This is a genomic window from Neorhizobium sp. PAMB6716, from assembly GCF_058242805.1.
Map to the genome: position 1 here is coordinate 57,672 of NZ_JBZAYW010000003.1, position 42,329 is coordinate 100,000.

General features: G+C 59.1%; 32 protein-coding genes, 3 tRNA genes, 2 rRNA genes and 1 pseudogene (1 of these 38 only partly in view). 14 read left to right on the forward strand and 24 right to left on the reverse strand.

The features are described 5' to 3' along the window. Positions 1 to 1,659, forward strand: partial view of a bifunctional sugar phosphate isomerase/epimerase/4-hydroxyphenylpyruvate dioxygenase family protein gene (locus tag AC4CWH_RS25315; RefSeq protein ID WP_491322483.1) — the 3' portion only. Its footprint begins 237 nt before the window's first position; only the last 1,659 of its 1,896 coding nucleotides appear in the window; its start codon lies off the left edge, out of view; the stop codon is at positions 1,657 to 1,659. Positions 1,660 to 1,712: 53 nt separating this feature from the next. Here AC4CWH_RS25315 and AC4CWH_RS25320 read toward each other — a convergent pair whose 3' ends face one another. After that, the gene (locus tag AC4CWH_RS25320; RefSeq protein WP_491322484.1) at positions 1,713 to 1,859 is read right to left on the reverse strand and encodes a DUF1127 domain-containing protein; all 147 of its coding nucleotides are present in this window, start codon (positions 1,857 to 1,859) and stop codon (positions 1,713 to 1,715) included. 139 nt (positions 1,860 to 1,998) lie between these two features. Further along, positions 1,999 to 2,976 (reverse strand): GlxA family transcriptional regulator, encoded by a 978-nt coding sequence (locus AC4CWH_RS25325; RefSeq protein ID WP_491322485.1) that lies wholly within the window; start codon positions 2,974 to 2,976, stop codon positions 1,999 to 2,001. 90 nt (positions 2,977 to 3,066) lie between these two features. Between AC4CWH_RS25325 and AC4CWH_RS25330 the strand changes: the two genes are divergently transcribed. The 4 genes from AC4CWH_RS25330 to AC4CWH_RS25345 are packed head-to-tail and all read left to right on the forward strand — an operon-like array spanning position 3,067 to position 8,111. Continuing rightward, positions 3,067 to 4,317 carry a sarcosine oxidase subunit beta family protein gene (locus AC4CWH_RS25330; RefSeq protein WP_491322486.1) on the forward strand — a complete coding sequence of 417 codons (1,251 nt, stop codon included), beginning with the start codon at positions 3,067 to 3,069 and terminating at the stop codon, positions 4,315 to 4,317. A 23-nt stretch (positions 4,318 to 4,340) separates the two neighbouring features. Continuing rightward, on the forward strand, positions 4,341 to 4,613 hold the full coding sequence (locus AC4CWH_RS25335) for a sarcosine oxidase subunit delta (protein ID WP_491322487.1): 273 nt from the start codon (positions 4,341 to 4,343) through the stop codon (positions 4,611 to 4,613). Further along, positions 4,610 to 7,576 (forward strand): sarcosine oxidase subunit alpha family protein, encoded by a 2,967-nt coding sequence (locus tag AC4CWH_RS25340; RefSeq protein ID WP_491322488.1) that lies wholly within the window; start codon positions 4,610 to 4,612, stop codon positions 7,574 to 7,576. The genes AC4CWH_RS25335 and AC4CWH_RS25340 overlap by 4 nt, the downstream gene beginning before the upstream one ends. 16 nt (positions 7,577 to 7,592) lie before the next feature. Continuing rightward, complete coding sequence (locus AC4CWH_RS25345) at positions 7,593 to 8,111, forward strand: sarcosine oxidase subunit gamma family protein (protein WP_491322548.1); 519 nt, start codon at positions 7,593 to 7,595, stop codon at positions 8,109 to 8,111. 160 nt (positions 8,112 to 8,271) lie between these two features. Here AC4CWH_RS25345 and AC4CWH_RS25350 read toward each other — a convergent pair whose 3' ends face one another. Further along, a complete protein-coding gene (locus tag AC4CWH_RS25350; protein ID WP_491322489.1) occupies positions 8,272 to 10,059 on the reverse strand; it encodes a trimethylamine N-oxide permease in 1,788 nt (595 codons plus the stop codon). Between the two features lie 331 nt (positions 10,060 to 10,390). Here AC4CWH_RS25350 and AC4CWH_RS25355 point away from each other — a divergent pair, with 331 nt between their 5' ends. Further along, complete coding sequence (locus tag AC4CWH_RS25355) at positions 10,391 to 12,760, forward strand: trimethylamine N-oxide demethylase (protein ID WP_491322490.1); 2,370 nt, start codon at positions 10,391 to 10,393, stop codon at positions 12,758 to 12,760. Between the two features lie 265 nt (positions 12,761 to 13,025). Here AC4CWH_RS25355 and AC4CWH_RS25360 read toward each other — a convergent pair whose 3' ends face one another. The 13 genes from AC4CWH_RS25360 to AC4CWH_RS25420 all read right to left on the reverse strand — a co-directional run bounded on the left by AC4CWH_RS25360 (position 13,026) and on the right by AC4CWH_RS25420 (position 26,854). Further along, positions 13,026 to 14,363: a trimethylamine monooxygenase gene (locus AC4CWH_RS25360; RefSeq protein ID WP_491322491.1), complete on the reverse strand. Its 1,338-nt coding sequence runs from the start codon at positions 14,361 to 14,363 to the stop codon at positions 13,026 to 13,028. Positions 14,364 to 14,502: 139 nt separating this feature from the next. After that, the gene (locus tag AC4CWH_RS25365) at positions 14,503 to 15,543 is read right to left on the reverse strand and encodes a heme-dependent oxidative N-demethylase family protein (protein ID WP_491322492.1); all 1,041 of its coding nucleotides are present in this window, start codon (positions 15,541 to 15,543) and stop codon (positions 14,503 to 14,505) included. An 18-nt stretch (positions 15,544 to 15,561) separates the two neighbouring features. Further along, positions 15,562 to 16,527: a PDR/VanB family oxidoreductase gene (locus tag AC4CWH_RS25370; RefSeq protein WP_491322493.1), complete on the reverse strand. Its 966-nt coding sequence runs from the start codon at positions 16,525 to 16,527 to the stop codon at positions 15,562 to 15,564. After that, positions 16,524 to 17,129, reverse strand: a complete 606-nt coding sequence (locus AC4CWH_RS25375; protein WP_491322494.1) for a dimethylamine monooxygenase subunit DmmA family protein — start codon at positions 17,127 to 17,129, stop codon at positions 16,524 to 16,526. Before AC4CWH_RS25375 ends, AC4CWH_RS25370 begins: the two co-directional genes overlap by 4 nt. Positions 17,130 to 17,133: 4 nt before the next feature. Then, positions 17,134 to 18,267 (reverse strand): aminomethyl transferase family protein, encoded by a 1,134-nt coding sequence (locus AC4CWH_RS25380; protein ID WP_491322495.1) that lies wholly within the window; start codon positions 18,265 to 18,267, stop codon positions 17,134 to 17,136. A gap of 115 nt (positions 18,268 to 18,382) precedes the next feature. Then, a complete protein-coding gene (gene folD / locus AC4CWH_RS25385) occupies positions 18,383 to 19,282 on the reverse strand; it encodes a bifunctional methylenetetrahydrofolate dehydrogenase/methenyltetrahydrofolate cyclohydrolase FolD (RefSeq protein WP_491322496.1) in 900 nt (299 codons plus the stop codon). Between the two features lie 6 nt (positions 19,283 to 19,288). Next, a complete protein-coding gene (gene purU, locus AC4CWH_RS25390; RefSeq protein ID WP_491322497.1) occupies positions 19,289 to 20,173 on the reverse strand; it encodes a formyltetrahydrofolate deformylase in 885 nt (294 codons plus the stop codon). A gap of 105 nt (positions 20,174 to 20,278) precedes the next feature. Continuing rightward, positions 20,279 to 21,586 carry a type III glutamate--ammonia ligase gene (gene glnT, locus AC4CWH_RS25395; RefSeq protein WP_491322498.1) on the reverse strand — a complete coding sequence of 436 codons (1,308 nt, stop codon included), beginning with the start codon at positions 21,584 to 21,586 and terminating at the stop codon, positions 20,279 to 20,281. Positions 21,587 to 21,672: 86 nt separating this feature from the next. Then, entirely contained in the window at positions 21,673 to 23,001 is a 1,329-nt protein-coding gene (locus AC4CWH_RS25400; RefSeq protein ID WP_491322499.1) for an FMN-binding glutamate synthase family protein, read from the reverse strand. 12 nt (positions 23,002 to 23,013) lie between these two features. Next, positions 23,014 to 23,700, reverse strand: coding sequence for a protein GlxC (locus tag AC4CWH_RS25405; protein WP_491288149.1), 687 nt, complete (start codon positions 23,698 to 23,700; stop codon positions 23,014 to 23,016). Between the two features lie 39 nt (positions 23,701 to 23,739). After that, positions 23,740 to 24,645: a class II glutamine amidotransferase gene (locus tag AC4CWH_RS25410; protein ID WP_491288151.1), complete on the reverse strand. Its 906-nt coding sequence runs from the start codon at positions 24,643 to 24,645 to the stop codon at positions 23,740 to 23,742. A gap of 92 nt (positions 24,646 to 24,737) precedes the next feature. Further along, positions 24,738 to 25,400 carry a helix-turn-helix domain-containing protein gene (locus tag AC4CWH_RS25415; protein WP_491322500.1) on the reverse strand — a complete coding sequence of 221 codons (663 nt, stop codon included), beginning with the start codon at positions 25,398 to 25,400 and terminating at the stop codon, positions 24,738 to 24,740. A gap of 393 nt (positions 25,401 to 25,793) precedes the next feature. Then, positions 25,794 to 26,854 (reverse strand): IS630 family transposase gene (locus tag AC4CWH_RS25420; protein WP_491320474.1). Its coding sequence is split into 2 segments (ribosomal slippage): positions 25,794 to 26,362 and positions 26,362 to 26,854, totalling 1,062 coding nucleotides; the frame shifts between segments, so codons are not numbered across the junction. 219 nt (positions 26,855 to 27,073) lie between these two features. Between AC4CWH_RS25420 and AC4CWH_RS25425 the strand changes: the two genes are divergently transcribed. From AC4CWH_RS25425 to AC4CWH_RS25450, 6 genes are all read left to right on the forward strand, one after another. Then, the gene (locus AC4CWH_RS25425) at positions 27,074 to 28,189 is read left to right on the forward strand and encodes an ABC transporter ATP-binding protein (RefSeq protein ID WP_491322501.1); all 1,116 of its coding nucleotides are present in this window, start codon (positions 27,074 to 27,076) and stop codon (positions 28,187 to 28,189) included. Then, on the forward strand, positions 28,186 to 28,836 hold the full coding sequence (locus tag AC4CWH_RS25430) for an ABC transporter permease (protein ID WP_491322502.1): 651 nt from the start codon (positions 28,186 to 28,188) through the stop codon (positions 28,834 to 28,836). The genes AC4CWH_RS25425 and AC4CWH_RS25430 overlap by 4 nt, the downstream gene beginning before the upstream one ends. Then, complete coding sequence (locus AC4CWH_RS25435) at positions 28,833 to 29,504, forward strand: ABC transporter permease (RefSeq protein WP_491322503.1); 672 nt, start codon at positions 28,833 to 28,835, stop codon at positions 29,502 to 29,504. Before AC4CWH_RS25430 ends, AC4CWH_RS25435 begins: the two co-directional genes overlap by 4 nt. A 65-nt stretch (positions 29,505 to 29,569) precedes the next feature. Further along, positions 29,570 to 30,484 (forward strand): ABC transporter substrate-binding protein, encoded by a 915-nt coding sequence (locus tag AC4CWH_RS25440; protein ID WP_491322504.1) that lies wholly within the window; start codon positions 29,570 to 29,572, stop codon positions 30,482 to 30,484. A gap of 92 nt (positions 30,485 to 30,576) precedes the next feature. Continuing rightward, complete coding sequence (gene hutC / locus AC4CWH_RS25445; RefSeq protein ID WP_491322505.1) at positions 30,577 to 31,317, forward strand: histidine utilization transcriptional repressor HutC; 741 nt, start codon at positions 30,577 to 30,579, stop codon at positions 31,315 to 31,317. Positions 31,318 to 31,396: 79 nt separating this feature from the next. Beyond that, positions 31,397 to 32,884 (forward strand): HAL/PAL/TAL family ammonia-lyase, encoded by a 1,488-nt coding sequence (locus AC4CWH_RS25450; protein WP_491322506.1) that lies wholly within the window; start codon positions 31,397 to 31,399, stop codon positions 32,882 to 32,884. 22 nt (positions 32,885 to 32,906) lie between these two features. Here the strand turns inward: AC4CWH_RS25450 and AC4CWH_RS25455 are convergent, their stop codons facing one another. Further along, the gene (locus AC4CWH_RS25455; protein WP_491322507.1) at positions 32,907 to 33,650 is read right to left on the reverse strand and encodes a phosphate/phosphite/phosphonate ABC transporter substrate-binding protein; all 744 of its coding nucleotides are present in this window, start codon (positions 33,648 to 33,650) and stop codon (positions 32,907 to 32,909) included. A gap of 20 nt (positions 33,651 to 33,670) precedes the next feature. Then, positions 33,671 to 34,711 carry a fatty acid desaturase gene (locus tag AC4CWH_RS25460; RefSeq protein WP_491322508.1) on the reverse strand — a complete coding sequence of 347 codons (1,041 nt, stop codon included), beginning with the start codon at positions 34,709 to 34,711 and terminating at the stop codon, positions 33,671 to 33,673. A gap of 133 nt (positions 34,712 to 34,844) precedes the next feature. Here AC4CWH_RS25460 and AC4CWH_RS25465 point away from each other — a divergent pair, with 133 nt between their 5' ends. Next, positions 34,845 to 35,681, forward strand: coding sequence for a helix-turn-helix domain-containing protein (locus tag AC4CWH_RS25465; protein WP_491322509.1), 837 nt, complete (start codon positions 34,845 to 34,847; stop codon positions 35,679 to 35,681). A gap of 102 nt (positions 35,682 to 35,783) precedes the next feature. Continuing rightward, a protein-coding gene (locus AC4CWH_RS25470) for an IS3 family transposase (protein WP_491321446.1) occupies positions 35,784 to 36,871 on the forward strand; the annotation gives its coding sequence in 2 pieces (ribosomal slippage) (positions 35,784 to 36,045 and positions 36,045 to 36,871; 1,089 coding nt in all). 37 nt (positions 36,872 to 36,908) lie between these two features. Here AC4CWH_RS25470 and AC4CWH_RS25475 read toward each other — a convergent pair. From AC4CWH_RS25475 to AC4CWH_RS25500, 6 genes and pseudogenes are all read right to left on the reverse strand, one after another. Beyond that, positions 36,909 to 37,474 (reverse strand): annotated as a pseudogene (locus AC4CWH_RS25475) (IS3 family transposase); the annotation flags it as partial. 253 nt (positions 37,475 to 37,727) lie between these two features. After that, positions 37,728 to 37,804, reverse strand: a tRNA-Met gene (locus tag AC4CWH_RS25480). A 428-nt stretch (positions 37,805 to 38,232) separates the two neighbouring features. Next, positions 38,233 to 38,347 (reverse strand): 5S ribosomal RNA (rrf, locus tag AC4CWH_RS25485). 238 nt (positions 38,348 to 38,585) lie between these two features. Further along, positions 38,586 to 41,468, reverse strand: a 23S ribosomal RNA gene (locus AC4CWH_RS25490). A 555-nt stretch (positions 41,469 to 42,023) separates the two neighbouring features. Then, positions 42,024 to 42,099 (reverse strand) — tRNA-Ala (locus AC4CWH_RS25495). A gap of 88 nt (positions 42,100 to 42,187) precedes the next feature. After that, positions 42,188 to 42,264 (reverse strand) — tRNA-Ile (locus tag AC4CWH_RS25500). Between the last annotated feature and the right edge of the window lie 65 nt (positions 42,265 to 42,329).

The following is a 42,329-nucleotide window of genomic DNA, read 5'->3' on the forward strand; positions in this document are numbered from 1 at the left end:
CGTGCGGAACGCAAGTTCGATGTCATGGCGGAACTGGGCACGGATCTCATGCTGGTCTGCTCGAATGTCTCCACCGTTTCGCTCGGCGGCATCGATCGGGCAGCGGCCGATTTTCATGAACTGGGCGAACGCGCGGCAAAACGCGGGCTTCGCGTTGGCTACGAGGCGCTCGCCTGGGGCCGCCATATCAACGATCACCGCGACGCCTGGGAAATCGTGCGCCGCGCCGACCACACCAATATCGGCCTGATCCTCGACAGTTTTCACACGCTGTCCCGAAAGATCGACGTGCAGTCGATCCGCGCCATCCCCGGCGACAAGATCTTTATCGTGCAACTGGCCGACGCACCGATGATCGAGATGGATCTGCTGTACTGGTCACGGCATTTTCGCAATATGCCCGGCGAAGGCGATCTGGCCGTCACCGATTTCATGCGCGCGGTCGCGGCCACGGGCTATGATGGCTATGTCTCTCTCGAGATCTTCAACGACCAGTTCCGCGGCGGTGCATCCGCTGCCATCTCGGCCGATGGCAAGCGGTCGATCACGCACCTGTTGGATGAGGTCCATCGCCGCGAGCCGGCGGCTCTTCCAGGCCTGCCTGCCATTCCGGCAAAGGCGGATGTGGAGGATGTTGCCTTCATCGAATTTGCCGTTGGTGATAACGAAGGACAGCAGCTGGAGGCGCTTCTGGCAACGCTTGGTTTTCGCCAGGTCGCGCAGCATCGCAGCAAAGCTGTCAGCCTGTTTCGCCAGGGCGGCGTCAATCTGATTCTGAACCGGGAAGAGCGCGGCTTTGCCAGCGCCTCCTATCTGGTGCACGGTGCCAATGCCTATGCGATGGCGCTGATGGTGGATGATGCGAGGCAAGCGCGCGCGCGTGCCATAGCACTGGGTGCAGAACCCTTCGATCAAGCGGTCGAAACGGGCGAAGTAGCAATTCCCGCAATCCGCGGGGTCGGCGGCGGGCTTGTCTATTTCCTCGATCGAAAGACGGATCTTGGCCGTATCTTCGAGATCGATTTCAGTTCCGTCGGCGATTCGACAGCTGGTAATGCCGGCATTGGTCTCACCCGGATCGACCACATCGCCCAGACGGTTCGCTACGATGAAATGCCGACCTGGCTCCTGTTCTACACGTCGCTGCTCAACGTCCACAAGACGCCGATGGTCGACATCGTCGACCCCGCAGGCCTGGTGCGCAGCCAGGTGGTGGAGAATGACACGGGCCACCTTCGCATCACGCTGAACGGGGCGGAAAACCGCAACACCCTCGCCGGCCATTTCCTGTCGGAAAATTTCGGCTCCGGTATCCAGCATCTGGCCTTCGAGACACAGGATATCCTCAAGACCGCACAGATGTTGTCGGAGCGAGGCTTCATTTCCCTGTCCATCTCGCCGAACTATTACGACGATCTGGAAGCGCGTTTCGGGCTCGACCCTGAACTTGTCGACAGACTTCGCGCGTTCAACATTCTCTATGATCGCGACGAAACGGGCGAATATTTCCAGCTCTACAGCCCGACCTATGGCGAAGGCTTTTTCTTCGAGATTGTCGAGCGGCGCGGCTATCGAGGTTATGGCGCGGCCAATGCCATCTTCCGCATTGCAGCCCTTCGCAAGTTCCTGCGCCCGGCAGGCATGCCGACCGGGATCTAGAGCGTTTCCGCGCTTTACTGAATCGGTTTGATTCACAAAATCCGCCCGACGCTCTAACGAGCGACCGACTGGCGCGCAACGCTGTGGATGTCAGCACGATCGATACCCAGGTCCTGCAGTTCGCGCGAACTCATGCGGCCGAGTTCGGTAACGGTCTGACGGTACTTGCGCCGGTTGTTGAAAGAGCGTGCTAGGTTCATGATGATCCCCTTTCGTGAGGTCTTTTGGCGCCAGCAACCTTGCCTTGGTTCCAACGTCGTTTCGATGATTGGAATATAGGCTCTCAGTGGACATCAACACCCGCACCTCTGCCGGTGGTGGCGGTCAATGTCACGGCGCCTAACGGTTGCGCAGGGCCGCGGTACGAAAACCGACGGGGGAGTTGCCCGAAAAAGTCCTGAAGGCGCGTGAAAAGTGGCTGGCGCTGGAAAAGCCGGTGGCGAAGGCGATCTCTGCGATCGACAGAGGACTCTGTTCCAGCAGACGGCGGGCATGGTCGAGGCGGATCTTGCGATAGGTTTCGAGGAAACCCGTGCGGAGATTTTCCGTAAACAGCCGGTCGAGATGGCGGCTGCTGATGCCGGCAAGCTTTGCCATCTCGCCGCGGCCGAGCGGCTGCTCGATGGTCGTCTCCATTTTTTCGAGAACGGTGAGCAGCGCCGGATGGTGGGTGCCGAAGCGTTCGGCCGCAGAACCACGCTGCGGCGCGCCGGGCTCGGCCACCGCCGCATGCAGATACCAGTCACTGACGCGGCGGGCGAAATGCGACCCCATGCGCTCCGATATCATCGCGTGCATCAGGTCGAGGGGAGCGACGCCCCCGGCGCAAGTCACCCGGTCGCCGTCGATCACGTAACGCGCCTGACGCGGCGAAAGATGCGCAAACGCCTCCTGCAGCACCGCCGCATGTTCCCAGTGGATGGTGAAATCCCTGTTGTCGAGCAGGCCGGCAGCCGCAAGAACATAGGCCCCGCTTGATATGCCGCCGATGCGCACGCCCTGGCGCGCAAGCCGTCGCAGCGTGCCATGAACCTCCCCCATCGCCGCCCAATCCTTCGGGCCGCCACCGGCGCAGACGAAGATTGTGTGGCAACCGCCACCCGCCACGGACAGTTCGGCGCAATCGACAGCAACGCCCGACGAACTGCGAACCGCCTCGCCTCGACCGGAGAGCGCGACGATATCGTATAGATCGACGCCGGCAATCAGGTTTGCAGCGCGCAGCGGCTCCACGGCCGAGGCGTAGGACATCAGCGCGAAATTCGGAACCAGCAGAAAACCGATCCTTCGCGTATTTTTCGTATCAAAAGACTTCATGTCTCCTTTCTATCGCAAAAGGTCTTATCTGTGCAATTTTCCGCTTTGCAAACGCGGTAGCATCCGGCCAGATATTTTCGAGGCTTTGCGATGCGCTATTCCGCTCTTTCGATCTTCCTGAAAGGCCTGACGGGCAACAAGAGCTGGGCGCCCGCATGGCGCGATCCGCAGCCGAAGCAGCACTATGACGTGATCATCGTGGGTGGCGGCGGGCATGGGCTGGCGACGGCCTATTATCTTGCCAAGGAATTCGGCATCACCAATGTCGCGGTTCTCGAAAAGACCTATATCGGCTCCGGCAATGTCGGGCGCAACACGACAATCATCCGCTCCAACTATCTGCTGGAAGGCAATAATCCGTTCTACGAGCTTTCGATGAAGCTCTGGGAAGGGCTGGAACAGGACTTCAACTTCAACGCCATGGTTTCCCAGCGTGGCGTGCTCAATCTCTACCACTCCGACGCCCAGCGTGACGCCTACACCCGGCGCGGCAATGCGATGCGGCTGCACGGCGTTGATGCCGAGCTTCTGGATCGCGCGGCGGTGATGGCCAGGCTGCCCTTCCTCGATTACGACAATGCCCGCTTTCCGATCCAGGGCGGGCTTCTCCAGCAGCGCGGCGGCACCGTGCGCCATGACGGCGTAGCCTGGGGCTATGCCCGCGGCGCAGACAGCCGCGGCGTCGATATCATCCAGAATTGCGAAGTCACTGGCATTCGCCGCCAAAACGGCCGCGTGGTCGGGGTGGAGACATCGAGAGGTTTCATCGGCTGCGGCAAGCTCGGCCTTGCAGCCGCGGGCAACTCCTCGCGCGTTGCCGAGATGGCCGGCATGAAGCTGCCGATCGAAAGCCACGTGCTGCAGGCCTTCGTCTCGGAAGGTCTCAAACCCTTTATCGATTGCGTCGTCACCTTTGGCGCCGGGCATTTTTACGTGTCCCAATCCGACAAGGGCGGCCTTGTCTTCGGTGGCGATATCGACGGCTACAATTCCTATGCCCAGCGCGGCAATCTCGCGACCGTCGAGCATGTCGCGGAGGCCGGCAAGGCGATGATCCCGGCGCTGTCGCGCGTGCGCGTGCTGCGCTCATGGGGCGGCATCATGGATATGTCGATGGACGGCTCGCCGATCATCGACAAGACCGCCGTGGAAAACCTCTATCTCAATGCCGGCTGGTGTTACGGCGGCTTCAAGGCGACACCAGCCTCGGGCTTCTGTTTTGCGCACCTGATCGCCAGGGACATGCCGCACGACACGACGCGGCAGATGCGGCTCGATCGCTTCGAGCGCGGTTATCTGCTCGACGAAAAGGGCCAGGGCGCCCAACCCAACCTGCACTGATCCGCCGGACCAAGGAACAAGACATGGCCAGCCTCGTCACCTGCCCGCATTGCGGCGCAAGACCCAAGGAAGAATTCACCGTCAAGGGTGCCGCCCTGCCCCGCCCGGCGCCAGAAGCACTGCAGGCGACATGGTTCGACTACGTCTATCTGCGAGATAACCCGCGCGGCGCGTACCAGGAATACTGGCATCACACCTCCGGCTGCCGGCGTTGGCTGGTTGTGAGCCGCGATACGGCAACACATGAAATTTTCGATAGCAGAGACGCCGCCGACCGGCGCGAGGTAACTGCATGACCCCCTATCGCCTTGCCTCCGGCGGCCTTGTCGATCGCAGCAAGTCCCTCTCCTTCTCCTTCGATGGCAAGGCCATGCAGGGTCTGGAGGGTGACAGCCTTGCCTCCGCGCTTTTGGCCAATGGCCGGCTGCTTGTCGGCCGCAGCTTCAAATACCATCGCCCGCGCGGCGTGCTGACATCCGGCGCTGCCGAGCCCAACGCACTCGTGACCATCGGAGACGGCGGCCGCACCGAGCCGAACACCCGCGCCACCATGCAGGAACTTTATCAGGGTCTGACGGCGACAAGCCAGAACCGCTGGCCGTCGCTCGAACTCGACATCGGCGCGTTGAACAGCCTCCTCTCGCCCTTCCTGGGAGCGGGCTTCTACTACAAGACCTTCATGTGGCCGGCAGCGCTCTGGGAAAAGCTTTACGAACCCTTCATTCGCCGCGCCGCGGGCCTCGGCCGCGCCACCTACGAGACAGATCCGGACACCTACGAAAAGAGCTGGGCGCATTGCGACCTGCTGGTCGTCGGGGCCGGCGCTGCCGGCCTTGCTGCGGCCCTTGCCGCGGCTCGCGCCGGGGCGCGTGTCATTCTGGCCGACGAACAATCCCGGGGCGGCGGCGGTCTCCTGTCCGAGACGGCGACAATCGGCGCAACGGCGGCGCAGGCCTTCGCAGCCGAAACGCTGGCGGAACTGGCCTCCCTGCCGAATGTCACGGTGATGCCGCGCACCACCGTCTTCGGCTGGTATGATGGCAATGTCTTCGGCGCTGTCGAGCGCGTGCAAAAGCACGTCTGCGTGCCGGCGGCCAATCTCCCTGTCGAACGCCTGTGGCGCATCGTCGCCAGGCACGCGCTGCTGGCCACGGGAGCCGAGGAGCGTCCGCTGGTCTTCGGCGGCAACGACATTCCGGGCGTCATGATGGCGGGCGCGATGCGCACCTATCTCAACCGCTACAGCGTGGCGCCCGGCAGGCAGGTGGCGATCTTCACCACAAATGACAGCGGCTATGCGCTGGCCGCCGATCTCGAGGCTGCCGGCATTCCCGCGGCTGTGATCGTCGACAGCCGTCCGGGGTCCGCACCCTCCTCTTACACGGGTAAAACCCGGATCATCTGCGAGGCCGTCGTCAGCGACGCTACCGGCGGCAAGACGCTGTCCGGCATCACCGTGCGCACGCGAAACGGCAGTGAAACGATCATGGTTGACGCGCTTGCCATGTCGGGCGGCTTCAACCCGGTGATCAACCTCGCCTGCCATCGCGGCGGCAGGCCGCAATGGTCGGATGCGAGGGCGACGTTCCTTGCACCCTCGGGCCTGAAGGGATTGTCGTTTGCCGGTGCTGCCGATGCGATAGACGGTCTCGGTGCCTGCCTCGAAGACGGTGCTGCAAAGGGTGCGGCCATTGCCGAAGCCCTCGGTTATGGCAGTTCCAAATCATCTTTCGGCGCAATCGAAGGAGAAATCGTTCCGGTCCCGGCAAAGCCGCTCTGGACCATCAAGGGCGTGCGTGGAAAGGCTTTCGTCGATTACCAGAACGACGTGCATCGCAAGGACCTGGGGCTTGCCGTTCAGGAAGGCTACGGCCATGTGGAGCTTGCAAAGCGCTACACCACCAATGGCATGGCGACCGACCAGGGCAAGCTTTCCAACGTCAACGCCATCGCGTTACTGGCAGAAGCCCGCGGCGTCTCACCGGCCGACGTGGGCACGACGACCTTCCGGCCGTTCTACACGCCCGTTTCGTTCGGCGCGCTGGCAGGCACCTCCCATGGCCACGATTTCCAGCCGGTGCGCAAATCGCCGCTCCATGCCTGGGCCAAGAAGAACGGTGCGGTCTTTGTCGAAACAGGCCTCTGGTACCGCTCGTCATGGTTTCCGCGCACCGGCGAAACCGGCTGGCGCGAGAGCGTCGATCGCGAGGTCTTGAACACCCGCAATAATGCCGGGCTCTGCGATGTCTCCATGCTCGGCAAGATCGAGATCACCGGCGCGGATGCCGCCGAGTTCCTGAACCGAGTCTATTGCAACGCCTTTCTCAAGCTGCCGGTCGGCAAGGCTCGCTACGGCCTGATGCTGCGCGAAGACGGCCATATCTACGACGACGGCACCACCAGCCGCCTTGCCGACGACCGTTATTTCATGACGACGACCACCGCCTATGCCGCGGGCGTCATGAACCATCTGGAATTTTGCTCGCAGGCGCTGTGGCCGGACCTTGATGTCCGCCTGGCATCCGTCACCGACCAATGGGCGCAGATGGCGATCGTCGGCCCGAAATCACGCGCCATCCTCGAACGCATCGGCGATGCCGACCTGTCGAACGAATCTTTCCCATTCCTTGGCGCGGCCGAGGTCTCGCTGTTCGAAGGGGCTGTTCACGGCCGCCTGTTCCGCATCTCGTTTTCAGGCGAACTTGCCTATGAACTGGCGGTACCCGCCGGCTACGGCGAGGCTGTCGCCGATGCGATCATGGAGGCAGGCAAAGAAGACGGCATTCAGCCCTACGGTGTCGAGGCGCTCGCCGTGCTGCGCATCGAAAAGGGCCACGTGACCCACAACGAGATCAACGGAACGGTGGTGCCTGGCGATCTCGGCTTCGGCCGTATGGTTTCCGCCACCAAGCCGGATTTCATCGGCAAGCATATGCTGGCCCGCGAGGGGCTGAACGCGCCAGAGCGGCCGCAGCTGGTCGGCGTCGTACCGCTCGATCCGGCGACGAGCTTCAGTACCGGCGCGCATATCCTCGAAAAGGGCGCGGCGGCTACGTTGGAGAACGATCAGGGCTATGTGTCGTCGAGCTGCTACTCACCGCATATCGGCTCGACCATCGGTCTGGCGCTGGTGCGCCGTGGCTCCAGCCGTCATGGTGAGGAAGTGATGATCTGGAACGGCCTGCGCGGCGAATATACCCCGGGACGGCTTTGCGCGCCCGTCTTCTTCGATCCTGCCAATGAAAAGCTGCATGTCTGATCAGGGGAGATCCATGATGTCGAAATACCGCGTCACCCTTCGCTCCGCGCTTGAGGACAAGCAGCCGGTCCAGCGCAACGGCGTCAGGCTGGAGCCACGCCCGGAAGGCACACTTCTGCATCTGCTCGCCCGCGCATCTGCAAGCGAACTGCCGGGGTTTTCCGGCCACGCCACCGGACTGTCGCTGCGCCCGGTTTCGCCCGGCCAATGGTTTGCCGTGGGCGACACGGCCTTGACCCATGCCAGTCTTCAGGCGCTTGCATCTTTGTTAAAGCCAGAGGTCGATGTCGTCGACCAGAGCCATGGACGCATTCGCATTCTGGTGCTGGGCGCCATGGCGATGCGTGTGCTCGCCAAGGGCACGGCCGTCGATCTGGCAGCCCTTCCCGTCGGCCGGTCAGTGACGACGCTGATCGGGCACATCACGGCCCATGTGACGCGGGTCGATGATGACGCATTCGAACTCATCGTCTTGCGCGGCTTTGCCGAAAGCCTGTGGGACGAACTGGTGCAGATGAGCCTGGAATTCAGTTGAGACTGACCGGGGAGATCCCAATGCCTGCCGCAACTTATCGCCCTCCCGACCGATTTCTCGACTGATCTCATTTCTGGCGCAACCGGGTGCAACCTCTGCACCCCGGGCATACGAAAAAGGCGCGGGCCGAAACCCGCGCCTTTTTCTGTCCGTCAAGCCCTCAAGCAGGGAGCTGGAACACGTAATTGGCAATCAGGACGATGGCCAATCCGACAAGAAGTGCCACATAAGGCAACACGCCAGCCTTCTTCACGCCGAGATCCTGGCCGGTGAGACCAAGATCCTCCATGGCGCCTGCCGGAAACTTGCCGCCGTCACGCACATAATGGCGATAGGCAAAGACGGGCAAGATGAGCGCGGCGAAGATGAAGCCGACCCAGAGTGCGTTGGAAAACCCCCAGACCTTGGCGCCGGCGCCGAGGAACAGGGCATTGACGAAGGCAAGCACGGTGTTGACGCCGATCAGCCAGGTCGGGGCCTTCCAGGGCCGTGGGATGTGGCCGGAATCCATCCGGTGGATCCAGCCGGAGTTGAGGTTCAGGAAGTTGAAGATGATGTAGCCGACGTTGGACACGGCGAGAACGAAGAAGTATCCGCTCGCATCGGAGGCGATCGCCAGAAGGATCAGGTTGAAGGCGAAGTCGGTCCACATGGCGCGGGTCGGTGCGCCGTTCTCGTTGACGTGATCGAGGTACTTCGGCAGCCAACCATCCTTGGAGCCCTGATAGAGCGTGCGGGAAGAGCCGGCCATCGCGGTCATGATCGCCAGCATCAGTGCCAGGATCATCAGGATGACCAGCAGCTGCGTGACAATGCGCCCCGCCCCGATCAGCCCGCCGAGCGCTTCGCCAACGCCGGTGCCATCGACGATGCCCGGTGCCAGCATGCCGGCATGGCCGAGAACGCCCTGGAACGCGAAAGGCACGAGGAAGAAGAACAGGCAGCAGACAAGGCCCGAATAGAAGATTGCCTTGAAGGTGTCCGTTTTTGGGTTCTTCAGTTCGCGGGTGTAGCAGACGGCAGTCTCGAAACCGTAAGTCGACCACGCCGCGATGTAGAGCCCCCCGAGGAAGAGCGTCCATCCGCCGATGCTCCAGGTGCCGTCGACACCGGAATAGGCAGCCGTCGGCGGCACGAGACCGGTGACGTTTGACCAGACGATCTGGCCGCTGAGGATCGGGTAGACACCGATCAGCAACAACGGCACCAGCACGATGATCGCCAGCCACTTCTGGACGCTGGCGGTCTCGGATATGCCGCGATGCTGGATCGAAAAGATGATCAGCATCAGCGCGGCGCCGATGAAGAAGGTCGCGTTGATGTTGGCCGTCGCCAGGAAGGGGATTTTGAAGCTGACAAGCGACCAGCTGCGGATGGCAGGGGTCAGGGCAGCGACACCATCGGAGGTAAGCAGAGCCGTGATGGCATCAGTAGGAGCCGTGCCGGCATGGGCGGCGATGTATTCGGCCACGCGCGGGCTCTCGGCCGTCAGCGATGCGGCGTTGGCGGCGATCCAGTCGAGTACGGGTTGCGCATCGCCCGCGGGTATAGGGAATAAGGCGTTGAGAATGTAACCGGCGGCGATGGCGCAGCCCAGCGACAGAACCGGCGACCATGCGAACCAGTTGCACCACACCGAAAGCGGCGCGATGAATTTTGAATAACGCAGCCACGCTGTCGCGCCGTAGATCGACGCGCCGCCGGATTTGTTGCCGAACATGCCGGCGATCTCGGCATAGGTGAAGGACTGCAGGAAGCCCATCACCATGGAGATGATCCACACCAGGAAGGCCAGCTTGCCGGTCACGCCGGAAATGCCGCCAATCGAGAAAAGAACGAGTGGCGGCACGCCGGCAGCCACCCAGAAAGCGCCCTTCCAGTCGAGCGCGCGTATCAGTTTGCTTTCTACACCGGGCGCTGTCAGCCCGGTCTCCACTGCATCGGTCATGCTGGTTCCCCATTTATTGTGTTCGGATGTGTCTTCCGTCCGATCCAAAGCGCGACGCGATTTTCCCTTTCGCTCCGCCCTTCAGGGCCTTGTTTCCCGGATGCCCTTGCCGCAAAGCTTCTTGAATGCTCTTGCGCGACATGCCGTTTTAAACGCGCCTCCCAATCTGTTCCGCCCGCATTTTTCTATTTTTTACGCGGTTCTCGGAAAGGCAGATTGTTTATGGATAGTGAAGATATTTTCTTTTTAGTCAACGGACCTTTACTTTTTTTTGGTATTTCGTAGGCTGTTCCCGCACGCTGATCGCGTGTCGGCCCTTGCGAGAATTGTGATGCACGAACTTCATTCGACGGCAGGCGCGGTTCGGAACGCGTCACCTAGCCTCATCCGCTATCCCGGCTTTCCAGGCATGCCCCCCGGCACCGAACGATACCGCGTCAAAGGCGGCGGCTCGGTCGTGCTCAAGGTCGCGCCGGGCGACCATCTCACCGTGACGGATATGGAGGGCGGGCAGGCTTGCGAGCTTTCCTTCGTCGATGAGACCGGCCATTTCGTCTCTGCCGGACTGGGCACAACCTTTACGAATGGGGCGGAAGGCCTGAAGGCCATTCTGGCTTGCGACGACGAAAGCGTTCGCCGTACGCGGGCGGCTTTTGCACGCCGAAACGTCGATCTTGCGAAGGCGGGCGCTGTGCGTCTTTTCGGTGAGGCATCGATGCCTGGAAGCCGGGCGGAATTCACCATCGCGGCGAAGGGTCTGCTGATTGCCGCCGCCCCCGCATCCGCCATGTCGCCGGAGGCGCAGGATACGGCAACGCCGATCGAACTCCTTGTCCGCCGCAGCACGCTGATCCGCGATTATTCCTCGGCTCTTCCCGAGCCGATGGCAGATCCGATCGAGGATATCCGGATCAAGGCGGCAACGGCGTCCGCCTATTTCGTGCGCGCCGGCGAGTTCATCCAGATCATCGACGTCTACGGGCGGCAATGCACGGATTTCCAGGCGTTTTCCGCCCGCAAGGTCGACAAGGGCCTCGATCTCGCTCTCGACGCGACCGTGACCCGCACCCTGCTTGGCCGCAGCTATCCGGCACCCGGCCTGCCATCAAAAGCCTTCGACCGCGATTTCGAGCCGCTGGTCGAGATCGTCCAGGATACGGTCGGCCGGCACGATGCCTTCGCCACCGCCTGCAACGCGCGCTACTATGACGACATGGGTTATCCCGGCCACGTCAACTGCACGGACAATTTCAACGCGGCGCTATCGCCCTATGGCATTGCCTCGCGCAAGGGCTGGGAAGCGCTCAACTATTTCTACAACACCCATGTCGATCACAATAATCAGCTCTATCTCGACGAGCCCTGGTCGCGGCCGGGCGATTACGTGCTGATGCGGGCGCTGACCGATCTGGTCTGCGTCTCGTCGTCCTGCCCCGACGACATTGATGCGGCGAACGGCTGGGATCCGACGGATATCCACGTTCGCACCTTTTCCGGAAAAGAGAAATTCTCACGAGCGGTTGCCTATCGTATGACCCCTGATGCCGACGTAGAACTGACGCGGGAAACCGCCTTCCATCCTCGCCTTTCGCAGATGACGCGGGATTTCACAGAATATCGTGGCTATTGGCTGCCAAACCGCTTCGCGTCAGCAGGTCCGGTCGAGGAATACTGGGCCTGCCGCGAAAACGCTGCCGTGATCGACCTGTCGCCGCTCAGAAAATTCGAGGTGACAGGCCCGGACGCCGAAGCGCTCCTGCAGTATTGCCTGACCCGGGACGTGCGCAAATTGTCGAATGGCCAAGTGGTCTATTCGGCCATGTGCTACGAAAACGGCGGCATGATCGACGACGGCACGCTTTTTCGCCTCGGCGACATGAATTTCCGCTGGATCGGCGGCGACGACTACAGCGGCATCTGGCTGCGCGAGCAGGCGCAGAAGAAGGGCTTCAAGGCCTGGGTACGATCCTCCACGGACCAGATGCACAACATCGCCGTTCAGGGGCCGAAGAGCCGCGACATCCTCAAGGACATCGTCTGGACCGGCCCGCGCCAGCAGACCGTCGCCGAGCTTGAATGGTTCCGGTTCACCGTCGGCCGGATCGGCGGCTTCGAGGGCGCGCCGGTCGTCGTCTCGCGCACGGGTTATACCGGCGAGCTTGGCTACGAGATCTTCTGTCACCCCAAGGATACGCTCACCGTGTTCGACGCCGTCTGGGAGGCAGGCCAGCCCCAGGGCATGAAGCCGATGGGGCTCGAAGCGCTGGACATGGTGCGCATCGAGGCGGGGCTGATCTTCGCCCACCACGAGTTCACCGACCAGACCGATCCCTTTGAGGCCGGCATCGGCTTTACCGTGCCGCTGAAATCCAAGCCGGACGACTTCATCGGCCGCGACGCGCTGATCCGCCGCAAGGAACATCCGCGCCATCTGCTCGTGGGCCTCGATATCCAGGCAAACGATACGATCGGCCACGGCGATGGCATCCATGTCGGTCGCGCCCAAGTCGGCGTCATCACCAGCGCCACCCGCTCGCCGATCCTCGGCAAGACCATCGCACTCGCGCGCATCGATGTGGCCCATGCGGCGGTTGGCACAGAGGTGGAAATCGGCAAGCTCGACGGCCACCAGAAGCGCGTTCCGGCCGTGATCGTGCCGCTGTCGCACTACGATCCGCAGAAGACACGGCCGCGGTCTTGAGCGCGCCGTCTGATCTCTCAAGTAGTGTTGTCGTCTTCCTCGATGCCGGGAAAATCTATCGTCCCCTGCTCCCGCCTGCGGGGGGAACGTGAGGTTGAAGGGCAAACCTTCATCCTCAACGTGTGGACGCTTTTGCCCCATCCGCCTTTCGGGCCCCTTCTTGCCACCTATGGGGAAGGACGAGGCCCCAGCCTCTCCTTCGTTTCGCCCGATGAAAAGGCCGCTCGGCGCGACCCTTTCCCTTTCATGACGACCGCACCAGCCATCAGTTCCGCAGATACGTCTCCATCGTATCGTCCAGAGCCTCCAGCCACGGTGTGTGGTGCTTGGGCGCCATCGTGCCTGTCATCAGCGAGCGGTAGCCGTTGTCGCGAAAGCCCATGATGCTTTCGGCCTTGTGGTGTTCCCACTCCATAAAGGTCTTGTTGGTTCCCTCGATGTCGAACTTCGGATAATCCGTCTCTGCCAGCAGCTCCAGCACGTAATCGCCCTGAAACCAGATCATCTGCTCGGCATTCACAAGGTTTTCCTCGCGGGCACGCCATCTGTCGAAATGCGCCTTGCGCTCCACCGCATCCGGTATCGAGATCCGGCCGAGCATGATATCGCGGGCGTACCATGCCTGCGCATCGAACATGTTGAACGTATAGAACTGGTCCTGCATGCCGATGTAGAACAGCTGCGGATTGTCCTCGTAGACGATCCCCTTGTAGAGATTATCGGTCCAGAGGCGGTTTGCCGTCTTCAGGCGAAGATCGTCGGGCAGGAACGGAAAGTGGTGCTGATAGCCGGTGCAGAGGATCAGCGCATCGACGTCCTTCGTTGAACCATCGGCAAAATGAGCCGTCTTGTTGACGAGCTTCTGCAGCAGCGGCCGCTCCTCGAAACGCTCCGGCCATTTAAAGCCCATTGGCTTCGAGCGGTAGCTGGTGGTGACCGAGCGCGCACCGTATTTCCAGCACTGCGAGCCAATATCCTCAGCTGAATAGCTGCGGCCGACGATCAGCACGTCCTTGTCCTTGAACTCCAGCGCATCGCGGAAATCATGAGCGTGGAGAACGCGGCCGCCGAAGGTCGGAACGCCTTCGAAGAACGGCACGTTCGGCGTGGAGAAATGCCCGGAGGCGACAACGACGTAATCGAAGATTTCGTCATACATGCGGTCCTCGACGCGATCATGCGCCGTCACCGTGAATTTTTTCGTCGCCTCATCGAAGGTCACCATGCGGACCGGCGTGTTGAACCGCACCCAGCTGCGCACATCTGCCTTCTCGACACGACCCTTGATGTAATCCCAAAGCACGGCGCGTGGCGGATAGGAGGCGATCGGCTTGCCGAAGTGCTCCTCGAAGGAATAATCGGCGAATTCCAGGCATTCCTTCGGCCCGTTCGACCAGAGATAACGATACATGCTGCCGTGAACGGGCTCGCCATGTTCGTCGAGCCCCGTGCGCCAGGTGTAGTTCCACAGGCCGCCCCAGTCGGCCTGTTTTTCAAAGCAGACGACTTCCGGGATTTCGGCACCGTTTTTCGCAGCGGACTGGAAGGCTCTCAATTGTGCAAGACCGGATGGCCCCGCGCCGATGACGGCTACTCTGGTCATGTCTGTTCCCTTTTATATCGTTGTCAGTTTTTTCGGTCGTTGCCGATTCTTGTTTCAAAGGTTGCTCATCACCTAACCTTCTCCCCCGCACGCGGGGAGAAGGTGGCCGACAGGCCGGACGAGGAGCCGCTACTCAATCTCAATCCGGAAAAATCCCGGCACTCGTCGGCGCCCCGTCGTCGTATTTCGCCAGCCAGTCGATCATGATCGGACGGTTGCGTGTCAGGCCCTTGTAATCGACGATCTCCGGCGGCAGGCTGTTGAGCACACGCGGCAGGCGGCGGGCCCATTTGGGCACGGTCACCAGCTCGTTGAGGCTGATCAGGTAGCAGCGGATGACGAAGAGGATGGCGTTGGAGCGCGGCAGGCGCCAGAGGCTCTGCAACTCGACGCGCAGATGCATCTTTTCGCCGACATTCTCCGGCGTCACCGTCATACGGTCAGGTCCCCATTTGGGGTAGTTTTCGGGTGAGGTGTCGAGCCGCGGATTGACGGTCATCGTCCAGTTCAGGCGGCGGGTCGGCTTGCCCTGCTGCAGGTTGAGCAGGAATTTGAGCGCCCGCTCGAACACACCGATCTGGTGGGCGAGCGGCACGGGACCGTGCCATTCCATGAAGTTCATGCCGATGTCGAAATCGAGCGACCAGTCGGCCTGGGTGGTGACCATGCCGGCATCCATCCAGAGATTGTTGTCGCGCTGGTCAACGATGCAGAAATCGCCCTGCGCCTGCCGGGTGATGTATTCCATCGGCGGGTAGGGAAGCGTGGATGGATCGCCGAAGGTGAAAGTGTCGTCGATACCCATAGGCCGGTTGATCCAGCGCCAGCGGTCGCCCTTCTTTTCCAGGGTGAAGTGTTCGGGATAGTCCTGCGCCTGATGCTCCATCAGGAGCTCGAGCACATCCCATTGCGCCGCCATCATATGCGGCAGGGCCTGGCAGCGCAGCGGGTCTTCCTTGAGCACCATCGCCCGGTCCTGCATCTCCGCGACATAGTGCTCGTCGACGTCGATCAGGTTTTCGAAAACGCTGTCCGCCTTGCCGCGCACATGCGGCTCCATGTTGACCGAATACATGTACTCGTCGCGATCGAACGGGAACGGGAAGCGCCGGATGTTATAGAGGCTGTTGCGGAAGCTGAAGTCGTCACGGAACGTTTCGGTCCTGAACGTGATGGTCATCTGTCCGGCTCCCTTGAGCTACAGTTGAAGAACGAGTTGCTGGCCCTTGAACCGCGAGACGCAGATCATGACCTTCTTGCCCGACGCCTTTTCCTCGTCGGACAGGTAGATATCGTTGTGTTCCAGCGCGCCATCGCAGGAAGAGACCGCGGTTTCGCACTGGCCGCAGGCGCCGCCGCGACACATGTAGGGCGCTTCGCAGCCATGGGCCTCGGCGGCCTCCAGAATGCTCTGGTGCTCGCCGACGGTCATGTGGATGTTGGATTTTTCGAGGAAAACCTGGAACGGCAGGCCGGCAGGCGGCGCGAGGAAACGTTCCGAATGAAGGCTTTCCCTAGGCCACCCGGACTTCAGCGCCGTCATCAGCACGCCGTCGATCATCCCGGCCGGACCGCAGACATAGAGATGCGTGCCGAGCGGTTGATTGTCAGCGATCTCGGCGACGGGAATATAGGTCTTTTCCTCGTCAATATAGATCTTGATCCGGCGCGGGCCGTAACAGTCGAGCAACTCCTGCCAATAGGCCCCGTGCGAGCGGGAGCGGATGGCGTAGTGCAGTTCGAAGGCGATGTTGTCGCGGCTGAACTGTTCCATCATGGCGATGAACGGGGTGATGCCGATGCCGCCGGCAAACAGGATGTGCTTGCGGCCGCGATGATCAGGCGCAAACAGATTGACCGGCTGGCTGACGGTCAGTTGATCGCCGGGCTTCACCTGTTCGTGCATGAAGATCGAACCGCCTCGGGAATTGGGAACCCGCAGCACGCTGATTTCATAGGCGCTGTTGTCGTCAGGGTTGGACATTAGCGAATAGGGGTTGCGGCGCAGGAGGCCGTTGTCGTTCATCGAGACGACGACATGGGCTCCGCCTGAGAAGAACGGCATGGGATGGCCGTCCAGCCGTTCGAAACGGAAACGCTTGATCAGGTCGGTCACCTTCGTTACCGCCGCGACCCGGACAGGCATATCGGTATTGAGGCTCACGGGAACATCTCCTCAGGCGCTGGGGCAGTCCCCGGTTCTTCCGCGTCGATGTTGACGCCCTGGAATGCACCGAGACGACGGGAATAGTGATCGCGCACCAGCAAGGGCAGTCCGCAATGGGTGCAGGCAAAGGGGCTGGTGGTCACGTTGTCGGTGATGCCCTTGCAGTGAACGCATTGCACCCGGCGCGCTGTCGAGCCGCGATGTTCAGTATGGATCGAGTTGAAATCGATACCGAACTCCAGCGCCATCTGCATGATCTGGCCAATGAAGCCTTCGGTGCCGGCGATATAGAGCCGCGTTCCCATCCGGGCCTGTTCAAGACAGGCCCGCAGGCGAAACAGCAGTGGCTGAAGCGTTGGCGCCTGCCAGAAGATATCGGGCGACAAAGCCGAGAGCGTGACGTCGTATGCCTTTGGCGCGGCACCCGCGGCCAGATAGAGAATTTCCGATTTTGCGAGGAAATCCCTGCCCTTCTTCTCCACCTGATCGGTGAGGGCTGCCGCCCCTTCGCCCTCGAGGACGAAGAGGTGGCGCTTCGCGTGGGGATCGATGCTGAGCCCCTTGTATTCCGGCCTGCTTTTGATCCCTTGTACGAGCATGTTGTCAGCCCTGCGCCGTCCGTTTCGTTTTCTTCGGATCGTCGAAGGTGATCGTATGGGCGATGGCCTTGGCGGTCAGCGACTTGCCACGCACCTCCAGCGGTGTGCCCTGCACGGCCTTGTCCACCTCCAGACGGGCAATCGCCATCGAACGATTGGTAAGCTTCGAATAGCTCGGGCAGGTGATGACGCCAACCTTCTTGCCATCGGCAAAAACCTCGTCCCCGAGATCGGCGGGGCCGTCGGCCTCGATCAGCAGACCGAAGATCTTGAAGCGTTCCTGGCCCTTGAGGCGCGCATGTTCCTCGGCACCGCGAAAACCGGTCTTGCCGGGGCTGACGGTGAAATCAAGGCCGAGTTCCCACAGGCTGTCGCCGGGCTGCTCGTTGGCGAACGGATACATCTGCGAATTGTCGTAGGGGTAGAACAAGAGGTAGCTTTCGACGCGCAGCATGTCGAGAACGCTGAAGCAGACGGGGATGATGCCCATCTCCTTGCCCTCATCGACGATCCGGTCCCAGACCATGCCGGCATCCTGACCGCGCACGAAGATTTCGTAACCACGCTCCCCGGTATAGCCGGTACGCGAGATCATCACCGGCGCACCGAACAGCGTCGTCTGCATGTGATGGAAATATTTGAGATCGCGGATGCCCGGCACGTGCTTGTCGAGATAATCGACCGCCAGCGGCCCCTGCAGCGAGAGATCGTGCAGGTCGTCGTCGAAGAGCACGGCACAGTTTCGGCCGGCGGCCTGCTTGACGATTTCCTCATGGCCCGAACCGGAGCCATGGACCAGCATCCAGCTGTTCGGGCCGGTGCGGTAGATGATGCAGTCATCGGTGAAATGGCCGCGGTCGTTGAGCATGCAGGCATAAACGGACTTGCCGGGATAGATCTTGGTCACGTCGCGCGTGGTAATGTAGTCGAGCACCGCAATCGCATGCGGTCCGACGAGGTGGACCTTCTTCAGGCCCGATACATCCATGATGCCGGCCTTGGTGCGCACGGCAATATGTTCTTCGTAGATATCCTTGTCGTAAGTCCAGGCGGTTCCCATACCGCTCCAGTCTTCCAATTTCGATCCCAGCGCCCTGTGGCGGTCCGCGAGGGATGAAAAACGCCATGAAGAAGTCATAATATCCCGTCCCCGTTTTTACTGTATGGAATATTTGTTTCCTGACTATAATGCCGTTTTTACGGCTGGCAAGCGAGGCGAACAAATTTTATAGGCTGTCTGTAAGCCTCCGCTTTCAGAATTCAGGTGGCACCTCGCCGCACGCACGACAGGCCGCAATCGCGGTATTTGCCATCAGCATGGCGATGGTCATCGGCCCTACGCCGCCGGGCACCGGCGTGATGACGGCCGCGACATCAGCGCATTCCGCAAAGGCGACATCGCCCACCAGCCGGGACTTTCCCTCACCCCGTTCGGGTGCGGCAACCCGGTTGATGCCGACATCGATCACGGTCGCGCCAGGCTTCACCCAGCTGTCCCTGACCATCTCCGGGCGGCCGACGGCGGCGACAAGGATATCCGCCGTCCGGCAGATGCCGGGCAGATCCCCGGTGCGCGAATGAGCGATAGTCACGGTCGCATTGGCATGGAGCAGAAGCTGCGCCATCGGCTTGCCGAACAGGTTCGAGCGGCCGATTACCACGGCGTTCAGGCCGGAAAGATCGTCGCCGTGGATGCGCCGCACGAAGAGCATCGCACCGGCCGGTGTGCAGGAGACCAGCCCGGTCGAAAGATCGCCAGTGGCGAGCTTGCCGGCATTGACGACATGCAGCCCGTCCACATCCTTTTCCGGGAGGATGGACTGGATGATCGCCTCGGAATTCAGATGTTTCGGCAACGGCAGCTGCACGAGGATCCCATGGATCGCGGCATCTGCATTAAGCCTGCCGATCAGCGCCGCAAGCTCGTCCTGCGTTGTCTCTGCGGGAAGCGTGTGCTGAACGGAATTGAAGCCGCATTCCTTGGCCGTGCGGCTTTTCGCGCCGACGTAAGTGTGGCTTGCCGGATCGTCTCCGACGATCACCACCGCCAGCCCCGTCTTCGTGCCGGTCTTCGCCGCCAGATTAGCAACCACTGCCGTCACGGCCGCAATCACTGAGGCAGCGACCGCCTTGCCATCGATCACCTCAGCCATTGTGGTTCACCCCATCCGCTCGGAGGCGTAGCTGCCCGGGCTTGCGGGGAAGACGACGGTGCGGTTGCCGTTGATGAAGGTACGGTGATGGATATGGGCGTGGATGGCGCGGGCCAGCACCTGGCTTTCGACATCGCGGCCCATCGACACGTAATCTTCCGCCGATTGCGCATGGGTGACGCGCGCCGTGTCCTGCTCAATGATCGGGCCTTCGTCGAGATCGGCCGTGACATAATGCGCCGTCGCGCCGATCAGTTTTACCCCGCGCTCGTAGGCCTGCTTGTAGGGATTGGCGCCCTTGAAGCTCGGCAGGAAGGAATGGTGGATGTTGATGATCCGACCTGACATCTTCTTGCACATGGCATCGGACAGGACCTGCATGTAGCGGGCGAGTACGATCAGCTCCGCGCCCGACTGTTCCGCCAGATCGAGCAGCCGCGCTTCCGCCTGCGGCTTGTTTTCCTTGGTCACCTTGATGTGGTGGAAGGGAATGTCGTGGTTGACCACAACCTTCTGATAGTCGAAATGGTTGGAAACGACACCGACGATATCGATGGGCAAAGCGCCGATCTTCCAGCGGTAGAGCAGGTCGTTGAGGCAATGTCCGAAACGGGAGACCATCAGCAGCACCTTCATGCGGTGCTCGCTGTCATGGAAGCTGTAGTCCATGCCGAAGGGTGCAGCCACAGCCGCAAAGTCGGTAGCGATATCCTCTCCCGAGGCCCCCTCTTCCGAGACAAAACTGACGCGCATGAAGAACTTGCCGGTATCCAGATCGTCGAACTGCGAACTATCGACGATGTTGCAGTCCTTGGTAGCCAGATAGCCTGAAATGGCAGCAACAATCCCGCGTGTGGATGTGCAGGAAACGGTCAGGATGTGTTTCGTCATAGAGCGGCCCTCCTCGAAGGCGAGACTGTCAGCATAAGACGTGCAAGAGCACATCCCTGCGCAACAGCGCAGGGAACAATGGTGCATTTCAATGGTAATAGGCCGTCAGACGTCGAGCGTCGTCTGGTGTTCCCAAGCGATGAACTGCGAGCAATAGCTGTTCCACTCGCCGTGCTTGAGCTTGAGATAGGCGGACGAAAACTCCGTTCCGAGCGCCTGCTGCAGGACCGTATCCTTCTCGTATTCCCTCAGCGCATCGAGCAGGTTGAGCGGCAGCTTCGGCGCATCGGTAACGGTGTGGCCTTCACGATACATGTCGATATCGTAATGACGGCCCGGATCGGCCTTCGTGCGGATACCCGAAAGGCCGGCCGCGACGATGATCGCCTGCAGCAGATAGGGATTGACCGCGCCATCCGGCAGACGAAGCTCGAAGCGGCCGGGGCCGGGCACGCGCACCATATGCGTGCGGTTATTGCCGGTCCAGGTCACCGTATTCGGCGCCCAGGTGGCACCGGACACGGTGCGCGGGGCGTTGATTCGCTTGTAGGAATTGACGGTGGGGTTGGTAATTGCAGCCAATGCCGAGGCATGTTTCATGATGCCGCCGAGGAAGGTGCGCCCCTGAGCAGAGAGGCCGAAATCCATAGACTTGTCGGCAAAGGCATTGACCTTGCCGTCCAGATCCCAGACCGAGATATGGGCGTGGCAGCCATTGCCGGTCAGCCCCTTAAAGGGCTTTGGCATGAAGGTGGCGCGAAGGCCGTGCTTTTCGGCGACCGACTTCACCATGAACTTGAAGAAGGAATGCTTGTCTGCGGTCTGCAGCACGTCGTCATATTCCCAGTTCATCTCGAACTGGCCGTTCGCGTCCTCATGGTCGTTCTGGTAGGGCTTCCAGCCCAGTTCCAGCATGTAGTCGCAGATCTCCGCGATCACATCATAACGACGCATCAGGGCTTGCTGGTCATAGCAGGGCTTTTCAGCCGTATCGAATTCGTCCGAGATCTTTCCGCCATCCGCCGAGATGAGAAAGAACTCCGGCTCGACGCCGGTCTTGACGCGAAGCCCGAGGCTCGCCGCTTCCTCGACCAGCTTCTTCAGCACGACGCGCGGAGCCTGCTCCACCGGCCTGTCGTCCATGACGCAATCGGCAGCAACCCAAGCCACATCCTTTTTCCAGGGCAACTGGATGACGGATGAGGCATCCGGCAGGGCAAAGAGATCGGGATGAGCGGGCGTAAGGTCCAGCCATGTGGCAAAACCCGCAAAGCCCGCACCATCCTTCTGCATATCGGCAATGGCCTCAGCCGGCACCAGCTTGGCGCGCTGGGCACCGAACAGGTCCGTGTAGCTGATCATGAAATATTTTATACCGCGTTCTCTGGCAAATTGGGCAAGATCCTGTGTCACGTCGTTCCCCTGTTTTTATGGATTGAGACACATATTGGACAAAAAGAGACCATCGCCGGCGGGAGGACCGGCGACGATCATAGGCGTCAGAAGCCGGCTTTACCGGGATACCAGCTCGTGCCGGCCAGCGGCACCTGCGCCATAGCCGCGGCTTCCATGGTGAGCGCGCAGAGGTCTTCCGGCTCCAGATTTTGCAGGCGGTTATGGCCGCAGGCACGCGCAATGGTCTGGGCTTCGAGCGTCATGACCTTGAGGTAATTGGCAAGGCGGCGCCCGGCGAGAGCCGGATCAAGTCGCGCGGCCAGCACCGGATCCTGGGTGGTGATGCCGGCCGGGTCCTTGCCTTCGTGCCAGTCGTCATAGGCGCCAGCGGTGGAGCCAAGTTGTCTGTATTCCTCTTCCCAATGCGGGTCATTGTCACCAATCGCAACCAGCGCAGCCGTGCCAATGGACACCGCATCGGCACCCAGCGCCAAGGCCTTGGCCACATCTGCACCGGAGCGAATGCCGCCGGAGACAATCAGTTGAACCTTTCGGTGCATGCCGAGATCCTGAAGGGCCTGAACCGCGGGGCGTAGGCAGGCAAGCGTCGGCATTCCGACATTCTCGATGAAGACGTCCTGCGTGGCAGCGGTTCCGCCCTGCATACCATCCAGCACCACCACATCGGCGCCGGCTTTGACCGCAAGCGCGGTATCATAATAGGGACGCGCGCCGCCAATCTTCACATAGATCGGCTTCTCCCAGTCGGTAATTTCGCGCAGTTCAAGGATCTTGATTTCCAGGTCGTCCGGGCCGGTCCAGTCCGGGTGCCGGCAGGCCGACCGCTGGTCGATACCCTTGGGCAGGTTTCGCATCGTGGCGACGCGATCGGATATCTTCTGGCCGAGCAGCATGCCGCCGCCGCCGGGCTTGGCACCTTGCCCAACAACGACCTCAATCGCATCCGCCCGGCGCAGGTCCTTGGGGTTCATGCCGTAGCGGGATGGCAGATACTGGTACACCAGCATCTGGCTATGGCCGCGTTCCTCATCAGTCATGCCGCCATCCCCCGTGGTCGTGGAGGTGCCGGCGAGCGTCGCCCCACGGCCAAGGGCTTCCTTGGCATTGCCGGAGAGCGCGCCAAAGCTCATGCCGGCAATGGTGATCGGGATTTTCAGCTCGATCGGTTTTTTGGCAAAGCGAGTGCCGAGTACCACGGAAGTGTCGCACTTTTCGCGGTAGCCTTCGAGCGGATAGCGGGAAATGGACGCGCCGAGAAACAGCAGGTCATCGAAATGCGGCACCTTGCGCTTGGTGCCGCCACCGCGAATATCATAAATGCCGGTAGCAGCAGCGCGACGGATTTCCGCCATCGTATAGTCGTCGAAGGTCGCGGATTTGCGCGGTGGCGTGTTGGGGTTGTGATAGCTCATCGGTCTCTCCACTCAATACGCTTCGGCATTGTCGATGTTGAAGTTGTAGAGCTTGCGGGCAGAGCCATAGCGCTTGAATTCTTCCGGCCCGACACCCGTCACGCCCGCCTTCTCCAGCAGTTCGGCAACCTTTGCCAGATGCTTGGGCTTCATCTGCTTTTCGATGCAGTCGGCACCCAGGCTTTTCACCGAACCGCGCACGAAGAGCTTGGCCTCGTAGAGGCTGTCCCCCAGAGCGTCGCCGGCATCACCCAGCACCACCAGATGACCGGACTGACCCATGAAGGCCGACATGTGGCCGATGGAGCCGTGCACGACGATATCGATACCCTTCATGGAAATGCCACAGCGCGAGGCTGCATTACCCTTGATGACCAGCAGGCCGCCGCGGCCGGTGGCACCGGCATACTGGCTGGCGTCACCTTCGATAATGACGGTGCCCGACATCATGTTTTCGGCAACGCCCGGACCGGCCGAGCCATGGACCGTAACAGTACCGCCATCGTTCATGCCGGCGCAGTAATAGCCCACGGAGCCATGGACATCGACCGTGACAGGCCCATCGATGCCGACAGCGACCGAATGGCTACCGCGGGGATTGATAACCTCGAAATTCATATCGTTGGTGCCAGCGGCAATATTGTGCAAGGCGCTGTTCAATTCACGCAACGGCGTGATCGACAGGTCGAAAACGGACATGGTTCTTGAGCTTTCTTTCTGGGCGGCTGCATCCATGGATCAGGCCGCCTTCTCGTGGTCCCAGAAATAGACGGTCGCCGGTTCCGGCTCCCAGACGCGGGCAGTTTCGATGCCTGGCAGATTGACCAGGGCGCGATACTCCGAGCCGAAAGCCACATATTGATCGGTCTCGGCCATCACGGCGGGCTTGCAGGCAATCGGGTCGCGCAAGACGCCGAAGCCGGACTTGGTACCGACGACAAAGGTGAAGAAACCGTCGAGATCGTCAAGCGCGCCGGTCAGTGCTTCGCCGAGATCCTTGCCCTTGGCCATCTGCGCGGTGAGATAGGCGGCGGCGACTTCCGAGTCGTTCTGGGTCTCGAAGGTCATGCCTGCGCGAACAAGTTCGCGGCGGATATTGTTGTGGTTCGAAAGCGAGCCGTTGTGGACGAGGCACTGGTCGTCGCCGGTCGAGAAAGGATGCGCGCCAAGCGTGGTGACGGCCGATTCCGTGGCCATGCGGGTATGGCCGATACCATGGGTCCCGGCCATCGAACGCACGTCGAAGAACGACACGACATCTTTCGGCAGGCCGGTTTCCTTATAGATCTCGACGCTGTCGCCGGAGCCCATGACACGCACGTCGGGGCGAACCGAGGACAACAGCGCCCGGATTTCCCCGGTCTTGTCAGCCGGAATATCAAGCACCGCGTGGGTGGACTTCACAACGACGGAGGCATTGAGCCCCTTTGCTTTCAGCGCATCCGAAAGGCCAGCGAAATCGGTGTCTGGGTTCGCGGACTGGATGGTGACCTTTGCCCGGCCATCGGCTGCGCGGCCATAAATGGCGATCCCGGCGCTATCCGGCCCGCGGTCGGTCATGGTGATCAACATATCGGAGAGCAGCGTACCCAGCTGCGGCTCCAGACTCCGGTCTTTCAGGAATAATCCAACAATACCGCACATGACTTGCACCTCCATTCGTTACCGACTGAAGAGCTAACATGCGTCCAAATCGAAATCAATTAGAAAGAATAGTTTTTTCTTTAGGAGAAAAATCAATCCGTCTGTGCGTGCCGCTGCGGGTAGCTGATGATCGACAGGTAGCGGGCTGGCAGATGCACTAGCTCCTGAGGGCCATGTGGGGCATCGGCATCGAAGAACAGACTGTCTCCGGCCTGCATGGTGTAGAGTTGTTCGCCGTGGCGGTACACGACTTCGCCCTCGAGCATGTAGAGGAACTCCATGCCTTCATGCTGAAACGTCGGGAAGACGTCGGAATCGGTCGTCAGCGTGATGAGGTAAGGCTCGACGGTGACACCGCTGGTGTTGTTGTCGATATGGCCGAGCAGGCTGTACTGGTGACCGGCACGCGTGCCGCGCCGCTCGATGTTGACGCCCTGCCCCGCCTTGACGAAGGTGGCGTTGCGCGTTTCTTCGAAACGGCGGAAGAAGGCGGTCAGCGGAACGCCGAGCGCCCGCGACAGGGATTGCAGGGTGGTGAGGGATGGCGAGATATTGCCGTTCTCGATCTTCGACAGCATGCCGACCGACATGCCGGTGGCGGTGGCGAGATCGGTAACAGTTATGCCGAGCGTCTTGCGGTAGGTGCGAACTTCGTGACCGATCGCCATTTCGAGATTGTTTTCGCGCGGCTCGCGAACCGCATGCGGATCCTGCGAAAGGGCTGCGGGTACGATCTTCTCACTTTTCGCTGGCATCAATGACCTCGTGCTGGAGCCAAGATTATTCCTCTACAGGAAAATTCGTCAGTTTGCGGTTTAATTGTTCACCCTGCCCTCAATACGGGAAAAAACCGGGGCCACAAGCAAAAACCCTTCAACGCAGATCTATGGCGCCCGGACTAAGAAGAATGGCACCGAAATTCGAAAATTACTTGTTTCCCGAGCAAGTCTGAAGTCGACTGTGAAAACTTACTTCATGGACGGTTCTCCCCATTGGGGCTCCTAATAGCCGCATCATGGCACGTCACGCGCGGTGCAGGCGGCTGTCCACCTCAGCAAGCCCCAAAACACAAAGCTTGACGATGCGTTGCCGCACAGAGCGATCTCACGTGCGATAGCCGCATCAGCATTAATACCAACCGTCATTGATCAGAACCCTTGCGTCCATTTGCGTCTTCCGATTGACATGATCTTCCATGGTCGGTCCTGCAGGGTTCTCCAAGCGTAGCAGCAATGGTCGACGATATCCTCGTAGGTCTTGAAGATGCGGTTCGAGAGCCAGTTGTCCCTCATGAACTGCCAGATGTTTTCGACAGGGTTCAATTCAGGCGACTTGGGCGGTAGTGGCAGGATGGTGATGTTTTCAGGAACGATGAGATTGTTGGACATGTGCCATGCGGCCTGATCCATGATGAGGATGGCATGGCCATCGTCCGCGACGTTGCGGGATATCTCGATCAAATGCTGGTTCATGGCATGGGTGTCGCACCACGGCATGACGAGAGCGGCGGCCTTGCCAAGCTTGGGGCAGATGGCACCGAAGATATAGGCCGAACGGGTTCGCTGGTCGTGCGGCGCGGACGGCCTCGATCCCCGCCTGGCCCAGCGGCGGGTAATCTTGTTCTTCTGGCCTATCCGAGCTTCGTCCTGGAACCAGATTTCGATCACTTTGCCCTTGGCGGGGCCGGCGGTGATTTCTGCCACAGCGGCGGGGAAGTTTTTTTAAATGCCTCGGCCGCCTCCGGATCCTGCGCATGATGTCTTGGGCGAGCCGAGAGCTTGCGATACCCCATGGCACGCACTTCGCGCCCCAGGGTCTCCTCGCTCACCGAGATGCGGAACTCTTCCCAAATCCATTGAGCCAGATCACACAGACGCCATCGGACGACGCCATCAAGATAAGATGTCGGTCCGCGCTCGATGGCTTGCGCCAAGGCCGTTCGCTGTTCGTCGTTCAGGAGAGAAGGTTTTCCCGGAGCCTTGCCGTTGATCAGTCCGTCGGGACCGCGAGCATTGAAGCGGACCACCCAGTCGCGCACGATCTGAACGGTCACGCTGCCGAGCCGAGCGGCATCGGCCCGTGAACCGCCGTCATAGATCGATGCGAGCGCCAGAAGCCGCCGCGCCTGATCGGCATCGCGCGTCTGCCGGGCCAGTCGCCGTAGCATGGACCCGTCGAAATCCGACCGTAAAGAAAGCGCTGAACCCATCGCAAACCTCCTGTTTGAGCTAGAGATTCAGATTCGTCGGCTTTTGGGAATCCCAAGAGTCAGTCTCAGCGACGATTGGTATAATTTTGAGCATCATTGACACGTGCAGATTCATTGGGCAGCCTGCTTGCGCACCTCCTATCTTCGTGCTTGTATAGACAACCAAAGGGGCATCGGGATGCTGGCCAAATTCGATGCCTTACAAAAGGGAACTGCGCCATGATAACATTCGATCACGTCAGCAAGCATTATCGAGGCGCGACTACCGCTGTCGACAACCTGTCGCTGACAGCACCCAGCGGCAAGCTGACGATCTTCGTCGGACCCTCGGGTTGCGGCAAGACGACGTCGCTACGCATGGTCAACCGGCTGATTGCCCCCTCGTCGGGCAGAATTCTTCTCGATGGAGAGCCGACAGATGCGATGGATGTCGCCCTGCTGCGCCGCAAGATCGGTTACGTCATTCAAAATGCCGGGCTCTTTCCCCATCGTACAGTCGTGCAAAACATCGCGACGACGGCTCGCCTGAACGGCGCACCCAAAGAACAGGCACTTCGAGTGGCGCATGATCTCCTGGAGCGCGTCGGGCTTTCATCAGCCTTTGCCGATCGCTATCCATGGCAGCTATCCGGTGGCCAGCAGCAGCGTGTAGGTGTTGCCCGCGCACTGGCATCCGATCCGAAGTTCATGCTGATGGATGAACCTTTCAGCGCCGTGGATCCTGTTGTCCGCGGCCAGTTGCAGGACGAGTTCCTTCGGCTGCAGCGTGAAATCGGCAAGACCATCATCATGGTCACGCATGACATTGACGAGGCCCTCAAGCTTGGAGACCAGGTTGTTGTTTTGCGCACCGGCGGCACTCTGGCGCAGATCGCCACCCCGCAGGAACTGCTGGCGAGACCAGCAGACGACTTTGTCGCCGACTTCATCGGGCGTGACCGCGGTTATCGAATCCTCGGCTTTGCCGAATTCAACAAAAGCGGCGTGCCGATGGGCAAGGAGCCGACAGCCGCACTTGGCGACGTCCCCGACACCCTTCGTCAGATTGCCACCGACAGATGGGTCCTCGTCGCGGATGCACAGAACCGGCCTCTCGGCTGGGTAGATGTCGAAAGTGTCAAAAGCCCTTTGCGGGATGGCGACCTCAACCTCAGCGGGACGCTCGCCGTCGAAGGCAGCAGCTTGCGTCATGTTCTGGATGCGGCACTAAGCTCTCCGTCCGGCCGCGGCGTGATTGTCGGACAGTCCGGCGAATTGATGGGCACCGTGACATTGTCTAATGTCGCAGCAGCCATCGAAGCAGCGCGTAACGGCCGCTTGGGGGCGCATCCATGAGGTTCGACTGGCTGTACCGCGAGTCCGGCCGCATAGCCGAACTCTTTATCTGGCACCTCGGACTTTCAGTGCTACCCGTGGTTATAGGGTTGGTCCTCGCATTGCCGCTCGGCTGGCTTGCGCAACGTGCCGGGTTTTTCCGCTCAGCAATGCTAGGCGCAGCCGGTTTGCTCTATACCATCCCGTCTCTGGCGCTCTTCGTGCTTCTTCCGCTTGTTCTGGGAACGCGAATTCTCGATCCTATGAATGTCGTCGTTGCGCTGACAATCTACGCTCTTGCGCTTCTGGTGCGCACCGTCAATGACGGCCTGGAGTCTGTGCCGCCAGATGTCATTCAAGCGGCGAATGCCATGGGCTACCGTACGCTGCCGCGACTCCTTCTCATCGAACTTCCCCTTGCTATTCCGGTAATTGCTGCGGGACTGCGCGTCGCGGTGGTCTCCAATGTCAGCATCGTCTCCGTCGCAGCACTTGTCGGCACACCGCAGCTCGGACTTCTTTTCACTCAAGGGCTCCAACTCCGGTTTTTGACGCCAATCGTCGCCGGCATCGTCCTTTGCGTGCTCCTCGCCGCGCTGCTTGACGGGATCGTGCTCTTTGCCGCGCAGCGCATGACACCCTGGCAGCCTGGAGGTACCGAGCGATGATTGCATGGTTTTCAGATCCGACACATTGGACAGGTACGGATGGAGTCTTCGCCCTCGTCTTCCAACATCTCATCTATAGTGGGGTCGCGCTCTTCTTTGCCTGCCTTATCGGCTTGCCGATCGGTCTCTATGTCGGGCACACAGGCCGCGGCGTTGTTCTCATTGCCGGACTGGCCAATGCGTTGCGCGCCCTGCCCAGCCTCGGCCTCATCGTTCTTCTGGTCATCCTGTTCGGGCCGGTGTTTGCGTCCGACATGGCATTCATCGTTCCGAGCATAATCGTTCTCGTATTGCTTGCCGTGCCGCCCATCATGAGCGGAGCCTATGCCGGCGTTGCGGCGGTGGACCCTGCCGCAGTGGATGCGGCGCGCGGAATGGGCAAACGTCCGCTCAACATTCTCTTCGATGTCGAACTTCCCTGCGCCTTGCCTCTCATTTTCTCTGGTCTCCGCAGCGCGACGCTGCAGATCATCTCCACGGCAACCATCGCCGCTTACGTCTCGCTTGGCGGGCTCGGACGGCTCATCATCGATGGCCGCGCGCAGAACGATTATTACCAGATGGCGGCGGGCGCCGTCCTGGTTGGTACTCTGGCCCTAATGGTCGACCTGGCGATCGGTATCGCATCTAGGCTGACGGTCTCGCCGGGCCTGACCCGCCGTCTATAGGCGGGACGCCCATCACCAAAACCGTAATTCATTCTAACGACGTTGAACCTAAAGGAGTAGATTGCATGGCATTCAGGATCTTAAAAGCCGCCGGCGCCTTTGCGCTGATCGCGCTTTCAGCCACCACGACGCTTGCCCAGACCGATCCCCTCGGGGCTGCCCCGGCGGCACGCTCGGACAAGACCACTCTCATCGTCGGTTCAGCCGACTTCCCCGAGAGCCAGCTTCTGGCGACCATCTACGCCAAGGCGCTTGCTGCGAAGGGCATTAAGACTGACACAAAACTCAACATCGGCAGCCGTGAGGTGTACATGCCGGCGCTTCTCGACGGATCGATCGACCTCCTGCCGGAATATGCCGGTGCAACGCTAAGCTACCTCGATAAGAACGCAACAGCTCACTCGCCGGAAGACGTCGCCAAGGCTCTGACAAAGGCTTTACCGCAGGGCGTTTTGATGCTGAAACCGTCGCAAGCTCAGGATTCCGATGGCGTTGCCGTCACGCGCGCGACTGCCGAGAAATACAAGCTCAAAACGATTTCCGATCTTGCGCCGATTGCGTCTGAACTGGTGCTGGGCGGTCCTCCTGAATGGAAAACTCGCAAGGAAGGCATCATCGGGTTGAAGGATCTTTACGGCCTTCAGTTCAAGTCCTTCAAGTCCCTTGATGTCGGCGGTCCGCTGACGCTATCGGCACTGATAAACGATCAGGTCCAGGCAGCAAACCTGTTCTCGACCGACCCCGCAATTGCTGACAACGATCTTGTCATTCTTGAAGACGTTAAGAACCTTTTTCCGGCCCAGAACATCGTGCCCGTCATTGCAAAGGCCAAGGTCAGCGACGTCGTGACGAAAACGCTCGATGCCGTATCGACCGCTTTGACGACCCAGGACCTGATCCTCATGAACGGTCGTCTGGCCAATCATGACAGCTTCGATGTGGTGGCCGAGGAGTGGCTGACGCAACACAAGTTGAACTGACCACTGTTCGCGGGTATGGCACTGACCATACCCGCACCCGCGGTTAAGAAGTGTCAGATGCCGAACCGTTGTCGTTCGCTTTTTGGAGCCTCATGCAAACGGTACACAAACAGGTCGAAAAGACGCAGGACGAGCCGTCATCCGAAAAGCCGCTTTACGTCACGCTCAAGGATTATGTCCGAAGCCGTGTAGAAACTGGCGAGTGGTCAGTCGGGCAAAGGGTGCCATCGGAAAATGAACTGGTCGAATTGCTTGGCGTCAGCCGCATGACCGCCAATCGTGCATTGCGCGAACTGGCAGATGAAGGGTTCGTCGTTCGTGTGCAAGGCAAGGGTTCCTTTGTTGCCAGCAAAAAGCGGACATCCCAGTTTCAGAGCGTCCCTAACATTGCCGACGAGATCGCACGCAACGGCGGCGTCCATACGGCAAACGTAATCGCGCTGCGCATGGAAGCCTCCGATGCGGAGCTGGCAGAGGCGCTATCTATTGAGATCGGCAGCCCGGTTTCCCATTCGATCATGGTGCATGCAGAAAATTCCATTCCGATGCAGGTCGAGGACCGTTTCGTCAACCATGCGATTGTCCCGCAATATATAAGCCAGGACTTCACAAAGACGACGCCAAACGGATATCTCACATCCGTCGCGCCAATCGTCAGGGCTGAGCAGCATATCGAGGCAGTGACGGCGCAGCCATGGGAATGCAAGCTGCTCGCAATCTCCAGAACGGAACCCTGCCTTCTGGTTCGTCGCCGAACCTGGGCGGAGGCCGGCGTCATTTCCTCAGTTCGTCTGCTCTACCCCGGAAGTCGCTATCGCCTGTACAGCACCTGATCATGCGTTCGGATAGCAACCGCCTGACCATGAACGAACGCTGTCTCACCGCCCCCCGAATGGAAATCAGGAAATTCCCGTGACCGTGTTACTCGATGACAGGCTGACTTGGCAGGATGTGGCACGGCTCAGCAAGAAGGATGGGCTTGCCCTTTCGGAAGCCGCCTATCGCCGAATTGAAAAAGCCCATCAGATCGTGGAAAGTATCGTCGAGCGCGGTATCCGTGCATATGGCATCAACACCGGTGTTGGCGCATTGTCGGACACGGTGGTCGATCGCAGCGCGCACGGCAAGCTGTCGCGCAGCATCATTCTGAGCCACGCCTGCGGAGTGGGTCCGCTTCTCCCACGCCGTGAGGTACGCGCGATCATAGCGTCACAGATTGCCAATTTCGCCCATGGATATTCCGGCGTTCGCAGGCAGATTGTCGCCCATCTGACAACCTTTCTCGAACGCGACTGCATTCCTGATGTACCCTCCCGTGGATCGGCCGGTTATCTGACCCACAATGCCCACACAGCACTCGTCCTGATTGGGGAAGGCTCTGCCCATGTCCGCGGCCGTCCCTTCAACGGGCGGGATGTCCTGGCTGAGATCGGGCTTGAACCGCTGGTCCTGGGCGCTAAAGAAGGCTTGAGCCTCGTCAACGGAACGGCCTGTGCGACGGGTCTTTCCTGCGTGGCCATGGACCGGGCCGCCCAACTGCTTGAATGGGCGGATGCCATTGCCGCACTAACGCTCGAAGCCGCTGGCTGTCAGATGCCTGCCTTCAGCAACGCCGTGCTTTCGCTGCGCATTTCTGACGGCATCGCCACCGTGGGAACGGCCTTGCGCGCGCGCCTTGAAGGCAGCGGCCTGATCGAAGCAGCGCAAGGCAAGCGCACACAGGACGCGCTGAGCCTGCGCTCTATTCCGCATGTTCATGGTGCTGCACGCGATCTGTTCGAAAACTGTTCCGCGGTCGTCAACCGTGAACTGGCCTCAGTAACGGACAATCCGGCGATCTCCGGCACGCCCGAAGAACCAATCGTCTGGTCGGAGGCTCACGCTGTCGCTCCGGCACTGGGCCAGGCAGCCGATAGTCTTGCTGTTGCAATTGCGCAGATCGCGGCCATGAGCGAGCGACGGATCGACAGGCTCGTCAACCCCTTGGTGAGCGGGCTGCCCCCCTTCCTCGCCTCAGATCCCGGAAGCCATGCCGGTTTCATGATTGCGCAATACACGGCAGCCGCTCTTTCGAACGAAAACCGGCGGCTGGCGGCCCCAGCCTCTATGGATGGCGGCCTCACCTCGGGCCTGCAGGAGGATTTTCTCGCACATCCGACCGCGGCCGCGAACAAGCTTCTCGCCGTGCTCGACAATGCCGAATATATTCTGGCGATTGAATGGATGGCAGCCACACAGGCCCATGATTTTCTCGACACTGTCGCTCAACGTGCGCCAGGCACAGATGCGCTTTACCGCCTTCTTCGCTCGCAGGTTAGCCATTATTCGGATGACCGGCCGATTTCGTCCGATATGGAAAAGGTCCGGTTGCTTCTGTCGCAGACCACCCCACCCCACTGATCTGGTCGAGGTGACGCAATGGCTACATCAGAAAGCCGAGATCGATCCCCCTCGCGCGAATGAAGGGCAGGCCCCTTCGCCGCGACGTCCAGCCCACAACGTGCAGATCCTTTGCCGCAGGTTCATGTCGTTCAGCCAGCATCCATGATTTGCAGTCGATCGCAGCAACGTCCGCCTCACCCTCTGCCACGGCAATGACCGAAGCGCGATGCGCACCCGTTTCGATCAACTCGGCAAACAGGCCAAGGCTTTGGCCAATGGCCTCCAGATCGTGCTTCAGGGCGAGGTAACCTGACATCGACCGGTGTTCATTAAAGGCCAGCTTCTTCTCGCGGAACACGCTGAGCGGCAATATCGCCTCGCCAGCCTCCGGCACAGCGGCGCTTGCACCTTCACCCTTGCGGGCCAAGATGGCGCTGGAATAAAGCGAGCCCGCGCCACCAGCGACGCCATCGTAGTTGCTGTGCCCGATAACCTGAACATGATGTTGCAAGCCGAGTTCCATCGGCCCCCAGCAGGTTCCGGCGATAAGCAGTGCCGGATGGCGCCACAAGACATCCAGATCGAGGGCGTCAGGGGAAAGCGTCGCTGGATCCGGCGCGATGATCGATCCATCTTCACCAGGAATACCGCCGAGAACCGGTGGCATGTCGCCATTACGTCGAACGAGATGGTGAGGAGCATCGATACCCTGTTCGATAAAACGTGCGCGCATCCTGGCCCAGGCGGCATCGGTTTCGTCGCGCAGTTCCGGCCAGTCATACATCGGTAGAGCTGCTATCCACCTCACGTCGGCAGGTCCGACATGACTGCGTTTCCGGGCATCAGATATTCCACGAGATCGACCTGCTCATTGGCAACGGGATTGGTTGTGACGACGTGTTCGTCACGTCGCCAGACAGGATGCAACACGGGCTCCTTTGCCCTGAACGCGAAGGCCCGGAAAACCTCAAAATAGTTGGCGAAGACATAGCCCTCATTCATCCTTTGCCATTCGGCGCGGCTGGCACGATAGATCGACGGCAGCTTGTACCACGCCGCGGTTGGCAGCTTATGATGCACGAAGTGCAGATTGTTGTAGAGAAAGAGTGGCGCAAGCAGTGAACCCTCGACAATGATCGTTCGTCCGTCCGGCTGCTCCGACCATTGGTGCTCGCAGTAGGAGCGGATGGCGATGATGGAAACCCCAAGATAGGCGGAAACGCCGATGTAAAGCCAGACTGGGATAGCAAACAATTGGGAGACCACCAGCAGTGTCGGGATGAGCCCGGCAAGATGGAGAATCCAGGCAACCATGACCTTCCGATTACCCTTCATCATCCTGCGCCATTCCGACGCCGTAAACCCCACCACCATCAACGGCGGGCCGATCAGCAAGCGCCCGATCAGTGTGTTGTTCCAGGCGAGCAGGCATTTCAGGATGGCTGGCATCCTCTCCCAGTCCTTCCCGGCGCGATAGTAGCTTTCAGGATCATCAAAGGGGTCTGTCAGACGCTCATCCGCGTGGTGCTGGAGGTGGGTTCGCTTGTAGCTGCGATAGGGATAGAAGACGCCCAGAGGCGCGAATACCAATGCCTCATTCAGCCGTGCGCTTCTTGTGGGATGTCCATGCAAAATCTCATGCTGGAGTGATGAGTGCAACGCAATGGCCACACCCATCAGCACCAGCGCCACGATCGGATATGCGGAATAAAGGTGATATCCGGCCAGACCCCAGAGGCAGTAGCAAGCGAGAAGAAGTGCGATTGTCGGCCATTCGATCCTGAGAGCGCGTAATCGGCGATGTATGAAATGATGGCTGGTTCTTTGGGAAGAAACGTCGCTCATGGTGTCCCCTGGTGTTCGTCGCGCTCAGCGTTTCACCAAGGGACGAGGCGGACAATGAGACTATGGTGACCTACTGTTGATTCTGATAATCAAAAGCTCATTTCGTTTACAATTGTTAACAATGAGATACTTTATGGACAAACGCGCGCTATCGGGCCTGTTTCGCATTCGATTGATGGAGCTTGTGACGCGTGCTGGCGCCAGCCATTCCGCCTTCGCAGAAGGAATCGGCATCGACAGGTCTGCCCTTTCGCAGCTTTTGTCAGGCGATTCGGCGCGCCTCCCGCGTGTGGAAACCCTGCTTAGGATCGCCGAGCATCATTCGGTGTCGCTGGACTGGCTTCTCGGTATCTCACACGATCCGGGGCTGACGGGCGAGTTGAGGCCAAGCTTCGAAATCGAGGAAGGCGGCGAAGATTATACCGACACGCTGTTAATGAAATGGCATGCCGAGGCGACCGGCTCCAAGATACGATATGTCCCGGCACGTATTCCGGATTTGCTTCGTACGCCGGAAATCATCGCTTTTGAGGCGGATGCGGCGCATCAAAGTGTGAAGGCGCAAGCGAGCGAAACAGCGTTCCGTCTTGATTATAATCGTCAGCCCGGCACGGATATGGAAGTGTGCATGCCTCAAGAGACACTGGAAGCGTTCGCGCAGGGGCGGGGCATGTGGAGTGGTTTGAAACGAGAGGTCCGCGCCGCGCAGTTGCAATACATGGCCAGACTGATCAGCGAGCTTTACCCCTCATTTCGCCTCTTCCTGTTTGACGAAAAGGAACGATTTTCGGTACCCTATACGATTTTCGGATCTCAGCGGGCAGCTATCTTCGTGGGCGGAATGTATCTTGTGCTCAATAACGCCGAATCTATCCGTAAGATGCAGCGACACTTCGATGAATTGATTAGGTTTACACGCATTCACGCCCATCAAAGCGGCGAGTTTGTGAAAGGCCTGAAAGCGGCATAGACCGCACGAAGATTGAAGCCGCCTTGAAGGGGCGGTAATCCCCCCGCAAACTAAACGGGCTTAAAAGTAGAATTTTCTCACAAGATTTTGGAGAAGATTCCGATGAAGATATCACGATTCAGCGACGCGCAAATCATGGCAATCCTGAAGCAGGCAGAGGACGGCATTCCGGTTGCACAGCTTTGCCGGGAGCATGGCATGAGCGATGCGAGTTTTTACAAGTGGCGGGCCCGGTTAGGCGGCATGGATGCGTCCATGGTCAGCCAAATGAGGAGCATGGAAGAGGAGAACCGGCGCCTGAAGAAGATGTATGCGGAACTGAGCATGCAGAACGATCTTTTGAAGGAAGCTCTCGGAAAAAAGCGCTGAGGCCGTCTCAACGCAAGGAGATGGCCATGCAAGCGGTCCAGAAGCATAATATCAAAGTGGCCCTCGCGTGCCGGACGTTCTCGATCAGCGAGACATGCTATCGATATGGACGCAAGCTCGACAACGAGAACGAAGGCATTGCCGACTGGTTGCTGCGTCTGACGACAGCCAGGAAGACATGGGGTTTCGGCCTTTGTTTCCTTTATCTTCGTAACATCAAGGGCTTCACCTGGAATCACAAGCGGGTTTACCGCATCTATCGCGAACTGGAATTGAACCTTCGGATCAAGCCCAGGAAGCGTTTGGTTCGAGAGTGTCCCGAACCGCTGGCCGTGCCGGAACACCCGAACCGGACCTGGTCGATGGATTTCATGGCCGATCAGCTTGCCGACGGCCGCTCGTTCCGGACCTTGAATGTCATCGATGACTTCAACCGTGAGGGGCTTGGCATCGAGGTCGATTTCTCGTTGCCAGCCGAGCGGGTCGTTCGATCCCTCAACCGGATCATCGAGTGGCGTGGCAAGCCGGATATAATTCGTGTCGATAACGGCCCGGAATATATCAGCGGCACGCTTTTGGCGTGGGCCGAGAAGCGAAACATCACCATCGCCCATATCCAGCCGGGCAAGCCGCAGCAAAACGCCTACATCGAGCGCTACAACCGCACGGTTCGGCATGAATGGCTGGGATGCTTGATATTCGATACCATCAAGGAGGTGCAGGATCACGCCACACGCTGGCTCTGGACATACAACAATGACCGACCCAATATGGCTATCGGCGGCATCACGCCGAGGCAGAAACTGAAAATGGCAGCGTAAATTCTACTGATCGGACCCGTTAAAAACGGGGGGATTACCAGATCGCCTCGATGCCCATCTTCTTCATCAGCGTGGCGACATGCAGCCGCCCAGTCTCCAGCCCTTCTCCTCTCAAGAGCCCTTGCAACATCCGACTTCCGGCAAAGGGGTAGTCGAGATGCAACTCGTCAATCCGCCGCATCAGGGCAAGATCGACGTCTGGGACTGGACGAGGCAGATAATAGACACTGCCACGGCTGAAGCCGAGAAGCTTCGCCTGGCGTGCGACCGACAGTTCGTGCTCGCGGTCGATCATTTTTTTCCGCCCAGCAAGCCCGCTTTGCCGAGCGCTCCGGCTAAAAAATCGTTTTCCAGCGTCAGCTCCCCGATTTTAGCGTGCAGCGTTTTGACATCAACGGTTGGACCCGCCGGTTCCGCTTTGGCTTCATCGCCGAAAACGCCTGTCGCCCCCTCAAGGAGTTGGTCTTTCCACTGTTTGATCTGGTTGGCGTGCACGTCGAACTGTTGGGATAATTCCACCAGCGTCTGCTCGCCTCGGATGGCGGCGAGCGCCACCTTTGCCTTGAAAGCCGGGCTGTGGTTCCGGCGCGGTCGTCTCGTCATGGTATCTCCTGTTCCCGGCATCTAAGCCGAAGTCAGGCCGAAATTCCACTTATCCCGCCTGTGCAGATTTTCCGAGCCAGCTCTGTCATGGATCTGATGGAACAGCAGTTCATCGCAGCAGCGCAGAACGATTTCGTTGCCAAGATCGCTTCCGGCGAGATCGATACGGAGCACAAACGCAAAAAGCTCCTCGAGCGTTATGGCGAGGAGCTTAAAAGCAAATATCTGGAATGGTCTAATTTACAATTTTCGTTGGTTGCGGGGGCAGGATTTGAACCTGCGGCCTTCAGGTTATGAGCCTGACGAGCTACCGGGCTGCTCCACCCCGCGTTGTCAAAGTTTTGCCGTCAGGCAAAATCTCGTTACCGGGTTTTTGCCGTTAGGCAAAATACCCACAGAGTTTTGCCGTCAGGCAAATCTCGTTACATGCGTAAATCCGTTTTGGATTTATCGCGCCTGCGTCACAGCGCAGCTGTGATGCATACTGCCGGAGCAAATTGCCGAATGCAATTTGTCTCCTGTAAGGGTCGCACCATTGTCTATTCGGTACGCCAATCTTTCCTGTATCCCAAACGACGAAAGGCCGCTTTGAGCGACCCTTTTGTTATCGGCTGGGCCGTTAGTGTTTGTGACGAGAAGATTGGCGGATTTGCAAAGTTCAAACCGCGAGGTATTTGCGAGTGCAAAACCTGGGTATTTGCTTTCGCAAAACCCGACGGATTTGCAAGTGCAAACCGTGACAACATTGCCTTTAGCAGACCTGGCAGCGACCTACTCTCCCGCGTCTTGAGACGAAGTACCATTGGCGCAGGGGCGTTTCACGGCCGTGTTCGGAATGGGAACGGGTGCAGCCGCCCCGCCATGACCACCAGGTCAGCTAAGGGCAATGTGTTGAGAAGCTGGTAACTAGGGCTTAGCCAATAGGCAGTAGCCAATAGTTTTTTTTGAACACGTCTTTTTTCTTTCATGCGGCCGTATGAGCAGGTCACCCATACAGGCCTTTGGCCGTCGCCAATCGTTTGGCGCGCCGTCTGCAGCGTAGCATCCGAAGGATGCGACAGCGTGAAGACTGAAAGAGATGGCTCATCTTCGATGAGCATTATCAATGAGAACGATCAAGCCAATCGAGCTATTAGTAACGGTAAGCTTCATGCATTACTGCACGTCCACACCCGTCCTATCAACGTGGTCGTCTTCCACGGCTCTGATAGGGAATACTCGTTTTCAGGTGGGTTTCCCGCTTAGATGCCTTCAGCGGTTATCCCTTCCATATATAGCTACCCTGCTATGCCCTTGGCAGGACAACAGGTCCACCAGAGATATGTCCATCCCGGTCCTCTCGTACTAGGGACAGATCCTGTCAATATTCCTACACCCACGGCAGATAGGGACCGAACTGTCTCACGACGTTCTGAACCCAGCTCACGTACCGCTTTAATTGGCGAACAGCCAAACCCTTGGGACCTGCTCCAGCCCCAGGATGCGATGAGCCGACATCGAGGTGCCAAACAACCCCGTCGATATGGACTCTTGGGGGTCATCAGCCTGTTATCCCCGGCGTACCTTTTATCCGTTGAGCGATGGCCCTTCCACACGGGACCACCGGATCACTATGACCGACTTTCGTCTCTGCTCGACTTGTCAGTCTCGCAGTCAGGCGGGCTTATGCCATTGCACTCGACGACCGATTTCCGACCGGTCTGAGCCCACCATCGCGCGCCTCCGTTACTCTTTCGGAGGCGACCGCCCCAGTCAAACTACCCACCATACACTGTCCCGGATCCGGATGACGGACCGCGGTTAGACATCCATGACGATAAGGGTGGTATTTCAAGGATGGCTCCACGAGAACTGGCGTCCCCGCTTCAAAGCCTACCACCTATCCTACACATGCCGACACGAATGCCAGTGTAAAGCTATAGTAAAGGTGCACGGGGTCTTTCCGTCTGACCGCAGGAACCCCGCATCTTCACGGGGAATTCAATTTCACTGAGTCTATGTTGGAGACAGCGGGGAAGTCGTTACGCCATTCGTGCAGGTCGGAACTTACCCGACAAGGAATTTCGCTACCTTAGGACCGTTATAGTTACGGCCGCCGTTTACTGGGGCTTCGATTCAAAGCTTGCACCTCTCCTCTTAACCTTCCAGCACCGGGCAGGCGTCAGACCCTATACGTCGTCTTGCGACTTCGCAGAGCCCTGTGTTTTTGATAAACAGTCGCTACCCCCTGGTCTGTGCCACCCTGACATACTTGCGTACAGCAGGGTCACGCTTCTTCCGAAGTTACGCGTGCAATTTGCCGAGTTCCTTCAACATAGTTCTCTCAAGCGCCTTGGTATACTCTACCTGACCACCTGTGTCGGTTTCGGGTACGGTCTATAATGATGGAGCTATTTCCTGGAACCGCTTCCTCGCCCATCCAATCCAATAAGAATGAACAAGTTACGCAATCCGTCACTACCACCAGGCCCACGAATATTAACGTGGTTCCCATCGACTACGCATTTCTGCCTCGCCTTAGGGGCCGGCTAACCCTGCTCAGATTAACTTTAAGCAGGAACCCTTGGTCTTTCGGCGAGGGGGTCTCTCACCCCCTTTATCGTTACTCATGTCAACATTCGCACTTCCGATACCTCCAGAGGCCCTCACGGGTCCTCCTTCGCAGGCTTACGGAACGCTCCGCTACCACGTGCAGTAAACTGCACATCCTCAGCTTCGGTGCATGGCTTTAGCCCCGTTACATTTTCGGCGCAAAGACCCTTATTTAGACCAGTGAGCTGTTACGCTTTCTTTAAATGATGGCTGCTTCTAAGCCAACATCCTGGTTGTTTTGGGATCCTCACATCCTTTCCCACTTAGCCATGACTTGGGGACCTTAGCTGGAGGTCAGGGTTGTTGCCCTCTTCACGACGGACGTTAGCACCCGCCGTGTGTCTGCCGATTAGTACTCCCGGGTATTCGGAGTTTGGTTAGGATCAGTAAGACGGTGAGTCCCCATAGCCCATCCAGTGCTCTACCCCCCGGGGTATTCGATCGACGCACTACCTAAATAGTTTTCGCGGAGAACCAGCTATTTCCGAGTTTGATTGGCCTTTCACCCCTAGCCACAAGTCATCCCAATCTATTGCAACAGATGCGGGTTCGGCCCTCCAGTTGGTGTTACCCAACCTTCAGCCTGCTCATGGCTAGATCACTCGGTTTCGGGTCTAATGCATCTAACTGAACGCGCTATTAACACTCGCTTTCGCTGCGCCTACACCTACCGGCTTAAGCTTGCTAGATACACTAAGTCGTTGACCCATTATACAAAAGGTACGCAGTCAGGCTTTCGCCCTCCTACTGTTTGTAGGCATCCGGTTTCAGGTTCTATTTCACTCCCCTTGTCGGGGTGCTTTTCACCTTTCCCTCACGGTACTTGTTCGCTATCGGTCATGCACGAGTACTTAGGCTTGGAGAGTGGTCTCCCCATGTTCAGACAGGATTTCTCGTGTCCCGCCCTACTCTAGGACAATGCGTATTTTACGTGTACGGGGCTATCACCCGCTACGGCCGAACTTTCCAGATCGTTCCACTTTAGCTCACATTGCCACTGGCCTGGTCCGCGTTCGCTCGCCACTACTTACGGAGTCTCGGTTGATGTCCTTTCCTGCAGGTACTTAGATGTTTCAGTTCCCTGCGTTCGCTTCTAACCCCTATGTATTCAGAGTTAGATACCTTATCACAATGCTTGGAAACCTGGAGCGTCTTCGACGCAGGCAATAGCCAATAGGCAGTAGCCAATAGGATCTAAACCCTACTGCCTATTGCCTAATTCCTACTGCCTTGTGCGCCATCGGCGCACCAGATTTCCCAAGCATTTAAGGTGGGTTGCCCCATTCGGAGATCCATGGATCAAAGCTCATTCGCAGCTCCCCACGGCTTTTCGCAGCGTATCACGTCCTTCTTCGCCTGTGCATGCCAAGGCATCCACCAAATGCCCTTACGACACTTAATCGTTCTCATTGCCAATGCTCATCCATATGGAAAGCCAATAGCCAATAGGCATTAGCCAATAGGATCTAAACCCCACTGCCTACTGCCCAATTCCTACTGCCTCACCAAACCCAGTTACCTTTTACAACCGGGCTATTTCAGATGCCATCGACGTGTTCGACAAGTCTGCTTTATTGGAGCTACGCCGAGCAGCTCGCTTGCAGCTTGTCTTAAGACCAGCTTCTCGAGATTAAATCCGGGATCGCGCGGTCAGGCAACGATCATCAGTGATCCATCAGAGGTGACTTGCGTCACCAACAACAGACGACCAGAGTGACAAGCTTCCTACCTTCTCCGATCCCTCTTTCGTATCCGGCCGGCTAGGCCATCAACGACATCATTGGAACCGGCATCGGACATCTCGGGTCAAAAACCCAAAACACCTGGAAGCCTCCAGATCAATCTTCTCTTCACAATATAGGCAGAACAGGCACATCTGCTCAAAAGCAGCGTGCAAACACGTTTTTCTTCAAAGGATATTGCCGTCCAGACGCTCGTCTCGACACCAAATTGAGATTGGTGGAGCTGAGCGGGATCGAACCGCTGACCCCCTGCTTGCAAAGCAGGTGCTCTCCCAGCTGAGCTACAGCCCCAACCATCGCAAACACCTGACGAACTTGCCGCCAGGATCAGGTAAACCATCAAACCAACGCCCTAAAGCCAAAGCCTCAGGACCAAAATTGGTGGGCCCGGGTAGACTCGAACTACCGACCCCACGCTTATCAAGCGTGTGCTCTAACCAACTGAGCTACGGGCCCATCTCAATGCACCAGCACAAAAACCCCAAGACCCGAAAGCCTAAAGATCAGATTGCCAGTACAGG

Bases quoted from the DNA above. Each gene is read 5' to 3' on its own strand.
- AC4CWH_RS25320 (WP_491322484.1), bottom strand. From the start codon at position 1,859: ATGAACCTAGCACGCTCTTTCAACAACCGGCGCAAGTACCGTCAGACC.
- AC4CWH_RS25325 (WP_491322485.1), bottom strand. From the start codon at position 2,976: ATGAAGTCTTTTGATACGAAAAATACGCGAAGGATCGGTTTTCTGCTG.
- AC4CWH_RS25330 (WP_491322486.1), top strand. From the start codon at position 3,067: ATGCGCTATTCCGCTCTTTCGATCTTCCTGAAAGGCCTGACGGGCAAC.
- AC4CWH_RS25335 (WP_491322487.1), top strand. From the start codon at position 4,341: ATGGCCAGCCTCGTCACCTGCCCGCATTGCGGCGCAAGACCCAAGGAA.
- AC4CWH_RS25340 (WP_491322488.1), top strand. From the start codon at position 4,610: ATGACCCCCTATCGCCTTGCCTCCGGCGGCCTTGTCGATCGCAGCAAG.
- AC4CWH_RS25345 (WP_491322548.1), top strand. From the start codon at position 7,593: ATGTCGAAATACCGCGTCACCCTTCGCTCCGCGCTTGAGGACAAGCAG.
- AC4CWH_RS25350 (WP_491322489.1), bottom strand. From the start codon at position 10,059: ATGACCGATGCAGTGGAGACCGGGCTGACAGCGCCCGGTGTAGAAAGC.
- AC4CWH_RS25355 (WP_491322490.1), top strand. From the start codon at position 10,391: ATGCACGAACTTCATTCGACGGCAGGCGCGGTTCGGAACGCGTCACCT.
- AC4CWH_RS25360 (WP_491322491.1), bottom strand. From the start codon at position 14,363: ATGACCAGAGTAGCCGTCATCGGCGCGGGGCCATCCGGTCTTGCACAA.
- AC4CWH_RS25365 (WP_491322492.1), bottom strand. From the start codon at position 15,543: ATGACCATCACGTTCAGGACCGAAACGTTCCGTGACGACTTCAGCTTC.
- AC4CWH_RS25375 (WP_491322494.1), bottom strand. From the start codon at position 17,129: ATGCTCGTACAAGGGATCAAAAGCAGGCCGGAATACAAGGGGCTCAGC.
- AC4CWH_RS25380 (WP_491322495.1), bottom strand. From the start codon at position 18,267: ATGACTTCTTCATGGCGTTTTTCATCCCTCGCGGACCGCCACAGGGCG.
- folD (WP_491322496.1), bottom strand. From the start codon at position 19,282: ATGGCTGAGGTGATCGATGGCAAGGCGGTCGCTGCCTCAGTGATTGCG.
- purU (WP_491322497.1), bottom strand. From the start codon at position 20,173: ATGACGAAACACATCCTGACCGTTTCCTGCACATCCACACGCGGGATT.
- AC4CWH_RS25400 (WP_491322499.1), bottom strand. From the start codon at position 23,001: ATGAGCTATCACAACCCCAACACGCCACCGCGCAAATCCGCGACCTTC.
- AC4CWH_RS25405 (WP_491288149.1), bottom strand. From the start codon at position 23,700: ATGTCCGTTTTCGACCTGTCGATCACGCCGTTGCGTGAATTGAACAGC.
- AC4CWH_RS25410 (WP_491288151.1), bottom strand. From the start codon at position 24,645: ATGTGCGGTATTGTTGGATTATTCCTGAAAGACCGGAGTCTGGAGCCG.
- AC4CWH_RS25415 (WP_491322500.1), bottom strand. From the start codon at position 25,400: ATGCCAGCGAAAAGTGAGAAGATCGTACCCGCAGCCCTTTCGCAGGAT.
- AC4CWH_RS25425 (WP_491322501.1), top strand. From the start codon at position 27,074: ATGATAACATTCGATCACGTCAGCAAGCATTATCGAGGCGCGACTACC.
- AC4CWH_RS25430 (WP_491322502.1), top strand. From the start codon at position 28,186: ATGAGGTTCGACTGGCTGTACCGCGAGTCCGGCCGCATAGCCGAACTC.
- AC4CWH_RS25435 (WP_491322503.1), top strand. From the start codon at position 28,833: ATGATTGCATGGTTTTCAGATCCGACACATTGGACAGGTACGGATGGA.
- AC4CWH_RS25440 (WP_491322504.1), top strand. From the start codon at position 29,570: ATGGCATTCAGGATCTTAAAAGCCGCCGGCGCCTTTGCGCTGATCGCG.
- hutC (WP_491322505.1), top strand. From the start codon at position 30,577: ATGCAAACGGTACACAAACAGGTCGAAAAGACGCAGGACGAGCCGTCA.
- AC4CWH_RS25455 (WP_491322507.1), bottom strand. From the start codon at position 33,650: ATGTATGACTGGCCGGAACTGCGCGACGAAACCGATGCCGCCTGGGCC.
- AC4CWH_RS25460 (WP_491322508.1), bottom strand. From the start codon at position 34,711: ATGAGCGACGTTTCTTCCCAAAGAACCAGCCATCATTTCATACATCGC.
- AC4CWH_RS25465 (WP_491322509.1), top strand. From the start codon at position 34,845: ATGGACAAACGCGCGCTATCGGGCCTGTTTCGCATTCGATTGATGGAG.